The sequence below is a fragment of the Pelovirga sp. genome (assembly GCF_059864205.1).
The window spans coordinates 1-42,743 of sequence record NZ_JCBCBS010000197.1; the positions used below are offsets into that span (position 1 = coordinate 1).

Sequence of the window (42,743 nt, forward strand, 5' to 3'; positions counted from 1 at the left end):
GTTTTGAAGGTGAGTTGACTTATAATTACCAGTTTAATCGTGGCGACATCACCGCCTGGAGTGGGTTTCTCTATCAGAAGTCCGAAAGCACAAGTGCCGGTATCACTGACATCACGACCCAAGGTGTTTCCTATGGTGTCCGGGTCCGTTTTGCCAACGTCGGACTCCATGCTTCAGGCTTTACTGCTGAAGGGCTTGGTTTTCTGTTAGGGGCTGGAGCCGATGCCACCCTTGGCCTGCCCCTGGCAGAGACACCCAACGGTGAACTGGACAGTGAAGGCTATCTTTTGCAAGCGTCTTATACCCATGGTCCGGTTCGTTTGGTCGGATCTTATGGGCAAAACGAATTAAAAGCTGCACAGCGTTGGAAAAACGAAACCATCACCGGTGCGGTATTTTACGATATCAATCAATATTTCAAAGCTGTCGCCGAATACAACGTCAACGAAATATCCATCGGCAGTGCCAAGGAAGAAACGAACACCATCGCACTGGGTTTAATCGTCAATTTCTGATCCATTACAAGGCAAGCCATCCTTCACAGCCAGGCGGGATGAGGCCCCTGACAGCTGGATGGTGTTTGAACCTTTGCTAAAAAGACCGTGAAGGAGCTGCAGGAAACATTGTTTCCGGCAGCTCCTTCACCCAATCCAGCGCCTGAAAAAGCAAAGAGGATGGAAGCGTCTTGAGTAAAAAACGTCGTCCTTGTCAAAAACTGCCTTTCGTAAAACTGTTCCGGGCGAACCTTGGACATAAAGCCTCCGTCAGGGGGTTTTTTCTGCGTTTTTTCCTGACTGAAGCTCCATGTCGCCCTTGCTTCGCCGCGGGGTTGCTTTTGACTTGCAGATGACCGTGGCGCTGGTCAGGCAATGGGTGGTCTTGCTGAAAGCACACGGGTTGCGAATGATGTGCTGAATTAAGGCCGGTCGCGGTGCGGACAACTGTTGCAAAAACTAAAAAGCGCCCGCAACATCTCGTGGTGTGCGGGCGCTTGGTCCTTCCGTGAATCTTTGGTTGCTACGGTCACATGGAACCAGAACATGTGACTGCTATTCGAGGAAGCTGATCAGGCACCGACCTTCCTCTCGAACCCTGCCGGGATGATCAGGTCATTCGGACTCAAGTCCTTGATGGAGGAGTGACCCATGGCCAGGAGGAACGAATCGAGGCCATTGCGCATGAGGTCGAGTACATTCTCAACGCCGGTCTGGCCATTGGCGGAGAGGCCCCACAGGTATCCGCGGCCGATCATGACTGCCTTGGCACCCAGGGCGAGCGACTTCGCTACGTCTGTTCCGCGGCGGATGCCACCGTCCAGCACGATCTCGATATCTTTGCCGACGGCGTCGGCGATGCCGGGCAGGAAGCGGATGGCAGCCGGAGTCGAATCCAGGTTGTTGCCGCCATGGTTGGAGACGGATATTGCCGTTACACCGGCGTCAACCGCTCTTCTGGCGTCGTCGATGCGGGTGATGCCCTTGAGCATAAAAGGCCCGCCCCATTCCTTGGCAATCCACGCCACATCTTCCCATGTCGGCGGAGGTGTCATCATCCACTCACCGTATGCCTGGAAGAAGGTCGGTGCCGGCTCACCGGACTTGGCGGCATTGGGGGCCTTCAGGTCGGGGATGTAGAAGGCTTTGGCAAACTCCCACATCCACTTCGGCTTGGAGATCGCCTGGGGCATAAAGTACATCATTGTCTTCATATCCATCCGCTCGGGGATCTTCGGGCTCCCCCAGTCACGGCCGTGGGCATAGCACCAGTCGAGGGTGAGGATCATACCGACCGCCCCGGCAGCGCGGGCGCGCTCGACGCGCTGTTTCATTATCTCGCGGGAACCGGACCAGTAGGCCTGGAAGAAGGTCTTGGGGCAGGCCGCGCATACTTCTTCAATGGATTTGCTGGCGAATTGGCTAAGACTCATGGCTGTACCGCGGCTCGCCGCTGCGCGGGCGGCCGCCACTTCTCCGTCGGGATTTACCGCCTGAACACCGGCGGGGGAGATGAATACCGGCTGGGAGAGTTCCTGGCCCATGATGGTAGTTGTCTGGTCACGGGTGCCGGACAGACCGGCAATGTGCGGGGCAACCCCCAGTTCGGCAAAGGACTCCGTGTTGTCCCTGTAGGTGATCCCCTTTTCCGACCCGGCGAGGATCGCCTTGGAGACTGCTCGCGGCAGACGTTTTTCTGCCAAACGTTCCGCCTCGGCTACGGTTTCGAACCAGATTGTCTTGCCCATTGATTTTACCTCCTGAAATTTCCGGTCATCATACCGGTGTTTGAAATATGAGCGGCAAGCTTACATCTGCTTGCCGCATCTGTTTAGCAGTACCTGCCTCAGGCGAATATCGCACAATTTGTGTAGCAATTATCCACTTTGCCGTAGGTTATGTAGAGAAATGCTACACTGATGGATATCTCTTTTGTGTCTGTCGAACTGTTGAGCAGAGCTAAAACGGTGCCACATCGTCTTTGATGGGACCGGGTGTTCTAACTGTTCCATAAAGTCTAAAGACCCTTTGCAACAGGGCTGCCGAGCGTTTGGCGACTTGTGCGGAGCTGCTGGGATGGCGAGCATTTCTGCGGGGTGGTCTGTTTCACAAACGCGCATTTACTATTATGCAACCTTCGGGCCTAGTCGTAACAACGTTTGATTGTTTTAAATGTCTGGCGGCGGTGCCGTGGAAGAAACAGATAACATCGATCTGGGTTAGATAATCAATGTCCGATCATGGCGCTAACAGTCGTTTTTCTCCGTCAGGCGAGGGTCTAGTACCTCACCTCTGGATAGTGATGGTGCGCTCAATTGCAAAGATCTCATCAATAAAGCTGTAGGAAACACTGTTTCCGACGGCTTTATCACGACCCCATTGCACTTAGGGTATTTCACAGCTAAGATATAGAGATTCATTCAGGTTGATTGCTCATCTGGCGGATCGACAATTCAAGTTTCTGAACAGAAAATAAATAGATAACCTCAGGATCCAGCATGCAAACTGTCGCAGATGTTCAGGCCAAACTAGCCAAAGGCGCCCGTTTAATCCTGGCTGGGGATAAAAGTCTATTGCAACAGCTGCCCAGCGGCTGTTGGATAGGCGGCACCATATCCTATTTTTCGACACGACAAGGTGCCCTTTTTAGTCAGGAATTGATCCACGTCACCGAATTACCGGACTGGGTTAGCGATATCAATATCCGCACTTACGACACCGGAGATATCAACCAGGTTTACAGTGACGCTCCTGAGCACGGATTCACCTTCATTATCGTCCCCGCTCAAAGCCAGGTCCATTTTACCTTTGCTCTCAACGCGCCAACATTCGCGAATTTCGCCAAAAAACCCCTCATCGGCTGGATTTCCGGAACCCGCCTTGATGAATCGCACAGCGACCAACCTTATGTATTTAATGGCGAGACGAAAGAGCAGATAGACAACCGGGCGATCGTGATGCACGTTCATCTTCCCCCTGATAAAATTGCTGATATCGGTATTATCAATATATTTGAGCAAGGCGATGGCGATGATATTTGTTTTCCGGAATCAGGTTTCAGCAGCAAATACGCCTTCATCAATGGTGTCGAAACCCTGTTCAACGATTATCTCCAGCAACAGGGGCTTGACACGCGACTGCCGTTGGTCTCTGACTATTACGGCACCATGATCAGTACCGCTTTTCGGGAACGTCCGGGAGCCGACGGGGAGGTCAGGTTTTATAATGCCGTTTTTGATTTTTTGACCTATCGTCACGCCAAACCAGTGACCAGCTATCAGACCCATTTCCAGCAAAAGATCTCCCACGGACCGGGGATCCAATCAATTTTCTCGTGCAACTGTATCCTCAACCAACTTTATGCCGGGTTGGAAGGAAGACAGGTCGATGGCGTGCATGGCCCTGCAACGTTCGGAGAAATTGCCTATCAGACACTGAACCAGACCATCGTTTATCTGCGTCTGATTGATCTGCGCCATAGCTGAAAAATCACTCCAATCCGATTCTTTTCCATCATAACAGCCTGACGAAGTGTAGAGAAATTCACCAATGGTGAGATCCTCATCATTATTTTACCGAATTTTCCCTCAAGGCAGCGAGAAGGCTCTATCATGATGCTCAACCCAAACGTTGACGCTTAATAACCCTCTTCCAACAGGATAAAGATAGGAATTTCTGTTGAAAATACAGACATTCTGCGAAAAAACTGGTCCAGGTCTTGCAATTCAATGTCGATCACCGAAGAATAAACCCTTGTTGGAAAGCTTCACATCTCATGATTCAATTATCTACCAACGACCATTCGCAACCCACCATTCAGCCTGCTCTGCGTGAATGGCCGAGTAAATTGTTTGTTGAAACCACCAGTCGTTGCAATCTCGGGTGTCTGATGTGTGTCAAACAAACCAGCGGTTGCGAGATCGCTGAAGGGGACATGCTCACCTCAACCTTTGCGTCTTTACGACCGGCTTTTCGGCATCTGGACGCCTTGATTCTTAACGGTGTCGGTGAACCCTTGTTGCATCCAATGCTGGACGAATTTGTCCGTGAGGCGCGGCGACTGATGCCACCCACCGCCTGGATTGGTTTTCAATCCAACGGTCTGCTGCTGAACTACGATCGCGCCTGCAGCCTGATGAATGCCGGCGTGAACAAGATCTGTGTTTCTGTTGATACGGTTGACCCCGCCAAACTCCGCAAGGTCCGGGAAGGAGCCGAACTTTCCGCTATCGATAAGGCTCTTGATGCACTAACCCGGGCTAAAACTTGTACCGGAAAAACCGACTTTCGTATCGGTATTGAGATTGTTCTGATGCGCAGCAACATGACAGAACTCCCGGATCTGCTGGAATGGGCGGCCGGGCATGATGTGTCATTCGTTATCGTAACCCATGTTCTCCCCTATGACCGTGAACACGAGCAGGAAGCGGTTTATACGACCTGTTCCGATGAAGCCATTGCTCTGTTCCAGCAATGGCGAGAACGGGCCGCCGCCGCTGGTGTCGACCTGGATCGCTATCCGCAGATTATCTGGAATTATCATAAGTCTACTGTCGATCAGAAGGTCATTCAATTTGTTGAGCAGATGAAAGCCGCCGCAGAAAACCAGGGTATTTTTCTTGATCTGAAAAAACTGTTTCAGCTTGACCCGGTCTGGCTTGATCAGGTGAAGGAAGCTTACCGCCGGGCGGAAGAGGTCGCGACGCACCATCAGCTGGATCTTCAACTCCCTTCGCAGGTACTCAAGGAACAACGGCGGTGCGAGTTTGTCGAGGACGGTAGTCTCTTTGTCTCCTGGGATGGCGATATCCACCCTTGCTATTTTCTCTGGCACACCTATCGCTGTCGCGCTGGTGGTTGGGAGCAGCGGGTTCAGGCGAAAAGCTTTGGAAACATTAAAGAGACCGATATTCTGCAACTCTGGAATTCATCTGACTTTGCAAATTTTCGCCGCAACGTCATTGGTTATGATTATCCTTTCTGTTCGAGTTGCGGGTTAGCTCCTTGTGATTATGTCCAGACCGACCAGTTTGAACAGGACTGCCACATCAATCAGGAACCCTGCGGTAGCTGTCTCTGGTGTATGGGGCTTTTTCAGTGCTTGCGCTAAGGTTTTTTGATGTAAGATTTGCCACGGAGACGACATCTTTTTACTGCTTTGAAAAACTCTCTCTCCTCCTCTTGATTTTTCAGGCGCCGTCTCCGTGGCAAAGCCCTTGATTAAAGTGACTATCTTTCCTGCCGAAAGACCTGCAATCACTGCAAACATTCAGGTTTGAAGGCCCAAAAAGGGGTTATTGCAACGTGAGCCTGGAATTTCTTGACGAAAAAAAGTTTTACGTCGAAATAACCTCCACCGATCAGATTTGGGTTGCCAAGGGAGATTATAACAATATTTATTTTCTTGATGTCCTGCCCCAGGGCGTTTGTCTGCCGGTCTGGTCAAACCAGGAGAAGGTATTTGATTATCTAAAAAATGCTCGGCCCATTGGCCCCCCATATTCGCCATTTTCAGTCAGCCTTGACAGGTTTAGCGAAACCTGGATGACGAATCCGGCTATGTCGATAAAAGAACTGGCCATAAACCCGAACGGCGCATCAACAAGAATGTTGATTGTTTCCACAGAAGAATTTCTTGCAGCAAGAAACAGGAATCGAAAGTTTTAGCATTTAAAAAGGCGGTATTTGTGGCTTTGAACCCATCAAAGGATCAAAAACCCCCACAGGAAATTGTTCGGGCTGCCGTGGAATTATGCGCCGATTGCGACACCTGTCGGACTGTCATGGAGGAGGATTGCCCTTTTTTCCCCGAGCTTTACCGCTTGTGGGACCAGGAAAAGGAAACCGGCGAACCGATTTCAGCTGCCGATATGCGCGCCCTCGTTGACCTCTGCACCCTCTGCGGTCTCTGTCCCTGCCCGCGAATTCCGATGGATTTGATGAGGGCAAAGTCTCATTACATCGATAAAGAAGGTTTGCCTTTCTCGAACAAACTGTTAGCCGATGTTCCCCGCCTCGCTCACCTGTGCGGAACCTTTCCCGGCCTTGTCAACAAGCTGCTGTCCTATCAACCGACAAGTCGTCTGTTGAGCAACATCGCCAAGCTTCATCCCGACCGGCAGCTGCCCCCCTTTCCCCAGGAGAATTTTTTCCAGTGGGCACGCAAAAAGGGGCTGACCACCCGCCGGGAAGATTGTGACAGGGTCACTTATTTTGTCGGTTGCACCGCAGGATATCTTTTCCCCCAAATCGGGCAGGCGCTGGTCCATATTCTGCAGCACAATGGTTTTCATGTCTATGTGCCGTCACAGGAGTGCTGTGGGATGCCGAACCTCATGGAAGGGGAACGCGACAAGACGTTGCAACGGGCCCTCACCAATATGAATCTGTTATCGGAAACCCTCGACAGCGGCGATCCTGTCATCAGTTCCTGCCCCACCTGCGGGTATTATATGAAGACGATCTTACCGGAACGGGCATACTACTCTTCTGCCTACCAGGCATCTGTCGGTGCCGGTGAAGACGAAATGAAAATACCTGAAGACAGTCGTGGGGGCAAAAAACACAAAATCCTCAAAAAATCCATCTACAAAGAGATCCTCAAAGATGACGGCTATTTTACCTCCCTTGACCCCATGACCCGGATCCGCCTGGCAGAACATTTTTATGATGCCGGTGAGTATCTGGCTCGCCTTTATGCGGACGGAAAATTTAATACCAACCTCGCCGGCATATCGGGACGCATGGTTTATTTTGCCCCATGTCATCAGCGCGAACAGAAGATCGGCACGCCCTACCTTGATCTGCTGAGACTGATACCGGAGCTTGAAGTGTCAGCTGTCGGGGGTACAAACTGTTGCGGCATGGGAGGTAACTTTGGTTACAAGGCCGGTTTTCATGAGCAGTCCCTTGCCATCGGTCAGCCGTTAATAGAAAAAATCAGGAGCCTGGACCCGCAGGGGATCATTACCGATTGCATGAGCTGTCGGTTGCAGTTCAACCACGCACTATCTTGCCCGGTGTTTCATCCCCTCGAACTGCTGGAACAGGCCTGTCGCTAACAGCCGGGGGCAGAGTGCAAGGTGGACTTCGACATGTGAAGAATCTTAGATGGTTCCAGAACCAGCAACGGCAGATGACCTTTTGGCCACCTGCCGTTGCTGGTTGACTGGCTTGAAAATATCTGCCTAGTTTTTAGCGGCTGCAGTCCGGCGTGAGCCCTGAGCAACAGCCCTGGTCATGCCGAGCAACACCAGAACCGCCGGTACCAGTTGGGCGACAATGATCAGCGCACAGAAACCGACGAACAACAGAACCAGCAATCCGCTGCTATAGGTGACCGCAGTATCAACAGCAAAAGCAGGAGCAGCAAGCAGCAGGACCACGGCGAGGGATGATAGCAATGATTTCATGATTTTTCTCCTTGGCGATGAAAGAGAAGTTACTTAACTTTTTACCTTGATAGCTTCGCGGTCACGTCCGAACAGACCCCTGAGAATACCGACCATCATCAGGGTCGCCGGTACCAGCTGGAATACAATGATCAGGGCAAAAAAACCGAGGAACAAAGAGACCAGCAAGCTTCCTTCACCAGTCCCGATAGCGCCGGCAGCAAAAGCGGAAGAAGAAAAGGTCAACAGGGCGATCAGGGCATTACGTAACCCGGCTTTCATGGCGACCTCCTATAAAGAGATGCTGAAGATCAGCATGCTGTGTTGTTGTCCAGCTATAGAGCAGGGAGCGTGCCAATGTTTTGTGAATAGCTCATGATGGACTGTATCTATCCGAAACAACTGATGAAAAATCTTCAAGAAGGGTTTGTGGAGAAGGCTATAGCGTCTGCTCGAGTTGTAGATGTAGATAGGTAAAATATACAGACAGGGCATAGCAAGCCACCAGGTTGGTTTGCTATTAAAGTCTAACACGCTGATATTTATGATAAATATAAGTGTATAAAATAATCAGATGATTTTTTGGTACACTTATATTCCGTTGCATAAAGTCCCTCACCGAGAAAAATTTATCGCCCCCCTGGTTTGTCATACTTCCGGCCGTAACCCGGAGCAGCGGTTAGCTCTTTTAATGACATATGCCTGTGTTACAATGGCCGGCCAGGCACACTGGTCCCCCATAGCACGGCAGGAGGTTGAGCCATGATTGCGGATCTGAAATACGGCAACGGCACCATTCCCCTCGAATATCAGCAAACACCCAATTTTCAGGGTGTTCTTTACCCGGCTGAAGCCGCTGCGTTGCCAAATCCTGCCGCTGAGGTGGCGACTTCTCTCAATCTGCCCATCGACTCAATTCCATTGGTGCAGATGGCAGGCGGCAAAAAAAATGCAGTTATCGTTATCAGTGATATCACCCGCCCGGTTCCCAACCGAATGCTGTTACCGGTGATCATCGCCCAGCTTGAGCGAGCAGGCTTGCCAGCAGATAGTATCAGTATTCTGATTGCCACCGGCATCCATCGCCCTAACGAAGGGGCGGAGCTGGAAAAATTGGTAGGTGCTGACATTGCCGCCAACTACCGGGTCATCAATCACATGTCCAAGCAGGACGAGGACATGGTGCTGGTCGGCCACATCGCTGACGGGGTGCCGGCCTATGTCAACCGCCACTATGTTGATGCTGACCTGAAAATTCTCACCGGCTTCATCGAGCCCCATATGTGGGCGGGTTTTTCCGGCGGTCGTAAATCGATCCTGCCGGGCATATCTTCGGTCAAAACCCTTGAGTTCATGCATGGTCCGGAAATGGTTGCCCACCCGCAAACCCGCTACGGGGTCCTCGCTGGCAATCCGTTTCACGAAGCCGGGCTGGCGATCATGGCAAAGGCCGGTGCTGATTTCATTGTCAACGTCACCCTTGATACCAGCAAGCGGGTTACCGGTGTCTTCTCCGGTCATCCGGTCAATGCCCATCTTGCCGGGGTGGACTTTCTATCGCAGCACTGTGTGAAAATCCTCGATAAACCCCTTGATTTTGTTGTTACCACCAATTCCGGAGCGCCCCTTGACTGTAATCTGTATCAGACGGCAAAAGGGCTGTCCGGAGTTGCTGCCGCTACCCGTGACGGCGGTGTCATCCTCATCGCCAGTGAGTGTCCTGAGGGTTTTGGTAGTGAGGAATATCGGGAGGTCTTTGAATACGCAACCAGTCCACAGGCGTTCATCGACAAAGTAATGAAAAAGGAGTTTTATGTTCCTGATCAGTGGTGTGCGCAGGAGACCTACCAGGTGATGACGAAAAAAGAGGTCTGGCTTCGTACCGATGGTATTGCTGCAGACACCCTGCGCCGTTTTCATTTCCACCCGGTAGCCGATATATCGCAAGCGGTCCGACAACTGCTTGAACGCTTCGGCAATGACGCCCGCTGGGCGATTGTTCCCGATGGACCCATGCTGATCCTCGATGTCAACTCCCGTTAGGATCCCGCAACAGGTTCCTGGTCAGGTATAAACAGATGAACAGACGCACAATTGTCAGCTTTCCCTGCCCCAAGGACTTCTGGTCGCAGGTTGAAAGCTGGGCGGCGGAAACAGGATTCACCTTGATCAGTCGCGAAGGGGAACAACGGCTTTACCGCAAGGGGCATCGGTTGCTGATGGCCCCCACCTGGGTGGAGCTTCGCCGCGATGGGAAAAAGGTGACCCTTGAAGCATGGGTTGTCGCCGACATGTTCCTGATTTTGAGCGCCCTGGCGGGGAAGAAACCTGAAGCGGGGATTGGATCAGGCGGACTGACAGCCATGCTGCCACGGCGCCGTGCGCGTGAAAAAGTCAATATCCTGCTGCGCCGCTTCAACCAGAAACCGATCACCTGATGCCGTGCGCTTAGCGGCCAAATTTTCCTGTCCAAAGCCCCAGGAAGAATTGTCTGGCATTTAAAACGCGGATGACCGTGGAGCGAAATGGTCAGAACATCACTGCGGTGGTAAAAAATATTTTGCGTCCCGTTGCCGTGATGGTAGTCGATATCAATGATCGCGACTTTCCCCTGGCTACACAGCTCCTGCGCCGCCAGAGCGGCATTGTTGAAATAACAAAAGCCGCCAAAGGCACGGTGCTCAGCCCGGTGACCATCATCGTCTGTTTTTAACCAATCAGCGCCGCCAAACCTGCTATAATTGGAGACTCTACTCCCACAAGATAGCACTTTATCGTCCCTGTCCAACTAAGGAGTCTCGCCATGACTGAAAACAAATCACAACAACAGGATCAGGAAGAGATCAGCCTGTACGCCAGGATTGTCTCACGTACCGAAGAATTGATGGAAAGTGGGCGGAAAAATCTGGATGAAGCCCTGAAAAAAGCCAGCGAGGATTTAACTTCGGCAGGAGACTTTACCCGCGAGCAGTCTGAGCGCATTGCCGGCTACGTCAAACGCGATCTTGGCCACGCTGCCGATCATGTCAGCAAAACAACGGAATCCATCAAAGGTGCTGTTACTCCCCAACGACTCGCTGCCGGTGCCCAGAGCCTGTTCGCCAGAATCCTGACAACCACATCGGAGCAACTCAAGGAATGGGCGCAAAAAGCGGAAGCTCAACTGGAGTTCAAGACCGGGGAAATTACCAGTCCCGGCACCCTGACCTGCAAGAACTGCAGCGAGGAGCTGCATATGAAGCGAACCACCAAGATTCCCCCCTGCCCCAAGTGTCATAAGACGGTTTTCCGAAAATCCTACTAATAGGTCGGGGATGTCAGGTCCCCCGTTCAACCTCTATTGTGCCGGCAGCAATGGCATTCATTGCCATTGCCGGCTTGTTACCTCCTGTCTGTCTGCGTCAGAGAGAGTTCACCGGAGCGAACAACGTTGATCTTCGGCATGAAACGCCCGACATCAAGCTGGGCCTCGAAGGAATAGCTGAACACATCGCGCGGTTGATTGAGCCAGCGGGTAAAGAGGTTGATGGTACTGAACACATCAGGCCGCGCTTGCAGCAAGACCTCGCCGTCGCCATAGGCGGCGATCACCGGTAGCTGGTTGGTCACACCCCGGAGCACCGGTTCCCCTTCGAGGTAAACACCATAGGTCATTCCCTCCAGTTTCAGCGGTACTCGATTAGGATTACTGATGTGCAGGCCGATCTCAAAGGTTGGCACAATGGTGTCTCCCGGCAACACCCGGAAGCTGCTTAAGGTCGCGGTCGGGGTTTCAAATCCGGGGAACAGTGGGGCGCAGGCAGTGATTGACAGCAACAGCAAAATAACAGCAATTCGTTCGACTATCTTCATGATTTCTCTTCCTTTTTTTCCTTCAAGTTCAATATTGACGCTTTCGTGAAAAGCAGCAGTTGGCGAGTTTTTGCCACGCCATCAATATTGGTAAGCCTGGCGCAGACGTAATTCCAGGCGACTGGCCAGGCTTGAACAGCTATAGGTTAACAGAAAATAGAGGGCCGTCACGGTCAACCATACCTCAAAGGTCAAATAGGTCGCTGCCATCAGTTCCAGCCCCTGGAAGGTCAGTTCCTGAACCGAAATAACTGCAACGATCGCCGAATCTTTGATGGTTGAGATGGCCTGGCCGGCCAACGGGGGGATCATTCGCTGCAGCGCCTGGGGGAGAATCACCGTACGCAGAAGCTGCCAGCGGCGCATTCCCAGGGCGCGGGCAGCTTCCCACTGGCCCGTTTCAATACTGTTGATACCGGCGCGGACAATTTCTGCCACATAAGCACCCTCAAACAGGGCCAGGGTAAAGACCGCGGCAACAAAAGGCTCAATCTGGTCGCTGGGAGCAAAGAGTAAGGAAATCAGGTTTTGTACCCAATCGGGTGCTGCATTCAGCCTGACGCCAAGGTTGAACTGTGGCAGCACTTGATCACTGATGAAGAAAAAGAAAATAAACACCAGCACCAGCGGCGGCAAGTTGCGCAACAGGGTCACGTAAGTGCCACCCAGCAGGCGGTTGATCAGGTGCGAACTGATACGCAACAGGCCGGCAATGACCCCAAAGGGCAGTGCCAGCAGCAGGCTCCAGAAGCTCAGACGAATGGTGGTAAACAGCCCCAGCAGAAGCATGTTGGGCACCCACGTGCCGTCGGCATCGCGGCGTAGCAGATACTGAGGGATGATCTGCCAGTTCCAGCGATACTCGAGGCCAACACTGACCCGGTAGCCAAAATAGGCGACCAGGGCCATCAGAGTCAGTAGCAACAGAGTATCCAGCCACCCCCAGCGCAGGGAAGGACGCAATAAAACCTCCAGTTAAAAAGTTGTCCGATGATGAGTCGCGTTGATCTGCAGCCTACTCGATCTGGTCGCGCCAGTCTTCTGTGGTAAACCAGTAGTTGTAACGCTCTTCCAGCCAGCCATCGGCAAAGCGCTGGCGGATCCAGTTGTTGAGAAAGTTAAGAAAGTCGGGGTCGCCTTTGCGCACGGCAAATCCAATGGGTTCACGGGTAAAGGTTTTACCCGCCAGGGGCAGAGACAGGCGTTCGGGGTAACGCAAGGCCTGAAACTCCGGAAACGGCTGTGAGGCGACCATGGCGGCAGCGCGATTATTGAGCAGTTCCTGAAGCGCCTGCCCTTCATCATCAAAGAGGCGCAATTTTGCCTCGGGCAGATAACGTTGGGCAGCAGCCGCAGCGGTGGTGCCGATGCGCGCGACAATGTCCATGTCCGGAGAATTAAATTCCGCCAGGCTGCTGCGCTCACCCGTCAGGCGCCGATTGGCAAGGATCGACATACCGGAGAATTCGTAAGGATCGCTAAAATTGACCTTGAGGTTGCGCGCTGGAGTGATCCCCATGCCACCGATGATGATATCGAACTTGCCGGTCAGCAGAGCCGGAATAATTCCCGACCAGCGCGTCGGCACCAGTTCCAGTTCAACCTCCATGTCCTGAGCCAGTTGTTTTGCCACTTCGATTTCGAAACCGGTATAATTACCGGCCTTGTCCTTCATTGCCCAGGGCACAAAGGTTGAAAAGCCTACGCGCAGGCGGTTGTTTTTGATCACCTGTTCGAGGGTACTCTCCTGAATCAACTGCTGTCGGGCGTTATTGCCCCACAATGGGGAAGCGCACAGAAGCAATAGTGCCACTAACAGAATCAATCGGGTTTTCATCAGATGCTCCTTGTCAATTGAAGGTCAACGGGAAGGGAAAAGTTGATATTCAAGGTATCTTACCAGAAGTGTCAACATTAGGGTAACGGCAAGATAAATGGCAGCGACAACAAACCAGATTTCAAAGGTCAAAAAGGTATCGGCAATAATCTGTTGGCCGCGCATGGTCAGGTCGTAGATGGCGATGGTTGATACCAGAGCCGAATCCTTGACCAGGGAAATTCCCTGGCTGGTCAAGGGCGGTATCATCTGGCGCAGGGATTGGGGGAGGATAACGTAGCGATAGGTCTGGGCCCTGTTCATCCCCAGCGAGAAGGATCCCTCCCACTGGCCGGAGGGGATAGCCAGGATACCAGCCCGAATAATTTCCGATGCGTAGGCCCCTTCAAACAGGCTTAAAGCAAGAACTGCGGCAGCAAAGCGTCCCATATCAAGAATCGGAGCGAAAACAAAGTAGATAACAAAAATCTGGATAAGCAGTGGCGTGTTGCGAATCAACTCGAGATAGACGCGGGCGATTGCAGTTGCCATCGGGCTGTTTGACAGACGCATCAGGGCAACAACCAGGCCGATGATTAACGACAGTCCGAGACTGATCGCGACGATTTCGAAGGTGACCCAAAGCCCCAGGAATAGCAGACCGAAGCGCCAACCATCGGAGGTGGTTTCAATCAGGTAGCGCATCACTCGCTGCCATTGCCAATTATAGCCGAGGTTTTCCGCACCGATCACGAGCAGGTAGCCGCTGCCGATCAACAATAGCAAAAAAGCGCTGATCTGGAGCAGATCGGCTATCTTTTTATTTAATCTGAAAGATAAAGAAAAGATATCTAATCCCTTGTTTTTCTTGCTACATTTGTGATTTTTTTTGAATGTAGCGCTGATGATATTCCTCCGCCCGCCAGAAGGTCGTCGCCGGAGCAATCTCGGTGACGACCGGATCGTCATAGCGACCCGAGGCGTCAACAGTCGCTTTCATCTCAGTCGCAAGTTGGTGTTGCTCTGGGTTGTAGTAGAAGATGGCAGAGCGATACTGGCTACCGATATCCCACCCCTGGCGATTGAGGCTGGTGGGGTTGTGCAGAGCAAAAAAGCGCTCGAGCAACTGCTGATAACTGATGCGCGCCGGATCATACTCGAGATCTACCACCTCGGCGTGACCGCCGGCGCCGCTGCAAACCAGTTCGTAGGTGGGGTGCTCGATGCTGCCTCCCATGTAACCAACGTCGGTGCCGATGACACCCTCCAACACACGAAACTTTTCTTCAACACTCCAGAAACATCCGGCAGCAAAGGTTGCCTTGTTCATAAATCTATCCATTTCAAGAATTATAGAGGGTGTCTCGGTTTGTATAGCGAGGGTCTTACAACCCTTGGAGCAGGGTCAATAGCAGCAGATTCGCACAACCGATGAGAAAGCCGAGCAATGCGCCGAACAGGTTGATGTACTTGAACTGCTCTTTCATCACTCCCATCAGCAGGTCTTCGACCTGAAGCAGGTCGAGGCGATTAACCTTGTCTTCGACCATGTGTCGGACATTGAGGGTTTCGACCAGGCGTGGTGCTTCCTGTTTGAGCATCTCTTCCACCAGCCGGCACACGGAGATGTCGATCTCACGGCGCAGATCTTGTGGAAAGCGTTCGGCAATCACGCCAAGGGGCTTCTGATAAACCCATATCTGAGTCTGTTCACTGATCATCCGTTTGAGCACCTGTTGCATCTGTGCTGAGCGCAGGGTTTCAAGCAGCTGATCAGCCATCCGGTCGACTCCCTGGTTGAGTCCGTCGCCAGGTAAGACGGCTGTCAACAGCTCGCTAAAGGGGCGATCCTTGATGCGATCCACGGCACTTTCCGTCAACACCAGCGCCGTATCAATCGTTGAGCGTGATTGTAATCGAGTCACCACCTGTTCACGGATGAACGCCTGAGCTCCGGCGACTTTTGCTGCGGAAATGTTTTCAGTAAAGCTTGCCACCGGGCGATCGAACCATTGGTCGATGCGCTGGTGCAGCAGGGCCGCCATCTGCTCACGGGTACGCGGTTGACGTAACCAGATAGCGATTTCATCGCCGGCGCGATCAAGAAATTCGGGAATTTTTGCATAGATCTTTTTCAGGTCAATAAAGCCGCTGAGCAGGCCGGCGAGCCCGCCCAGAGAATCAAGGAAACCGTCAATCCCTTTCTTTCCCTTTTTCACCAACTGGGCGCGAAAGACCGGATCCTGGAACATGTCGCCAAATTTTTCAATCAGCGGTGGCAGCTCTTTTTCCAGTTGGGCCAGCAGCACCTCGATCAGCTCCGCCGGTAAATGATCACGTAACGGTCGTTTGCTGAACAGCAGTTGCTCGACCTTGCGATCAACGGCGCGACCGACCAGGGCTGAGGTCGCCGGAGATTGGAACAGACGGGTATAGCGGGCATCGAGATGGGATTGCCAGGCGCGGTTGCGCTCCGGGGTCAGCAGGCTGCCAAGGTCGCGCTCAAGCCACTGTTCCCCTTGGTCGCGCAAAAAGCTGCGCAGCTGCTCGGCAAACTGATCGCTGGCGAGATATTTCGATAATAAGCCAGCGAACTTGCTCTGGGCCAGCAGGACAATTTCAGCGAAGCGCCCACGAAAATGCTCCGGTACCAGGCTCGCCAGGGATCCGCTGGGACGATCCAGCAGCTGGCTGAGTTTCTCTGTCACTGTCATCCGTAGTTCGAGTTGAATGGATTCCTTGTCCAGCGCCTGTCCGACATCGCTCGCTGTCAACAGGTGCTCCCCGACCATTTCTCCCATGCGCCGTGCCAGTTCACCGCGTTTAGCTGGAATAATGCCGGGGGTGAGGGGAACGCGCAACCCAAACAGCCGCCACGCCCGTAATGGGCGAAACAGCATACGGATGGCGATATAATTGGTGACGTAACCGATCAGTGCCCCAAGCAGAGGCGGGATCAGATATGGAAGGTAGGACGTTAATTCCATGGTTAAGATGATACCGCTGGTTATTGATCCATCACGATCAGGGAATGGTCGCCGATATTCATGCGCCGTGGCGCCCCGATCAGGGTAACCGAGTCGCCTAACAGCGACTGATTAAGGCTCATGTGGCTGACCTTGCAATCGGCATTGATAATCGAGTCGCTGATCGTACTGAAGTCGACCTCGCTACCGGCAGCCACAGAGACGTGGGGTCCGATAATCGAATGACGGATACGCGCGCCCCGCTCTACATGAACCGGTTCAATCAGCACACAATCATCCACCTCACCATGAATATGGTGACGTCCTTCAAGCAGATAACGATTGGTTTCGAGCAGGGTCTCAGGTTTGCCGCAGTCGAGCCAGGCATCGATCTGCGGAGCCTTGAATTTTTTTCCTTCAGCCATCATGCGCATGAAGACAGCCGGTAGATAATATTCCCCCTTGACCGTATCACCGGCGGCGATGGTAGCCTCGATAGCGGCAATAAAACCGGCACCATCCTTAAGATAATAGAGACCGACCTGGGCTAAACGTGAAACCGGGGTGTCCGGCTTTTCTACCATGTCAACAATGTAGTCGCCATCCATAACGTTGACCCCGAAGCGTTGATAATCTTCGACTTCGCGGGAATAGATGAGGCCATCAGCATCACTACAGAGTTGATCGATCCGGTTCAGGTCGGTAACAAAGATGGTATCGTTGAAGACCACCAGCAGATCATCGCCCGACTGGATGGAAGGCGCTGCCAGGGCAACGGCATGAGCCGGCCCGAGGCGCTGTTGCTGGACCTGATAGCTGCAGCACAGCTCCGGGAAGTGCTCGGCCATGAAGGCTTCAACCTGGGCGCCATTTTCATCAGTGATAAAGATATACTCATCGATATCCAGAACCTTGAGGCGTTCGACGATATGCTCAAGGACGGTTTTGCCGGCCACCTTGACCAGCGATTTGGCTTTGGTGTGGGTGTGGGGACGCAAGCGCGTTCCTTTGCCGGCGACGGGGAGGACGACTTTCATGGCTGTCTCCTTTATTGTAAAAACGAGTGTTCCATTTTGGTGTTGCCGGTTGCTGTGTCATTTGCCTGCAGGGTCGCAGATTTCACCAATAAGATCGTAATCGGAAGAATCGGTAATACGCAACTTCACATAGTCGCCAATATTTGCCTGACCGGCGGTAATCAGGCAGTGGCCATCGATATCCGGGGCCTGGCGGCGGCTGCGCCCTTTTAACAGCAGGTCGGTTTCATCACTGTAGCCTTCGACCAGCACCTCCTCAATCTGACCGATCAGGGCGCGATTTTTCTGGAAGGATACCCGCGCCTGGGCTTTCATCAGGCGCTTGAAACGCGAGGTTTTAGTCTGTGCCGCCACCTGATCAGGCAACTCGGCGGCGCTGGTCCCCTCTTCGCGCGAATAGCGGAATACGCCGACGCGCTCAAAGTGTCCCTCACTGACAAACTGCAGCAGTTTGTCGAACTGCTCACGAGTCTCGCCGGGAAAGCCGACGATGAAGGTGGTCCGCAGGGTCAGTTCGGGAATCCGCTCGCGCATGCGGGTCAGCAGCGCGCGCGTTCTTTCTTCGCCGAGGCGGCGATTCATCTGGTGTAAAATACTGTCATCAATATGCTGCAACGGCAGATCGAGGTAATTACAGATTTTGTCTTCGCCGGCGATCAGGTCGAGGAGTTCGTCGCTGATCCCTTCCGGGTAGGCGTAGAGCAGGCGCAGCCACACCAGACCGTCGATCTTGACCAGTTCGCGCAACAGCCCGGGCAGGGTTGCCCCATCGTTGCGGTCGTGACCGAAAGCGGTGATGTCCTGGGCGATCAGGTTCACTTCCGTGACCCCGTTCGCCACCAGGGAGCGCACCTCGGTCACCACCGAGTCGATACTGCGCGAACGCAAATCACCGCGCAGCTGCGGAATCACACAATAGGAACAGCGGTTGGAACAGCCTTCAGCGATTTTGACGTAGGTGCTGTAAGCCGGCGAGGAATTAACCCGCGGTGTGGTGTGATCATAGAGAAAATCGGGGACGCCGATGGTGCTGCTGGGGGTCGACAGCTGCAGCTGTTGTTCGATCAGTTCAACGATCCTAGCCCCTTCCGAGGTGCCGATGAACAGATCGACCTCGGGTAATTGTTCCTGTAGCTGCTCCTGGTAGCGCTGGGGCAGACAGCCGGCAACGATCAGTAACTTGCAGCGTCCGCTGTGCTTGTGTTCGGCCACCTCGAGGATGGTGTCCACCGATTCTTCCTTGGCATCATTAATAAAGGCACAGGTGTTGACAATAATAATGTCGGCCTGATCCTCTTCGACAACGATGTTGAAACGCTCGGCGGGCAAATGGCCAAGCATGACCTCGGCATCAACGAGATTTTTCGGGCAACCGAGGCTGACCAGACTGACATTGAGTGTATTCACGGACATGCAGATTTCCACCAGCAGAGGTTAACAACAGATTCGACAGAGACTGCCGGAAAGATAAAAAAATCGTAACTATTCAGCTGCTGTCCTTCGCACAGGATCGGGGATCCTGTGCGAAGGGTGTTCGTCGCCATGGACGGCGACAACAAGCGGTCATGGATGACGAAAAGCGTCCCTTGACATAGGATTCTCGATCCTGTGCTGAACAGATACAAAAAATCAGGAGCGCAGATTCTCAAATTGCAGCTCAATCCCTAAGTCCTGCCCCTTGAGGAACTGCATCACTTCCTGCAGATCATCAATTTTTTTGCCGGTAACCCGCACCTGATCTTCCATGATCTGGGCCTGCACTTTGAGCTTGGTGTCCTTGATCAGCTTGACGACTTCCTTGCCTTTTTCCTTGCTGATCCCCTGGATGATGGTGACCCGCACGCGCACGGCACCCGCTGATGCCGGTTCGATTTTGCCGTAGTCAAAACATTTGGGGGACAAACCGCGGCGCACCAGCTTGCCGATGAGGATATCCTTGATCGCTTCGAGCTTGTATTCGTCAGCAGCGAGAATCTTCAGGGCATCCTTTTCCAGTTCCAGTTCGTTGACTGTTCCTTTGAAATCAAAGCGCTGGGTGATCTCCTTGATCGCCTGATTGACGGCATTATCGACCTCCTGCAGATCAACCTTGGAGACAATATCGAAACTTGGCATCTCTTTCCTCCTTGAAAATGACTGAAGATCGGTTTTTTAGATTTACGCATATCCGCAGGGAAATTGACTAAACTGTGGCTTTATAGCACAAAACAGCTTAATGACAATAGCGCTGGAGTGGGCAAAAGAGGTGGATTGTATCGTTATAGAGGGCCGGCGCTTAAAGATCCAGACGAAAAAAGTCGCGTGCCTTGAACTGCGGCTCGCTGCTCATGCGGGTTGGTGCAGTGCCGGGAGAAAAGGCTTCGTAATAAGCATCCTTATAGTCTTCCGCAACGAGTAGACCATTCTGTCGATCGATGGGGAAGAATTCGATGGCGTCCGGAACGGGGAAATGCTCGACCGGATACAGTTTGATCGCTTCCTGCATGAACGCGATCCAGGCCGGCAGGGCGGCACGTCCGCCAGTCTCGCTGCGGCCGAGGGGTTGTTCCTCATCATAGCCAATCCAGGAAACGGCGGCCAGTTGTGGAATATAGCCGACGTACCAGGCGTCTTTCAGGTCATTGGTGGTGCCGGTTTTCCCTGCGGACGGACGATTCAGCACTCGTGCCTGACGCCCGGTGCCGTGTTGGACCACACTTTCCATGATGTTAGTAGTCAGGTAGGCGGTTTCCGGTGAGATCACCCGTCGCGGGGCCTGGCGGATCAGGCGCTGATCGGCGGCCATACCGGTAGCAAAGTCGGTTGGATCGATGGATTCGAGGATGCGCCCGTCCCGGTCGCGGATCCGCGTAATGTAGGTTGGCGGCAAGAGGATGCCGCCACTGGCAAAGACCGTATAGGCCGTGAGCAGTTCCATGGGGGTTACGGCCGTTGAGCCGAGAGCCATGGACAGATCGCGCTGCAGGGGCGTTTCGATTCCCAGTTTCTGAGCATAGCCGGCAGCGTAGCCAACACCAATATCTTCAAGAATTTTGATGGTTACAACATTGCGCGACAGGGCCAGGGCATCGCGGAAGCGGGTTGGCCCATGGAATTTTTCTTCGTAGTTCCGTGGTTTCCACTCTTCTATGTCACCGGTGTCAACAAGCCGGTTTTCGTAGATCAGAGGAGTATCAAGAATAATGCTGGCCGGAGTGTAGCCTCGATCAAGGGCGGCGGCATAAATAAGAGGTTTGAATGCCGAGCCGGGCAGGCGCCGGGCCTGGATCGCCCGATTAAACTGGCTTTTGCCAAAGTCATAACCACCGACCATGGCACGGATCTGACCGGTGCGTGGATCGATGGCGGCAAGGGCCGCCTGGGCCAGAGGTTCCTGCTCCAGTGCCAGTTCCAGCGTTTTGTTAGTGGTATTGAGGATCCGTACATCAATCAGGGCACCAATGGGCAAACGGGTGACGCGACCACCGTCGGCGTTGCCGACCGGTTCGCTATCGCCGGCAACCACTTCAATAGAGCCGGCCCAGTCGCTGGCGCTGATAGAGATGGTACCAGTACGATCGCCGATGTGGCAGAGAATCTGATCACCATCGCGACCGATGACCAGAGCCTGGAATTCTGAACCAGCTTCTAGCCCGGGGTCAGCAAATTCCTCAACCTGAGCGGCTAAAAATTCAGTCTGCGCGGCTGCATCAAGGACAATCTCGACGGGACGAAATCCGCGGCGCTTGTCGTGGGCGCGCAGGTTCTGTTTGACGGCATGCTGCGCTGCCTGTTGCAGTTTGAGGTTAATACTGGTCTCAACCTGGAGGCCGCCGGTATAGAGAAGATCCTCACCGAAGCGCTGTTCAAGATAACGGCGCACCTGTTCGTTGAAATAGGCGGTGACGTCGAGCAGGGTGTTCAGTCGCGGGGTAATCACCACCTCTTCGACCTCTGCGGCAAGCTGCTCGGCCGGGGTGATAAAGCCCTCTTCAAGCATGCGCCCGAGGACATATTTCTGACGATCCATGGCGCGCTGATAATGGCGATAGGGGGAATAGCGGCTCGGCGCCTGGGGGAGCCCGGCGAGAATGGCCGACTCGGCCAGGGTTAATTCTTCAACGCTTTTATCGAAATAGCTGCGGGCAGCCGCTTCGACCCCATAGGAACGGTGACCGAGGTAGATCTGGTTCAGATAGATAGAGAGGATATCTTCCTTGGTCAGGGCCTGCTCCATGCGCCAGGCGAGAATCGCTTCCTTGAATTTACGGGTAAAGGTGCGCTCCGGGGTCAGCAGCATGGTTTTGGCCACTTGCTGGGTAATGGTGCTGCCCCCCTGGGAAATACCTCCCGCTTTAATATTGTTGATGGCGGCGCGCATAATAGAGACAAAATCGATTCCCTGGTGCTTGAAAAAGGCGGCATCTTCGGCGGCAACAAATGCCTGGACCAGGGTTTTCGGTATTTTATCGTAGGACACCAAAAAACGTCGTTCGCGGGAATATTCGGCAATCACCGTGCCGTCGTCAGCATAAATGGTGGTAATCAGTGGCGGACGATAGTCTGCCAGTGAGTCGACCTGCGGCAAGGTTGCGGAAATATAAAAGTAGGCACCGAGCAGTACCGCAATGACCAGCAGGGGTGTGGCGAGAACAACGAAAAAAAGGTATGTTAGCAGACGCTTCATGTTATTGTTATAGACTTGTATGCAAAAAATTGGTTTTGTTGGCCGGCACCTATGTGACCACCGAAAGATCAATGCGAATATATACCATGGGTGTCTGGGGGGAGCAACAGGATCCGGCAGGTTAGTATCCGGCGGTTATCAGGGATTCCAGGTTGCAGCCACTGCGATTTTTTGCAATAGACATAATATTAGTACTTTGTGTTGGAGGAACAGATGTATCGACATACCAAAATTGTTGCCACGGTAGGGCCGTCCTGTGGTGAGCGTGAGCAGCTCGAAAACCTGCTCAAAGCCGGGGTAGATGTGTTCCGGTTGAATTTTTCCCACGGTGAACTGGAGCAGAAAAGTGTCTGGATTGATCAGATTCGTGAACTTTCGATATTACACCGCAAGGCAGTATCGATCCTTGGTGATCTTCAGGGGCCGAAAATTCGTACCGGCATGATGCGCGGCGGTGCCCAGACCCTGACTCGTGGCCAGGAGGTGATCGTCACCACTGTTGACGTTGAAGGGAGTGACGGCATCATCCCGACCAACTATCAGGATCTGCCCGGTGACGTCAAGACCGGTGATCGGATTTTGCTGGATGACGGACAGCTGGAACTCGAAGTGGTGCGCAGCAATGGTGTAGAGGTTCATTGTGTGGTAAAGCAGGGGGGGCAACTAAAAGACCGCAAAGGGATCAACCTGCCCGGCGTCAAGGTCTCGACCCCGGCTCTGACCGCCAAAGATTACGTTGATCTTGAGTTTGCCATCGCCCAGGAACTCGACTGGGTGGCCCTGTCCTTTGTGCGCACGGCGGAAGAGATCTGTCAGCTCAAACAGATTATTTTTGATCACCATTCCCCGATTCGGGTGATTGCCAAAATTGAAAAACCGGAAGCGGTAGCCAACTTCAGCGACATTCTCGCGGCTACCGACGGAGTGATGGTAGCGCGCGGTGATCTCGGGGTTGAACTGCCTTCAGAGCAGGTGCCGTTGATCCAAAAGGGGATTATCCGCCAGTGCAATGAAGCCGGCAAGCCGGTGATTACCGCTACCCAGATGCTCGAAAGCATGATCGGCAATCCGCGTCCGACCCGCGCCGAAACCTCCGATGTTGCCAATGCCATTCTCGATGGAACCGATGCGGTGATGCTGTCGGGGGAAACTGCAGCCGGTCTGTTTCCGGTGGCCGCGGTTGAGGTGATGAACCGCATCGCCCATGATGTCGAAGCCGACCAGAACCTGAATCCACGACGCTCCTTCAAGCTCGAGCATGCGACGGTTCACCAGAATATCCCTGATGTCATTGGTCAGGGGGCCTGCCAGGCGGCGGAGCATGTGGGCGCAGCGGCAATCCTCGCCTTTACCCAGACCGGCAGTACCGCGACCCTGGTGGCCAAGTACCGCCCTTCCCTGCCGATTTATGCGGTGACGCCGACCCAACAGGTGCGTCGCCATCTCGCCTTGTATCGCGGCGTCAGCTCCCTGCGCGTAGATATTCAGGGGGATACGGAAGCGCAGATTGCCTCGGTTGAGAAAGTCGTACTTGAAAAAGGGCTGTTAAAGCCCGGCGATGTGGTGGTGATTACCATGGGTAGCCCGGTGTCAGCCCCCGGAACTACCAATCTGCTGAAGATTCATCGCCTCGGTACGGGCAACTTTTATGAGGTGCATGGCGCACCTTATCGGGTGACATCATGAAAAAGGCCGTCGTCCTTTATAGTGGTGGCCTCGATTCAACCACCTGCATGGCCATCGCCAAAGAGCAGGGGTTTACTCCCTATGCCTTGAGCTTCAACTATGGTCAGCGTCATGCCGTTGAGCTGGAAAAGGCGCGCAAATATGCGCCGCTGATCGGTGCCGTCAAACATCTGGTGATTGATATCGATATGCGTCTGGTGGGGGGAAGCGCTTTGACGGCCGATATTGCCGTTCCCAAGGATGCCCCGGCGAAGGGTGGCATTCCGGTTACCTACGTGCCGGCGCGCAACACCATTTTCCTTTCCTTTGCCCTGGGTTGGGCCGAGGTGTTGGGAGCTGGTGATATCTATATCGGGGTCAATTCCTTGGATTATTCCGGATATCCCGACTGCCGTCCGGAATTTATCTGCGCTTTTCAGGAACTGGCCAATCTGGCCACCAAGGCCGGGGTTGAGGGGCAAGGCTACCGCATTCAGGCACCGCTGATCGATCTGACCAAGGGGGAGATTATTCGTTGTGGTCTTGACCTTGGTGTTGATTACCGCCTGACCCATTCCTGCTACGACCCGACCCCGGCGGGGCTGTCCTGCGGCCACTGTGATTCATGCCGATTACGCTTGAAAGGCTTCGCCGAAATCAACCAGGAGGATCCACTGACCTATGCATCCTGATCACTCATTTCTCATGCGCCGGCAGATGCCCGATCTGCAGCAGAGCCCCGACGAGCGCCGAATTCCCATTGACAAGGTTGGTGTCAAGGATATTCGTTATCCAATTGTTGTTCAGGATAAATATCGCGAGCGCCAGTACACAGTAGCGCGGGTCAATATGTATGTTGATTTGCCGGCGCACTTTAAAGGCACCCACATGAGCCGTTTTATTGAGGTACTTAACCTCTATCACGGCGAGATCAGTACTGATAATATTGAGACCATCCTGGTGGAGATGAAAAACCGCCTGGGCGCTGATCGTGCCCATCTGGAGCTCGACTTTCCCTATTTTATTGAAAAGCGCGCGCCGGTGTCAGGTGCCCGCGGGCTGCTCGAATACCAGTGTCGCATGATCGGCACCCTGGCGCAGGACTTTGATTTCATGCTTGAGGCGCGGGTCCCTGTGACCTCCCTGTGCCCCTGTTCCAAGGAAATCAGTGAGCGTGGAGCCCACAACCAGCGCAGCCTGGTGACGGTGCGCGTACGTTACCGGGAGCATATCTGGCTCGAGGATCTCATCCGCTGGGTCGAGGAATGTGCCAGTTGTGAGGTCTATGCTTTGCTCAAACGCGAAGATGAAAAGGCGGTGACCGAACGTGCTTACGACAACCCGATGTTTGTTGAGGACATGGTGCGGGCGGTGACCGAAAAGCTGGCCGCGGTGGAGCAGATTGGTTGGTTCAGTATCCAGTGTGAGAATTTTGAGTCGATTCACAACCATTCGGCCTATGCCATGGTTGAGCGCGCGGCACGGTGATCTGTGGATAAGCCTGTGGAAAAAGTGGATAAGTGCCATTCCGACGCGACAAAAAAGCGGATTTTAGGGGTTTTTGCCAAGCAACCGATACCCGGCATGGTCAAGACCCGTCTTTGTCCACCCCTGACGCCTGAGCAGGCTGCGGACCTCTATCGGGTGTGCCTGCAGGAAACGGTAACGCGCATGCGCACACTGTCCAACTGCGAGCTGGCCATCTGCTACAGTGGCGAGGCAAGCTGGTTTGCCACAAATTTTCCCGGCATTACCCTGGTGCCCCAGCGCGGCTGCGATCTGGGCGCGCGCATGGCACAGTGTTTGTCAGACTGGCTTAGCGCAGGTTATGCAGCAGCAGTGCTGATCGGCAGCGATGCCCCTGATCTGCCGTTGGAACGGATCGAACAGGCCTTCAGCGCCCTGGAGGGTGCCGATCTGGTTCATGGCCCGGCCCTCGATGGCGGTTTTTATCTGGTCGGTGAAACGACCCACCATGCGCAGCTGTTCCAGGAAATGACCTGGAGTACCGGTGAGGTTCTTGAACAAACCCTGGCCAAAGCAACTCAACTGGGGTTGCGTTCGATACTGCTCGAGCCATGGGATGATCTTGATGATCTGCCCGCCCTGTTGCGTCTGGTGACACGCACGCCCCACTCGTCAACAGCGATTCATATCAAAAAGGGGCTAAAACACAGTCCCGATACCGTCGTCGACAACTTGACTTGAAGAGATGCGCTGCCGGATAATCCAGCGGCAAAAATCTGACAAACATCTACATAAAAACAGGAGAGTCTCCCTTGCTCGAACTCGTATTAAGTTCCGGACCGGTGGTTAAAAGTGTCCTGATTATTCTGGTATATTTTTCCCTGGTGTCCTGGGCGATCATTTTTTACAAACTGGCGGTTGTGCGTAAAGCCATGGCCGAGACCGACCGCTTCCTCGATTTTTTCTGGAGCAAGAAGCGTTTTGATCTGATCGGCCAGGGGGTCAAGGAATTCAGCAATTCCCCTGTCGCCAGCCTCTTCCGTGAGGGGTATCATGAATTGCTGCAACTGAAAAAACGCCCGGCTGATGAAACAGCAGCAGAAGAATTCACCAGCCGCATGCCGAGTACCGACATCGTCGCCCGTGCCCTGCGCCGTGCGACGACCCAGGAAACCCAGCGGCTGGAAAAATACCTGACCTTTCTTGCCACCACCGGCTCCATTACCCCCTTTATCGGTCTGTTTGGTACGGTCTGGGGGATTATGGATGCCTTTCACGGCATCGGTCAGACCGGTAGCGCCTCCCTGGCGGTTGTCGCCCCGGGTATTTCTGAAGCTCTGGTCGCTACCGCCATTGGCCTGGCGGCGGCGATTCCGGCGGTTATCGGCTACAATCACTTCCTCAACAAGGTTAATGAACTGATTGGTGAAATGGACAATTTCAGCCAGGAATTTTTGAACATTCTCGAGCGCATGGAGCGGGGCAAATAGCATGGATGTCAGACGTAGCGGTCCCCGCCGCAGCGCCATGGCGCATATCAACGTCACCCCCTTTGTCGATGTCATGCTGGTGCTGCTGATTATCTTCATGGTCACCGCGCCGATGCTCGATCAGGGGCTCGAGATCGATCTGCCTCAGGTTCAGCAGACTCCCGGATTGCCGGCGGATATTGAGCCGATGGTGGTGGTGCTGCAGCGCAACGGCCAGATCAGTGTTGATCGGGCTGACGTTGAGGGGATCGGCAGTCTTGAGCGGGTTGTCCGCCAGGCGCTGCAGAATCGTCCCGATCTGCAGGTATTTCTCGAAGCGGATCAGACTGTTGCCTATGGACTGGTGGTGCAGGTAATGGCAGCCATCAAACAGGCCGGGGTCGACAAGCTGGGGATGGTTACCCGTTTGCCGGAAGACTGAATCTGCCATGACGCCTTTGCGTTCTAACCGAAAGTACAGCCGTCCGCCGCGACTGGAAACCGACTTTTTCAAAATGCTGGGTGTGTCGGTGTTGCTCCATCTGCTGCTGGTTGCTTTCTATATGACCCCTTTTTTTCAGCGTGCCCCGGTTGCTGCACCGCCGGTGTACCGGGTTAATCTGGTCAATGCACCGGTATTGGATCCGCAGGCCGGTCGCCCCGAAGCAGCACCGCAACCACCGGCACCGGAACCGGCCCCTACTGCTGCGCTGCGGAAACCGGAGCCGATTCCTGAACCCGCGCCTGAACCCGAAGCGGAATTGATTCCCGGGCCGAACCCGGAAGAACTGGAACGAGAGCGCCTGGCTGCGGAGCAGCGCAAGCGCGATGAAGCTGAGAAGAAACGTCTGGCTGAAGAACAACGTAAGCGCGATGAAGCCCAGAAACGTCGACTTGCCGAGGAGCAACGCAAGCGTGAGGAAGCTGAACGTCAGCGCCTGGCCGAACAGCAGCGCCGGCTGGAAGATCGCGGGCGTGAGCAGCGGTTGGCGGAAATGGCGGCGCAACGCCAACGGGAAGAGGATGAGCGCGAGCGCCAGGCGCGTCTTGATGCGTTGCGGGCAGCTGCACGAGCGCAGGCTGAGGCACCCCAGTCTCCCATTGCCAACGCACCGGTCGGTATGCCCGACGGTCGCGGCAGTGAGGCCGGGGTCAGTGCCCCCGCCTATGTCCAGGAATTTATCCGTCAAAACTGGAACTTCCCACGCGGTCTGGCAGTCGGTAATCCGGAGGCGGTGGTTCGTGTCACCTACAATGCGGCCGGCACCCGAACCAGTTTCAGCTGGGTGAGTCGCTCCGGCCATGCCGCCTTTGATGAATCCCTGGTGCGTGCCCTGACCCGTTCCCAGCAACTGCCCCAGCCGTTGCCCCAGACCATGGAGTTCACCATTACCTTCAATCTCAAGGAGATGCTGGATTGATGAAGTTATTGTTGCGTCTGTTTATCGTTATTTTTCCAACCCTGATCTTTGCCGGTCCCGCTGTTGCCAGCCGTATCGAGATCAGTTCGCCCGGGCAGCAGGCGATTCCTCTGGCCCTGACCCGGATTCTGCCGATAACCACAGCCCATCCGGAGATTGCCGCAGAGTTTGATCGCGTGCTGGAATACGACCTGGAATTTTCCGGGCTCTTTCGTTTTATTGACCCCGCTGCATTTTTAAGTGATGCCAGGCAGCTTGGCCTGCAACGCAGCGATGTCAATTTCCCCCAATGGCGTGTCCTTGGTAGCGAGTTGCTGATCAAGGGGGGCTACCAGCTCAGTGGCGAGCAGTTGACTGTAGATATGCGCCTTTACGATGTTACCAGTCAACGGCTGCTCACCGGTCGGCGCTATGTCGGTCAGCGCAACGATGTGCGCAAGATCGCTCATACCTTTGCCGATCAGGTGTTAGAGCAGTTAACCGGCGAAAGCGGGCCTTTTGCCACCAAAATTGCCTATGTTTCCGAACAGACCGGGAACAAGGAACTCTATCTGATGGATGTTGACGGTCATGGTGCGGTGCGTTTGACCGATCATCGCTCGATCGTTTTGAATCCCGATTTTTCACCGACCCGCAAAGAGCTGACTTTTACTTCTTACCAGCAGGAAAACCCCGACCTGTTCCGCAAGGAAGTGTACACCGGCCAGGAATCGCGCCTGTCGTTCCAGCAGGGGCTGAATATCAGCGGCCGTTACAGCCCGGATGGACGGCAGATTGCTTTGACCCTGTCAAAAGACGGCAATGCCGAGATCTATCTGATCGGTACCGATGGTACCCTGTTGCGGCGCCTGACCAACCACTACGCCATTGATGTTGACCCTTCCTGGGGGCCGGACGGTAATCGTATCGCTTTTGTCTCGGATCGGCTTGGCAATCCCCACATTTTTATCGTTGACATTCACACCCGCGAGGTACGGCGGTTGACCTATGACGGGCGCTACAATGCCACTCCGGCGTGGAATCCGAAGAGCGAGCGGATTGTCTTTTCACGTATGGAAAATGGGATCTTCAACCTCTTCACTATTAATCCTGACGGCAGTGACGAGCGGCAAGTCACCTTTGGTGGCGGTAGCAAGGAGCATCCACGCTGGAGCCCCGACGGACGCTTTCTGGTCTATTCCCATGATGATGGCCGCGGAAAATCGCTGTGGATGATGCGCGCCGATGGCAGTGGCGCCAGGCGCATTGCCGCTGCCGGTGACCGGGCGTCGCATCCAGCCTGGTCAGGGCGCTGGTAATTTGCCGATCAAGCGATCATTGTTGTTTTTCTATAGCGTTATTGTATAATGCTATCTTTGATTAATTATAAAATAGCTTTATCATCATTTCTCGCATATGCGAAAGGAGCGGTTGGGTATGAAATTTTTGTCTGTTGTTCGTTTGTTGGTTGTTGTTTCTGCTGTGATGTTTATTAGTGTCGGGTGTGCCAAGCAACCCGTTGTTGAGGAAACTGTTCCGGCACAGCCGACCCAGGTTGTTGTTGAGCAACCGGTACGTGCGGTGCAGGAAACGCCCATTACTGATACCCGTGTGGCTTTGACTGCTGAAGAAGCCGCTGCCGAGGCGCGCCGCGCCGCCGCTGCCGGGTTGCAGCGCATTCACTTTGATTTCGACCGATCCGACCTGACCGAAGAGGCCAAGCAGATTCTGGTTAACAATGCCGGTCTGTTGCGTGCCGCTCCCCAGGTCAATGTGCTGATCGAAGGGCATACCGATGAGCGTGGCTCCGATGAATACAACCTGGCACTGGGTGAGCGTCGTGCCATTTCTGCCCGCAATTTCCTGGTTTCCCTCGGGGTTGGCGCAGATCGTCTGCGGATCATCTCCTACGGCGAGGAAATGCCCATCGCCTTGGAGCGCAACGAGGAAGGCTGGGCCAAGAATCGTCGGGCAGAATTCAAGATTTCCCGCTAATATGTCCATTTGACGGACCAAGGCCGCCCATTGTCATGATGAGCGGCCTTTTTAGTTGCAGCAGGAGGAAAAAATGCGTTTAGCCTTGGCTATAATGCTGATGTTATTGATAGGCGGCTGTGTCCCCCCGAGCCAGACCCAGCTGCGTATGGAAATGGACCTCGAACAGATGAAGCGACGGCTGGCGCAACTGGAAGTTCAGCAGTCTGAGACGGCGCAGGCAGAAGTAACAGATGGCACCGGCTTGCAGCGACAGGTGGCGGAAATGCAGGCAGGCCTCGATAACATGCGCGTCGAGTTTCATTCGGTTAATGGCTTAATTGACGATCTGGGGCGACAGCAGCGCGATCTTGCCCAGGAGCTGCGCCTGATTCAGGATGATTTGAACCTGCAGGTCGATTCCCTGACCAGTCGCATTGAGGAACTGGAGGCTGGGGGCGTAACGGCTGCTGCAGCAAGCGCCGCGCCGGTACAACCGCAAATAGCGCAAATACCGCAGCAGACTCCGGAACAGCAGTATGAGCAAGCCTTGCGGCTGATCCTTGATGGTAGCGACTTTGTCCGTGGTCGCAATCAGATGGAGGCTTTTGCCCGGAATCATCCGCATCACGATCTCTATGTCAATGCCCTCTACTGGACGGGCGAAGCCATGTATGGTGACAAAAAATTTGAGCTGGCGATCCTCCAGTTTCAGGATGTGATCAGCCGTTATCCGCGCCACAGTAAAACGCCGGATGCTCTGTACAAACAAGCGTTGGCCTTTAATGCCCTCGGCGACGGGCAGAACGCCAGGGCGACCATGCGCAAACTGATCGATAGCTACCCTGCCAGTGAGCAAGCCAAAGCTGCCGAGCGGTTTCTGCAGAATTGAAGATTGTTCTCACGGTTCAGTTAAATAACAGTGGAGCAGAAAAGGGCAGCCACAGGCTGCCCTTTTCTGTCCCTTAACGCTGAGATTGGCTGCATGTCCCAACTCTCCCACACTGAGATCACCGCTCTGTTTCTGGCTCTTGGAGTGCTGCTTGCCTCTGCCCGATTATTGGGGGAATTGGCGCGCGCCAGTGGCCTGCCTGCCGTGCTCGGCGAAATAACGGCCGGTATATTGTGGGGGCCAACGGTATTCGGGACCTTGTTTCCGCACTGGAGTGCTTTTCTTTTTCCCCTGTCCGGCGGCGGTGCCCTGGCTTTTGACGGGCTGATTACCCTGGCGATTACCTTGTTTCTTCTGGTGGCAGGGATGGAGATTGACCTGTCAACGGTGTGGCGTCAGGGCAAGGTTGCGCTTTATGTCGCTTTGCTGGGGATGTTTTTCCCTTTCGCATTTGGTTTTATGGCAGGCTGGTGGGCACCGGGATTGCTCGGCTTCCAGCAGGGGGCTCACCCTCTCGCTTTCGCCATGTTTATGGCAACAGTCCTCTCCATTTCAGCTTTGCCGATCATTGCCAAGATTCTCATGGATCTCAACATTTACCGCAGTGATCTGGGGGTTACGATCATTGCGGCCGCGGTTTTCAACGATTTGCTCGGTTGGCTGGTTTTTGCCGTGGTGCTGGGCATGCTCGGTGTCGGGCAGGTGATGCCCCTGGGTTATACTATCGGCATGACCCTGGTCTTTGTGCTGGTCATGATCATGGTGATGCCGCTACTGCTCAATCATCTTCTCCCCTGGGTTCAGGCCCACAGCAGTTGGCCGGGCGGCATCCTCGGTTTTGCCCTTTCCTTCTGCTTGCTGGCTGCCGCTTTTACCGAATGGATCGGTATTCACGCCATTTTCGGGTCGTTTCTTGCGGGTGTCGCCCTGGGTGATTCAAAACATCTGAACGAACGTACCCGCACCACCATCGAACAGTTTGTCTCATTCATTTTTGCCCCGCTGTTTTTTGCCAGCATCGGATTAAGGGTCAACTTTGTCGACAACTTTAATCTGTGGTTGACGCTGGTGATCCTGTTGCTGGCCATGTCCGGCAAAATACTCGGAAGCACCCTGGGGGCGCGTCTGGGCGGACTGCCAATGCGCGAATCCCTGGGCGTCAGTTTTGGCATGAGTGCGCAAGGCACCATGGGGATTATTCTGGGTGTGCTGGCCTTGCAATTTGAGTTGATTTCCCAGGAGGTGTTTGTCAGTCTGGTGGTGATGGCTCTGGTCACCTCGTTACTCAGCGGGCCACTGATGCAGCAGGTACTGCGACTGAAAAAAGCCAGACGTTTTGTGAATTTTTTTCCACCGCAAGGCTTTATCCTCCGGCTCGATTCAAGCGACCGCTGGGCGGCCATTCATGAACTCGCCAAACTGGCCGGTCCCTTGACAGATAAAAAGTCCGAAGAAATTACCCGGGCGGTGTATGCCCGGGAAAAAATGATGTCGACCGGTATTGGCCAGGGGGTCGCTGTTCCGCATGCCCGCCTGGCGGGGCTGAGCGAGCCGCTGGTTCTGGTTGGATTGTCACGCGCCGGCATCGATTTTGATGCGCCGGATGCGGTTCCCGCCAAGGTGATATTTCTGATTCTCGCCCCCCATGATGATGACGGCGTGCAGCTGGAAATCCTTGCTGATATCGCGGCAACCTTCAAGGTTGGCGAAATCCGCGAAAAAGTTAGCGATGTCAACAATTATGTCGAGTTTCTCGCTCTGGTGCGTAGTGCGCGCGGGCAATGAACGGATTCGTTGATGACCAACGTCACTCCCATTGAACTGATCGTCACCTGTGTCGGCAGCGGCGATGCCTTCCATTCCGGTGGTCGCTTGCACAGCTGCTATCATCTTACTTGGGGCGAAGCACAGTTTCTCCTCGACTGCGGCGCATCCAGCCCGGCCGGTTTTATGCGCTGCGGCATCCACGCCGACCAACTTGATGTGGTGATCGTCAGTCATCTTCACGGCGATCACTTTGGCGGCATCCCTTATCTGCTGCTGGCCGGTAAATATCTGCACCGCCGTACCCGTCCGCTGCTTTGCATTGGTCCGGAAGGTCTGCAGCAGCGGGTTGAACAGGTATTCAATGCCCTTTATCCGGGAGTCCTCGCAGATGGTCTCGGTTTTGCGGTCACTTACCGGGTTCTGGATTCTGCTGCGGCAGTTGCTGTTCAGGGTGCCCGCATCAGCTGCGTGCCGGTTGTCCACGGCGGTGGCGCGCAGGCGTTGGGGATCCGGGTTGAGATCGGCGGACGCAGCGTCAGTTACAGCGGTGATACTGAATGGACCGAGCAGTTGCCGTTGCTGGCACAGGGCAGCGATCTGTTTGTCTGCGAATGTTTCAGTTATGACCAGCCGACTCCAGGTCACCTCGATTATGTCACCCTGCTGCGTGAGAAAGAGCGTTTTTCCACCCAAAGGCTGGTGCTGAGCCATCTCGGACCGCAGTTGCTGGAGCGCGCCGATCAGCTGGAGCTGGAGTTGCTGTACGATGGTGCGCGGCTCTGGTTATGAGCGCGGTCAAGGAGGAACGGATAAGGTGAGCACTAAGCGGGATCGGACCTGGCTGACGCGCTATCGCAAGGAACGGCAGAAAAATGTTCTGGCGCAGCCCGGACCTCACGAATTTGTCCTGCTTCTCGACCAGCTCAAGGCCGGCTTCAATGTCCCCAAGATCTTCCGTAGTGCCGAGGCCTTCGGTGCTGCTGCCGTCCACCTGATCAATATCGGTCCCTTTGATCCGTCTCCAGCAAAAGGCTCCTTCCGCAAGGTGCCGGCTGTGTTTCATGAGGATTTTACTGCCTGTTACCGGCTGCTCAGCAATCAGGGTTACCGTTTTTTTCAACTCCGGGCAGACGCCGAAACCCCCTTGTACGAGGTTGATTTTCCTGCCAGAAGCGCTTTTATTTTCGGCCATGAGGAGTTCGGTTTCAGCTTCGGTCAGGACTCTTATGCAGACATTGAACCTCTGGCGATTCCCCAGTTCGGCTCGATCCATTGTTTGAATGTCAGTAACGCTGCGACCATTGCCATGTATGAATATGTCAGGCAGTTCAACTAGTTTCTGTCCGAGAACACCCCTTTTCGGCAAACTTCGCGTCAATCTTCGATGTTGCTTGTGCGGCGCAAAGCACTCCGCCTCCGTACAAATCCTTGATTTCCTTGACCTTGCGAAAAACTGCTCGTTTCCGGATCAGAAACTTACCAATTAGCCCCCTGCGCTTCCCATTACCCTCGTTTATAGGTTCCGATCAGTCGGTTCATGCCGATAATATGTGGCTCAAGTTCTTCCAGCAATTGCCACATATTCAACCCTTCGGGCAACTCTGTCGTTTTATCCAGCGCAAGGATCCAGAAATAGTACTGATGGGTACCGTGGCCTTCCGGTGGCATGGGACCGCCATAACCTGCGTTGCCGAAATTGTTCTGCCCCTGAGTGTATGTCGATGCCCCTTCTTCCAGGCTGTGCACCTTGGCCGGGATGTTATACAACACCCAGTGAACAAAGCCATAGGTGCCATTGGGGGAGACCAGCGGTGCATCCGGGTCATGGCAGATGACAGCGAAGCCCTTGGTGTCGGCAGGCACATCAGTCCAGGCCAAAGGGGGTGAAACATCTACTCCTTCACCGGTGTACTTGGTTGGAATGTCACCAGAGTTCTTAAATGCACTACTTGTTAATTGCATAGCTGAGGGTGCGAATCCCATGGTCCAGGCCTCCTTTACGATCGGTTGTTAACAGATACGTGTAACGATCAGGTATGGTGCCAAAGAGGCATACACATACCACCAAGACGGCTTTTGTTGCACCAGGCTGTTCCTTGTGCGAACCTGCGTCGAAAATTTAAACTACAGGTGATAAGGCGACGGCAACCATCACCCTTATGCCGGGATGGTTCAGACGTCAGTGTCGCGACCGAAATTGCGGAACTCCTCAAGATTGCTGAATTCTCCCCACGCGAGGTACTCATTGGGTGCGTTGATGAAGTCATACAGGTTTTCAATGATGTTGTAATGCTTTTGCTCCTCTTCAATGACGCGCTGGAGCAGTTTTTTCACCTCGAGGTTGGTTTCATGGGTCAAGGCTTCTTCATAGACCCGTGCCGCTTGGGCCTCCATTTTCATGGCATGTTGATAGGCCTCGAGATTGTGCTGAAGATCGCTCACTGTGGGTTTGGCGTGCAGTAGTTTTTCAAAGATATTTCTGGCGTTGTTCAACGCCTCGCTGTCCCTCATGGCAGCGATATCAGCGCGTTCCTTCATGGATTTGAAAATCTCAAAGTGTTTTTTTTCGTCAGCAGCCAGATCCAGGAAAATATTCCTGATGCCTTCTATGTCGGTCTGTTGCGCCAGCTTCTGGTAATAGGCTTCGGCATCTGTTTCCATCTTTATTGCAAAATCAAAAACATCCATGGTTTCCCCTTTCTTGTTGTAGATTCTGTATTGAGGCTTTAACGTCCGACAATAATAGCAGGGTTGCTGTCAATATTGGTTGGAAAATTTCTTGATTGAGTTGCAGCAGTAAAATTCAACATGGGCAAACAAGCAGGATAATTGTGAGCCCGGCACCTTTCTGCTAGACTCCCGAAGTTCGGATAGCGCTTTGCTGTAGCGGGGGTTCAATTGTCACTATTTCGTTTTCTTGTTCCAACCACAGGAAAAAACGGCCACAAGCTCGGAACCTTTCTCGGCGTTTATACCCCGACGATACTGACCATCCTCGGCGTTATCATGTATTTGCGCTTCGGTTGGGTGGTCGGCAACCTCGGGCTGCTGAAAACCCTGCTGGTCGTTCTCCTCGCTAACCTCATCACTTTGGTAACCGCCATCTCTCTTTCCGCTGTAGCCACCAATACCCGCGTCGGTGTTGGTGGTGCCTACTACATAATTTCGCGCAGTCTGGGCCTGGAAATCGGTGCCGCCATCGGTCTGCCCCTGTTTTTATGTCAGGCTCTCTCCATCACACTCTATGCCTACGGTTTTGCCGAATCCCTGCGCATTCTGTGGCCGGGGATTCCGGTTCCTTTGGTCGCTTTTATCGTTATTCTGCTGGTTGGCGTTTTGACTTCGCGTGGACCCGAGTTCTCCCTCAGGGCACAAGTACCGGTGATGGCATTGATCGCCCTGTCGCTGGTCGCCTTGATCTTCGGGGTGGCTTTGGGCAAAGGTAGTGACGTTGCGGTTGCCACCGCCCTGGAGCCTGTTGAACTGGCCGGTTTCTGGATGATCTTTGCAATCTTTTTCCCGGCGGTTACCGGCATTATGGCTGGCCTTGGTTTGTCCGGTGATCTGCGCGATCCGAAAAAATCCATTCCCTTAGGTACCCTGGCAGCGGTACTGACCGGCTTTGTGATCTATCTGACGGTGCCGCTGGTGCTCTATTTTGGCGCCGATGCCGAGGCCCTGCGCAGTGATGCGCTGATCTGGACGAAACTGGCCGTGCTCGGGCCCTGGTTGATTCTGCCGGGGCTGTGGGGGGCCATCTTTTCATCGGCGGTCGGTTCGGCATTGGCGGGTCCGCGAACCTTGCAGGCCCTGGCCATTGACCGTCTGGCTCCACGCTGGTTGGCGGCCGGAAAAAACGGCAGCGGTCCGCACAATGCCCTTACAGTCACCATTGCCATTGCTCTGGCGGCCGTACTGCTCGGCAATCTCAATGCCGTTGCTATCGTCGTGACCATGTTTTTCCTCACCGTCTATGGCACCATCAATCTGGTAGCGGCCCTTGAAGGGTTGTCCGGCAATCCCTCCTGGCGTCCGACAATTCGCCTGCACTGGTCCCTGCCCTTGCTCGGCGCCCTGGGGTGTTTTGCCGCCATGATGCTGATTCAACCCCTGGCGGGGGTCATTGCCCTGGTGGTGGAATTGGGCCTGTGGTTTTTTCTGGCGCGGCGCGAGCGCAAGGCGGATTGGGGTGATGTCCGCCGTGATATTTACGAAGCACTGATCCGTTGGGCACTGATCCGCCTGACCCGTCACCCGATGACGGCACGCAACTGGCGCCCGCATCTGCTGGTGTTTGTCGGACGCATTGAACGCCGTCTCGATCTGGTGCGCTATGGGAGCTGGTTTGGTCAGGATCGTGGTGTTCTGACAGTTTGCGAGCTGGTTCCCGGCAGTCTCCTCGATCTTGATCTGGATCCCCAGCAGCGCCAACAGGAAATGGAAGATATCTTGCGGAGCGAAGGTCTTATTGCCTTTGCCCAGGTCGGGGTGGTGGAAAATGTCGAGAACGGCATCGTTGCCCTGGCGCAGGCCAACGGTATTGCCGGTATTGAAAGCAACACAGTTCTGCTTGGCTGGCCCGATGAGTCTCAGCGCCTGATCGTTTTTCTGCGCAACATTCGTAAATTCCAGCGGCTTCATCAGTCGTTTATTCTCGCTCGCATCAAAGGCTTGCCAAAGGGCAGAGAGGGCCATCTTCTGACGGTCCACGTCTGGTGGGGCGGCCTGCAGCAGAATGGCGATCTGATGCTCCTGCTCGCCTACCTGTTGACCCGTAACCCGGAATGGCGCGGTTCGCGCATCCGGATTCTAAGTCTGGCTTCCAATCCGTTGGCCAAAGCACAGACGGAACGGTTATTACGGCAACTGATACCGGAAATTCGCATTGAGGCGGATATTGATGTGAAGATCAAAGAAGCCGGGGTCAGTGTGCGCGAGGCAATTCACGCTGAAAGTGCCGGCGCCGATGTGGTGATCCTGGGGCTGGCCACCCCGGCCGCCGGTGAAGAGGAACGCTATGCCCAGCGCCTGACCGAACTCGCTGATGGACTGCCGACCTGTTTTTTTGTCAACAATGGCAGCCTGTTTATCGGCGAACTGGTTACCGCCGCCGATGAACAGCCATTGTCACCACTGGGACAGATTGAAGAAGCGAGAAGCTGATAGATATATTCATCAAGATAATTGGCAGTGGGTCATGTGTCCGGACATCATGGCAGAAGTATCGGGGTTGTATCGGCCTGTTGCTGCTGCGACCCTCTGTGGTTACCGGCGGTTGCGGGTCAAAGGCGAGGATTATCCAGCCCTTGTGCCGGATGCGGCGGGGGTTGTGCCAGGAGTCTCTACCGAGATATTCCGGAGACAGCCTGGACCCTGCTGGACCGCTTTGAAGGCGAAATGTACGCGCGTGGTCAGGTGCAGGTTGAGCTCATCGATGGCTCCTCGATTGCTGTGGAAACCTATATTGTCAACAGCCGCTTTATTGATTGTCTGGAAGAGGTCGAGTGGGATTTTACCGATTTTCTTGGCAACGGCAAAGACAGGTTCCGCATGTCGTACAAGAGGTACCTGGAACTGATGTGACATCAGCGCAGCGCCCGTCCGCCTTAAGTGCCTCAGCCCGTTAGCCGCCACAGGGATGTCACTTCCGCCGAACGCGCCAGGTGGAGAGGGTCGGTGGGGTCGAAGACTTTGCGATGGGCCGGGCGCGCATCGATCCGGTCCACGACCTTCAGCCCCCCTTCTTCGAAGGCCGCGAGGAGTTCGGCTCGCGATCTCAGACCCAGATGTTCGGCAAGATCGGACAGAATGAGCCAGCCCTCGCCGCCCGGTTCCAGATGAGCACCAAGTCCCTGGAGAAAGCCGCGCAGCATGCGACTGTCGGGATCGTATACCGCCTGGTCCAGGGAGGAACTCGGCCGGGCCGGAATCCAGGGTGGATTGCAGACTACGAGAGGCGCCCGCCCGGTGGGGAAGAGATCTGCCTGGGCGACGTCTACTCGTTCGGCGAGTCCCAGCCGCGCGATGTTGTCGCGGGCGCAGGCCAGCGCCCTGGGGTCCAGATCGGTCGCCACCACTCTCTTTAGCCCGCGGCGGGCGAGGACCGCCGCCAGAACACCGGTTCCCGTGCCGATATCGAAGGCCCGTTCCAGGGATGGCAGCGGCGCCTGGGCTAGAAGATCAACATACTCGCCGCGAACTGGAGAAAAAACTCCATAGTGTGGGTGAATTCGATCGCCAAGGGCGGGGATCTCCACCCCTTTTTTGCGCCATTCGTGGGCACCGATCGCCCCGAGTAAATCACGCAGGGAGGCAATGTATGGGCCGTCGGTCGGACCGAAGGCCTCCAGGCAGGGCTGTTGAACGTCGGGAGCCCGGCTCAGCGGAATGCTGTGATCCGCTTCGAATGGCAGCACAAGCATCCCCAGGGTCCGGGCACGCTGCGCCTGTGCCATGCGGTATAGATGGAACGCCTGGGCCGGAGCCATCTCCGCGGAGCTTGTTTGATTCTTCGGTTTGCTCTTCACTCGCCGGGCCAACGCCGACAGCATCTGGCGGGCATTCTGGAAATCCCCGCGCCACAGGATTGTCGTCCCCTCGCAGGCGAGGCGGTAAGCGACATCGGCTTTCATGTCGTCCCTGCCGATCAGGATCCGCCTGGGAGGAGAGAAGCCGCTCTGCGAGCGCCAACGGGCGTCGCGGCCCCCGCCGTTTTCGGTCCAGTGGATGGCGGGATCAGAACGCATGTTGATTCCTTTTCGTCACTTGCAGCAGATACGGATACCGCTCCTGCTGCTCCAACAACCACTCAATAACCCCTCTGTCCTGTCGCAGCAACCGCTCACCAACCTGTGAATTCAATTCCAACCCGAGCAACCAGACCAGATTGCCACTGATTTTCACACCGTATTCGTTGGCGAATTCATCGCCCAGGGAAAGTTCCAGGGTCGCTGCCAGATCCAGCGGGCGCGCCAGGTAATGACTGGGGAAGGCCACGAGATCGGCATCAAGGCTGCTCAAAAAGGCCTGTTTTTCGTGGGGATGGAGGGAGGCAAAGTCGACTCCGCACCAGGCGGCAGGGCGCGTGGACAGCAGCGCGCGACAGGACAAGGGGCGTTCAGCATAGAGGGAACAGCACTGTTGTTCATCGAGGAGAGGGCAACCACCGGCCTGCTGGCGATAGGACCGGAGAAATTCCTTGAGATGACTGGCGGCGGCGCACAGTTGGGCCAACAAGGGTAAGCGCTCAGTGACAGCATGGCGTTGCTCGGCCGACAGTTTCGGCGCCAGGATCATCGCTTCCGGAAAACTGCAGTTGACCGCCAGGGTACAGCAGTTGCCACACCCTGGGCGACAATAGAGATCATTCCCCTGTCCCCCGCTGATTTGCCACAACTCCGCATTGGTGTCATCGAGTTTGCGGCGGGCGCTGGCAATCTGCTGCTCAAGCCTCGGATCAGTCATCAGGCCACCCGGTTGCGGGGTTCTCCCTGTAAAAAAGCGGCAATATTGGTGACGACCATGGCCAGCAGGCGGCTGCGCGCTTCTGTCGTGGCCCAGGCAATATGGGGAGTGATAATACAGTTTGGCGCACTAAGCAGCGGACTGTCAGCGCGCGGCGGTTCGCTGGACAGGACATCGGTAGCATAGCCGCCAAGATAGCCGTCTTCGAGGGCTTCAGCAACGGCCGCTTCATTCACCAGTTGGCCACGACCGGTGTTGATCAGCAGCGCGCCCTGTTTAACCCGCGCCAGATGCGCGGTGTTGACCAGTTGATCGGTTTCCGGGGTCAGCGGGCAGTTCAGGCTGATGACATCACTATCGGTAAACAACTGGTCAACATCGACGAAGGTGACCCCCTGCTCCTTCTGGTACTTTTCCGGGTGGGCGGTTTGGACCAGCACCTGCATGCCAAAAGCGCGGGCAATGGCCGCAACCCGCCGACCGATCTCACCATAGCCGACGACCCCCATGGTTTTACCGGTCAGTTCCATTAGGGGGTGGTCGCGAAAGCTGAAATCCTCACAGTTGATCCAGGCCCCTTCTGCCACCCTCCGGGCATGATGACCAACCTGTTGCACCATTTCCAGTAACAGCGCAAATACCATCTGGGCGACGGAGTCAGTACTGTAGCCGGGAGCGTTAGTAACAACGATTCCCCGCTCTTTAGCAGCATCAAGGTCGATGATGTTGACACCGGTGGCGAGCACGCCGATGTAACGCAAGTTGGGCAGGGCGGCCATGGTCGCGGCACTGATCGGCACCTTGTTGGTCAGAATGATAGCCGCATCCCGTGTCCTTTCGATAATCTGATCGGCGCCGGTACGCGGGTGAATAATGCAGGTTCCCAGGGCTTTAAGTGGTCCCCAGTCAAGATCGCCACTATTCAGGGTATGTCCATCGAGAACAACAATTTTCATACTCAATCCTTTGCTTGTGCGTCGCGCCCGAACAGATGAGAGAGGGCCTGTTTCTCCTCATTGCTGATATCTTTTGCAAGGGGCACGTCGGTATGGCAGAGTCGGTTTCTACCGCTTTGTTTCGCTTCATAGAGGTAGTGATCTGCCTGTGAAATCAGCTCCGCTACGGAGCTCAATGAATAAGGTTGGTAGGTTGCCAGACCCAGGCTGACGGTTAGTTTGAGTTGTAGCGCGCTGTGCTGCAGCGAGTTTTCGGCAAGAGCCAGGCGGATGCGTTCAGCCACGGGGATGGCGGCATAAAGGTCGGTTTCAGGGAACACAACTGCGAATTCTTCGCCGCCGTAACGACAGACGACATCGAGCTTGCGAACCTGTCCACTGATCAGCTTGGCAACATGAACCAGTGCCTGATTGCCGATTTCATGACCGTGGATATCGTTGACTTTTTTAAAGTGATCGATATCGATCATCAGCAGACTGGTGGGACGCCCGTTACGGCGTGTGCGTTCTATCTCGAGCTCCAGTGTCGCCATGAAGGAGCGATAGTTGGCAACGCCGGTCAGGGCATCGCTACCTAGCTGAAGGTTGAGTTGCTCGATTTCCTCCTGTAGTGCCGCTATCCCGGATGGAAAGGGGCAAAAAATCACACCAACGGGGCAAGTGGCGAGGGGCGGTTCAGGGGTTGATGTCTGAGGAGGGTCGGTAGCGGTCATGATACGTGTCACCTGATGGGTGGATGATGGGTGGACAATGTTCACCCATCACTCGATGAAATAGCCGGCGACACGCCAGGACGTACCGGCTTCAAAGTAGAGGGTGATGCGTTCGCGAGCAGTGCTGTAATTGTGAAAACGGCTGGCGTAGAAAAAAGACATGTATTCCCCTTCAGGAATCCCTTCAATTTGCTCTTTGGTGTAGTTAAAGTCGGTCTGACTGCGCTCAAGCAGCGACCCGGCCTGACCACGGATCTGATCGAGCTGTTCCAGCCAGGTTTTCAGCGGAATATCGCTGCGCATGTAAGTGGCACTCTGGCGCCAGGCCTCTTCAAAGTTGCCGTTATCGAGCAGATCGAGAAAAGCCACAGCCGCCGCAGAGGCTTGTTCGACCTTCTCCGGATCCGGCTTGTTGCTGAAATAGGGGTAAAAAATAATGATCAGGGCCACAACGGCCAGGGAAACGTGAATCATCGAACGGCGCTGCAACATCATCTCCTCCATCAAGAAACTTTATCGGCTGGTACTATAGTCGGGTTTGGCCGTCAGGGCAATGGCGTTGTGCCGGGACCGCGGGTCTTGCTGTGGTTACTCAAGTCCGGTTTCGAAGTTGAATTTGCTGCATTGCGCCGGATCGCTGCCACGGCCTAAGGCTTCCAATACCTGTTTACCGCCGGTGCTGCCGGCACCGCAGTGTGATAGGTCGACGACAAAGCCGGAGCAACCGAGTTGTTCGAGTTCCCTGATGTTGCTG

44 protein-coding genes and 1 pseudogene are annotated in these 42,743 nt (G+C 54.5%); 23 read left to right on the forward strand and 22 right to left on the reverse strand.

All coding sequences use genetic code 11. The annotated features are described in order from the left end of the window. The coding region (locus AC6F7T_RS12400; RefSeq protein WP_500719289.1) for a hypothetical protein at positions 1-515 on the forward strand (515 nt) is incomplete at its 5' end. A 23-nt stretch (positions 516-538) separates the two neighbouring features. Here the strand turns inward: AC6F7T_RS12400 and AC6F7T_RS12405 are convergent. Then, complete coding sequence (locus tag AC6F7T_RS12405) at positions 539-754, reverse strand: hypothetical protein (RefSeq protein ID WP_500719291.1); 216 nt, start codon at positions 752-754, stop codon at positions 539-541. 312 nt (positions 755-1,066) lie between these two features. After that, a complete protein-coding gene (gene mftD, locus AC6F7T_RS12410; RefSeq protein WP_500719292.1) occupies positions 1,067-2,242 on the reverse strand; it encodes a pre-mycofactocin synthase MftD in 1,176 nt (391 codons plus the stop codon). 750 nt (positions 2,243-2,992) lie between these two features. On the opposite strand from mftD, the gene AC6F7T_RS12415 reads away from it, so the two are divergent. From AC6F7T_RS12415 to AC6F7T_RS12430, 4 genes are all read left to right on the forward strand, one after another. Continuing rightward, positions 2,993-3,979: a DUF6976 family protein gene (locus AC6F7T_RS12415; protein ID WP_500719293.1), complete on the forward strand. Its 987-nt coding sequence runs from the start codon at positions 2,993-2,995 to the stop codon at positions 3,977-3,979. Between the two features lie 290 nt (positions 3,980-4,269). After that, on the forward strand, positions 4,270-5,604 hold the full coding sequence (locus tag AC6F7T_RS12420; RefSeq protein WP_500719295.1) for a radical SAM/SPASM family putative metalloenzyme maturase: 1,335 nt from the start codon (positions 4,270-4,272) through the stop codon (positions 5,602-5,604). A gap of 194 nt (positions 5,605-5,798) precedes the next feature. After that, positions 5,799-6,161 carry a DUF2750 domain-containing protein gene (locus tag AC6F7T_RS12425; RefSeq protein WP_500719296.1) on the forward strand — a complete coding sequence of 121 codons (363 nt, stop codon included), beginning with the start codon at positions 5,799-5,801 and terminating at the stop codon, positions 6,159-6,161. A gap of 20 nt (positions 6,162-6,181) precedes the next feature. After that, entirely contained in the window at positions 6,182-7,555 is a 1,374-nt protein-coding gene (locus AC6F7T_RS12430; protein WP_500719297.1) for a heterodisulfide reductase-related iron-sulfur binding cluster, read from the forward strand. A gap of 126 nt (positions 7,556-7,681) precedes the next feature. Here the strand turns inward: AC6F7T_RS12430 and AC6F7T_RS12435 are convergent, their stop codons facing one another. Further along, positions 7,682-7,906, reverse strand: coding sequence for a hypothetical protein (locus AC6F7T_RS12435; protein ID WP_500719299.1), 225 nt, complete (start codon positions 7,904-7,906; stop codon positions 7,682-7,684). Between the two features lie 33 nt (positions 7,907-7,939). After that, complete coding sequence (locus AC6F7T_RS12440) at positions 7,940-8,167, reverse strand: hypothetical protein (RefSeq protein WP_500719300.1); 228 nt, start codon at positions 8,165-8,167, stop codon at positions 7,940-7,942. A gap of 480 nt (positions 8,168-8,647) precedes the next feature. Here AC6F7T_RS12440 and AC6F7T_RS12445 point away from each other — a divergent pair, with 480 nt between their 5' ends. Both AC6F7T_RS12445 and AC6F7T_RS12450 read left to right on the forward strand, forming a co-directional pair. Further along, entirely contained in the window at positions 8,648-9,928 is a 1,281-nt protein-coding gene (locus tag AC6F7T_RS12445) for a lactate racemase domain-containing protein (RefSeq protein WP_500719301.1), read from the forward strand. Between the two features lie 35 nt (positions 9,929-9,963). Continuing rightward, positions 9,964-10,323 (forward strand): hypothetical protein, encoded by a 360-nt coding sequence (locus AC6F7T_RS12450; protein ID WP_500719360.1) that lies wholly within the window; start codon positions 9,964-9,966, stop codon positions 10,321-10,323. Positions 10,324-10,448: 125 nt separating this feature from the next. On the opposite strand, the pseudogene AC6F7T_RS12455 reads toward AC6F7T_RS12450, so the two are convergent. Beyond that, positions 10,449-10,655 (reverse strand): annotated as a pseudogene (locus tag AC6F7T_RS12455) (hypothetical protein); the annotation flags it as partial. Between the two features lie 33 nt (positions 10,656-10,688). Between AC6F7T_RS12455 and AC6F7T_RS12460 the strand changes: the two are divergent. After that, the gene (locus tag AC6F7T_RS12460) at positions 10,689-11,189 is read left to right on the forward strand and encodes a zinc ribbon-containing protein (protein ID WP_500719303.1); all 501 of its coding nucleotides are present in this window, start codon (positions 10,689-10,691) and stop codon (positions 11,187-11,189) included. 77 nt (positions 11,190-11,266) lie between these two features. Here the strand turns inward: AC6F7T_RS12460 and AC6F7T_RS12465 are convergent, their stop codons facing one another. The 10 genes from AC6F7T_RS12465 to AC6F7T_RS12510 all read right to left on the reverse strand — a co-directional run bounded on the left by AC6F7T_RS12465 (position 11,267) and on the right by AC6F7T_RS12510 (position 22,222). Next, a complete protein-coding gene (locus tag AC6F7T_RS12465; RefSeq protein WP_500719305.1) occupies positions 11,267-11,737 on the reverse strand; it encodes an LEA type 2 family protein in 471 nt (156 codons plus the stop codon). Between the two features lie 81 nt (positions 11,738-11,818). Continuing rightward, on the reverse strand, positions 11,819-12,700 hold the full coding sequence (locus tag AC6F7T_RS12470; protein ID WP_500719306.1) for an ABC transporter permease subunit: 882 nt from the start codon (positions 12,698-12,700) through the stop codon (positions 11,819-11,821). Positions 12,701-12,752: 52 nt separating this feature from the next. Beyond that, on the reverse strand, positions 12,753-13,574 hold the full coding sequence (locus AC6F7T_RS12475) for a transporter substrate-binding domain-containing protein (protein WP_500719307.1): 822 nt from the start codon (positions 13,572-13,574) through the stop codon (positions 12,753-12,755). A 24-nt stretch (positions 13,575-13,598) separates the two neighbouring features. Continuing rightward, positions 13,599-14,339: an ABC transporter permease subunit gene (locus AC6F7T_RS12480; RefSeq protein ID WP_500719308.1), complete on the reverse strand. Its 741-nt coding sequence runs from the start codon at positions 14,337-14,339 to the stop codon at positions 13,599-13,601. Positions 14,340-14,424: 85 nt separating this feature from the next. Next, the gene (gene msrA, locus AC6F7T_RS12485; protein WP_500719310.1) at positions 14,425-14,883 is read right to left on the reverse strand and encodes a peptide-methionine (S)-S-oxide reductase MsrA; all 459 of its coding nucleotides are present in this window, start codon (positions 14,881-14,883) and stop codon (positions 14,425-14,427) included. A 55-nt stretch (positions 14,884-14,938) separates the two neighbouring features. Further along, positions 14,939-16,540 carry a DUF445 family protein gene (locus AC6F7T_RS12490; protein ID WP_500719311.1) on the reverse strand — a complete coding sequence of 534 codons (1,602 nt, stop codon included), beginning with the start codon at positions 16,538-16,540 and terminating at the stop codon, positions 14,939-14,941. A 20-nt stretch (positions 16,541-16,560) separates the two neighbouring features. Then, positions 16,561-17,556: a sugar phosphate nucleotidyltransferase gene (locus tag AC6F7T_RS12495; RefSeq protein ID WP_500719313.1), complete on the reverse strand. Its 996-nt coding sequence runs from the start codon at positions 17,554-17,556 to the stop codon at positions 16,561-16,563. A 57-nt stretch (positions 17,557-17,613) separates the two neighbouring features. After that, positions 17,614-18,969, reverse strand: a complete 1,356-nt coding sequence (gene rimO / locus AC6F7T_RS12500) for a 30S ribosomal protein S12 methylthiotransferase RimO (protein ID WP_500719314.1) — start codon at positions 18,967-18,969, stop codon at positions 17,614-17,616. Between the two features lie 216 nt (positions 18,970-19,185). Next, a complete protein-coding gene (locus AC6F7T_RS12505; RefSeq protein ID WP_500719316.1) occupies positions 19,186-19,671 on the reverse strand; it encodes a YajQ family cyclic di-GMP-binding protein in 486 nt (161 codons plus the stop codon). A 160-nt stretch (positions 19,672-19,831) separates the two neighbouring features. Continuing rightward, positions 19,832-22,222 (reverse strand): PBP1A family penicillin-binding protein, encoded by a 2,391-nt coding sequence (locus AC6F7T_RS12510; RefSeq protein ID WP_500719318.1) that lies wholly within the window; start codon positions 22,220-22,222, stop codon positions 19,832-19,834. 213 nt (positions 22,223-22,435) lie between these two features. Here AC6F7T_RS12510 and pyk point away from each other — a divergent pair, with 213 nt between their 5' ends. From pyk to AC6F7T_RS12575, 13 genes are all read left to right on the forward strand, one after another. Further along, positions 22,436-23,908, forward strand: a complete 1,473-nt coding sequence (gene pyk / locus AC6F7T_RS12515) for a pyruvate kinase (protein ID WP_500719319.1) — start codon at positions 22,436-22,438, stop codon at positions 23,906-23,908. Beyond that, on the forward strand, positions 23,902-24,579 hold the full coding sequence (queC, locus tag AC6F7T_RS12520; RefSeq protein WP_500719354.1) for a 7-cyano-7-deazaguanine synthase QueC: 678 nt from the start codon (positions 23,902-23,904) through the stop codon (positions 24,577-24,579). The genes pyk and queC overlap by 7 nt, the downstream gene beginning before the upstream one ends. Positions 24,580-24,604: 25 nt before the next feature. Then, complete coding sequence (gene folE2 / locus AC6F7T_RS12525) at positions 24,605-25,375, forward strand: GTP cyclohydrolase FolE2 (RefSeq protein WP_500719356.1); 771 nt, start codon at positions 24,605-24,607, stop codon at positions 25,373-25,375. 15 nt (positions 25,376-25,390) lie between these two features. Continuing rightward, positions 25,391-26,095 carry a TIGR04282 family arsenosugar biosynthesis glycosyltransferase gene (locus tag AC6F7T_RS12530; RefSeq protein ID WP_500719321.1) on the forward strand — a complete coding sequence of 235 codons (705 nt, stop codon included), beginning with the start codon at positions 25,391-25,393 and terminating at the stop codon, positions 26,093-26,095. 71 nt (positions 26,096-26,166) lie between these two features. Next, positions 26,167-26,844: a protein TolQ gene (gene tolQ, locus AC6F7T_RS12535; RefSeq protein ID WP_500719322.1), complete on the forward strand. Its 678-nt coding sequence runs from the start codon at positions 26,167-26,169 to the stop codon at positions 26,842-26,844. A gap of 1 nt (position 26,845) precedes the next feature. Then, a complete protein-coding gene (gene tolR / locus AC6F7T_RS12540; RefSeq protein ID WP_500719324.1) occupies positions 26,846-27,265 on the forward strand; it encodes a protein TolR in 420 nt (139 codons plus the stop codon). Between the two features lie 7 nt (positions 27,266-27,272). Further along, complete coding sequence (gene tolA, locus AC6F7T_RS12545) at positions 27,273-28,244, forward strand: TonB family protein (RefSeq protein WP_500719325.1); 972 nt, start codon at positions 27,273-27,275, stop codon at positions 28,242-28,244. Next, positions 28,244-29,542 carry a Tol-Pal system beta propeller repeat protein TolB gene (gene tolB, locus AC6F7T_RS12550; protein WP_500719327.1) on the forward strand — a complete coding sequence of 433 codons (1,299 nt, stop codon included), beginning with the start codon at positions 28,244-28,246 and terminating at the stop codon, positions 29,540-29,542. The genes tolA and tolB overlap by 1 nt, the downstream gene beginning before the upstream one ends. 118 nt (positions 29,543-29,660) lie before the next feature. After that, positions 29,661-30,218 (forward strand): peptidoglycan-associated lipoprotein Pal, encoded by a 558-nt coding sequence (gene pal / locus AC6F7T_RS12555; protein WP_500719328.1) that lies wholly within the window; start codon positions 29,661-29,663, stop codon positions 30,216-30,218. A 73-nt stretch (positions 30,219-30,291) separates the two neighbouring features. Further along, positions 30,292-31,089 carry a tol-pal system protein YbgF gene (gene ybgF, locus AC6F7T_RS12560; RefSeq protein ID WP_500719330.1) on the forward strand — a complete coding sequence of 266 codons (798 nt, stop codon included), beginning with the start codon at positions 30,292-30,294 and terminating at the stop codon, positions 31,087-31,089. Positions 31,090-31,182: 93 nt separating this feature from the next. Continuing rightward, on the forward strand, positions 31,183-32,874 hold the full coding sequence (locus AC6F7T_RS12565; protein WP_500719332.1) for a cation:proton antiporter domain-containing protein: 1,692 nt from the start codon (positions 31,183-31,185) through the stop codon (positions 32,872-32,874). Positions 32,875-32,886: 12 nt separating this feature from the next. Next, entirely contained in the window at positions 32,887-33,645 is a 759-nt protein-coding gene (locus tag AC6F7T_RS12570; protein WP_500719334.1) for an MBL fold metallo-hydrolase, read from the forward strand. 25 nt (positions 33,646-33,670) lie between these two features. Beyond that, entirely contained in the window at positions 33,671-34,192 is a 522-nt protein-coding gene (locus AC6F7T_RS12575) for a TrmH family RNA methyltransferase (RefSeq protein WP_500719336.1), read from the forward strand. A 167-nt stretch (positions 34,193-34,359) separates the two neighbouring features. Here AC6F7T_RS12575 and AC6F7T_RS12580 read toward each other — a convergent pair whose 3' ends face one another. Both AC6F7T_RS12580 and AC6F7T_RS12585 read right to left on the reverse strand, forming a co-directional pair. Next, positions 34,360-34,839 (reverse strand): YbhB/YbcL family Raf kinase inhibitor-like protein, encoded by a 480-nt coding sequence (locus AC6F7T_RS12580; protein WP_500719338.1) that lies wholly within the window; start codon positions 34,837-34,839, stop codon positions 34,360-34,362. Positions 34,840-35,028: 189 nt separating this feature from the next. Further along, positions 35,029-35,544, reverse strand: coding sequence for a ferritin family protein (locus AC6F7T_RS12585; protein WP_500719340.1), 516 nt, complete (start codon positions 35,542-35,544; stop codon positions 35,029-35,031). A 210-nt stretch (positions 35,545-35,754) separates the two neighbouring features. On the opposite strand from AC6F7T_RS12585, the gene AC6F7T_RS12590 reads away from it, so the two are divergent. Both AC6F7T_RS12590 and AC6F7T_RS12595 read left to right on the forward strand, forming a co-directional pair. After that, positions 35,755-38,019: an APC family permease gene (locus AC6F7T_RS12590; protein WP_500719342.1), complete on the forward strand. Its 2,265-nt coding sequence runs from the start codon at positions 35,755-35,757 to the stop codon at positions 38,017-38,019. Between the two features lie 36 nt (positions 38,020-38,055). After that, complete coding sequence (locus AC6F7T_RS12595) at positions 38,056-38,439, forward strand: gamma-glutamylcyclotransferase (RefSeq protein WP_500719358.1); 384 nt, start codon at positions 38,056-38,058, stop codon at positions 38,437-38,439. Positions 38,440-38,471: 32 nt separating this feature from the next. On the opposite strand, the gene AC6F7T_RS12600 is transcribed toward AC6F7T_RS12595, so the two are convergent. The 5 genes from AC6F7T_RS12600 to AC6F7T_RS12620 are packed head-to-tail and all read right to left on the reverse strand — an operon-like array spanning position 38,472 to position 42,484. Continuing rightward, the gene (locus tag AC6F7T_RS12600; RefSeq protein ID WP_500719344.1) at positions 38,472-39,602 is read right to left on the reverse strand and encodes a methyltransferase; all 1,131 of its coding nucleotides are present in this window, start codon (positions 39,600-39,602) and stop codon (positions 38,472-38,474) included. Next, positions 39,592-40,320, reverse strand: coding sequence for a YkgJ family cysteine cluster protein (locus tag AC6F7T_RS12605; protein ID WP_500719346.1), 729 nt, complete (start codon positions 40,318-40,320; stop codon positions 39,592-39,594). The genes AC6F7T_RS12600 and AC6F7T_RS12605 overlap by 11 nt, the downstream gene beginning before the upstream one ends. Then, a complete protein-coding gene (locus AC6F7T_RS12610) occupies positions 40,320-41,276 on the reverse strand; it encodes an NAD(P)-dependent oxidoreductase (protein WP_500719348.1) in 957 nt (318 codons plus the stop codon). Before AC6F7T_RS12610 ends, AC6F7T_RS12605 begins: the two co-directional genes overlap by 1 nt. 2 nt (positions 41,277-41,278) lie before the next feature. Continuing rightward, positions 41,279-42,034, reverse strand: a complete 756-nt coding sequence (locus tag AC6F7T_RS12615; RefSeq protein WP_500719350.1) for a diguanylate cyclase — start codon at positions 42,032-42,034, stop codon at positions 41,279-41,281. A gap of 3 nt (positions 42,035-42,037) precedes the next feature. Next, positions 42,038-42,484 (reverse strand): DUF4019 domain-containing protein, encoded by a 447-nt coding sequence (locus AC6F7T_RS12620; protein ID WP_500719352.1) that lies wholly within the window; start codon positions 42,482-42,484, stop codon positions 42,038-42,040. Between the last annotated feature and the right edge of the window lie 259 nt (positions 42,485-42,743).

Excerpts from the sequence above, each read along its gene's own strand:
- AC6F7T_RS12405 (WP_500719291.1), bottom strand. The coding sequence starts at position 754 with ATGTCCAAGGTTCGCCCGGAACAGTTTTACGAAAGGCAGTTTTTGACA.
- mftD (WP_500719292.1), bottom strand. The coding sequence starts at position 2,242 with ATGGGCAAGACAATCTGGTTCGAAACCGTAGCCGAGGCGGAACGTTTG.
- AC6F7T_RS12415 (WP_500719293.1), top strand. The coding sequence starts at position 2,993 with ATGCAAACTGTCGCAGATGTTCAGGCCAAACTAGCCAAAGGCGCCCGT.
- AC6F7T_RS12420 (WP_500719295.1), top strand. The coding sequence starts at position 4,270 with ATGATTCAATTATCTACCAACGACCATTCGCAACCCACCATTCAGCCT.
- AC6F7T_RS12435 (WP_500719299.1), bottom strand. The coding sequence starts at position 7,906 with ATGAAATCATTGCTATCATCCCTCGCCGTGGTCCTGCTGCTTGCTGCT.
- AC6F7T_RS12440 (WP_500719300.1), bottom strand. The coding sequence starts at position 8,167 with ATGAAAGCCGGGTTACGTAATGCCCTGATCGCCCTGTTGACCTTTTCT.
- AC6F7T_RS12445 (WP_500719301.1), top strand. The coding sequence starts at position 8,648 with ATGATTGCGGATCTGAAATACGGCAACGGCACCATTCCCCTCGAATAT.
- AC6F7T_RS12450 (WP_500719360.1), top strand. The coding sequence starts at position 9,964 with ATGAACAGACGCACAATTGTCAGCTTTCCCTGCCCCAAGGACTTCTGG.
- AC6F7T_RS12460 (WP_500719303.1), top strand. The coding sequence starts at position 10,689 with ATGACTGAAAACAAATCACAACAACAGGATCAGGAAGAGATCAGCCTG.
- AC6F7T_RS12465 (WP_500719305.1), bottom strand. The coding sequence starts at position 11,737 with ATGAAGATAGTCGAACGAATTGCTGTTATTTTGCTGTTGCTGTCAATC.
- AC6F7T_RS12475 (WP_500719307.1), bottom strand. The coding sequence starts at position 13,574 with ATGAAAACCCGATTGATTCTGTTAGTGGCACTATTGCTTCTGTGCGCT.
- msrA (WP_500719310.1), bottom strand. The coding sequence starts at position 14,883 with ATGAACAAGGCAACCTTTGCTGCCGGATGTTTCTGGAGTGTTGAAGAA.
- AC6F7T_RS12490 (WP_500719311.1), bottom strand. The coding sequence starts at position 16,540 with ATGGAATTAACGTCCTACCTTCCATATCTGATCCCGCCTCTGCTTGGG.
- AC6F7T_RS12495 (WP_500719313.1), bottom strand. The coding sequence starts at position 17,556 with ATGAAAGTCGTCCTCCCCGTCGCCGGCAAAGGAACGCGCTTGCGTCCC.
- rimO (WP_500719314.1), bottom strand. The coding sequence starts at position 18,969 with ATGTCCGTGAATACACTCAATGTCAGTCTGGTCAGCCTCGGTTGCCCG.
- AC6F7T_RS12505 (WP_500719316.1), bottom strand. The coding sequence starts at position 19,671 with ATGCCAAGTTTCGATATTGTCTCCAAGGTTGATCTGCAGGAGGTCGAT.
- AC6F7T_RS12510 (WP_500719318.1), bottom strand. The coding sequence starts at position 22,222 with ATGAAGCGTCTGCTAACATACCTTTTTTTCGTTGTTCTCGCCACACCC.
- pyk (WP_500719319.1), top strand. The coding sequence starts at position 22,436 with ATGTATCGACATACCAAAATTGTTGCCACGGTAGGGCCGTCCTGTGGT.
- folE2 (WP_500719356.1), top strand. The coding sequence starts at position 24,605 with ATGCCCGATCTGCAGCAGAGCCCCGACGAGCGCCGAATTCCCATTGAC.
- tolR (WP_500719324.1), top strand. The coding sequence starts at position 26,846 with ATGGATGTCAGACGTAGCGGTCCCCGCCGCAGCGCCATGGCGCATATC.
- tolA (WP_500719325.1), top strand. The coding sequence starts at position 27,273 with ATGACGCCTTTGCGTTCTAACCGAAAGTACAGCCGTCCGCCGCGACTG.
- tolB (WP_500719327.1), top strand. The coding sequence starts at position 28,244 with ATGAAGTTATTGTTGCGTCTGTTTATCGTTATTTTTCCAACCCTGATC.
- pal (WP_500719328.1), top strand. The coding sequence starts at position 29,661 with ATGAAATTTTTGTCTGTTGTTCGTTTGTTGGTTGTTGTTTCTGCTGTG.
- ybgF (WP_500719330.1), top strand. The coding sequence starts at position 30,292 with ATGCGTTTAGCCTTGGCTATAATGCTGATGTTATTGATAGGCGGCTGT.
- AC6F7T_RS12565 (WP_500719332.1), top strand. The coding sequence starts at position 31,183 with ATGTCCCAACTCTCCCACACTGAGATCACCGCTCTGTTTCTGGCTCTT.
- AC6F7T_RS12570 (WP_500719334.1), top strand. The coding sequence starts at position 32,887 with ATGACCAACGTCACTCCCATTGAACTGATCGTCACCTGTGTCGGCAGC.
- AC6F7T_RS12580 (WP_500719338.1), bottom strand. The coding sequence starts at position 34,839 with ATGGGATTCGCACCCTCAGCTATGCAATTAACAAGTAGTGCATTTAAG.
- AC6F7T_RS12585 (WP_500719340.1), bottom strand. The coding sequence starts at position 35,544 with ATGGATGTTTTTGATTTTGCAATAAAGATGGAAACAGATGCCGAAGCC.
- AC6F7T_RS12600 (WP_500719344.1), bottom strand. The coding sequence starts at position 39,602 with ATGCGTTCTGATCCCGCCATCCACTGGACCGAAAACGGCGGGGGCCGC.
- AC6F7T_RS12605 (WP_500719346.1), bottom strand. The coding sequence starts at position 40,320 with ATGACTGATCCGAGGCTTGAGCAGCAGATTGCCAGCGCCCGCCGCAAA.
- AC6F7T_RS12610 (WP_500719348.1), bottom strand. The coding sequence starts at position 41,276 with ATGAAAATTGTTGTTCTCGATGGACATACCCTGAATAGTGGCGATCTT.
- AC6F7T_RS12620 (WP_500719352.1), bottom strand. The coding sequence starts at position 42,484 with ATGATGTTGCAGCGCCGTTCGATGATTCACGTTTCCCTGGCCGTTGTG.